Origin of the sequence: Methanothermobacter defluvii (assembly GCF_003385755.1) — an archaeon.
GTDB lineage: Archaea > Methanobacteriota > Methanobacteria > Methanobacteriales > Methanothermobacteraceae > Methanothermobacter > Methanothermobacter thermautotrophicus.
Genome location: NZ_QREL01000004.1, coordinates 56,656 through 112,145, shown reverse-complemented (window position 1 = coordinate 112,145; position 55,490 = coordinate 56,656). Strand labels below are relative to the sequence as shown.

General features: G+C 48.6%; 63 protein-coding genes, 1 tRNA gene and 1 other RNA gene (1 of these 65 running past the window's edge). 26 read left to right on the top strand and 39 right to left on the bottom strand.

Annotated features, from left to right (window positions below; genetic code table 11):
• Positions 1-345: 345 nt before the first annotated feature.
• A tRNA-Ser gene (locus tag C7452_RS09010) sits at positions 346-430 on the bottom strand.
• Positions 431-491: 61 nt separating this feature from the next.
• Positions 492-807: signal recognition particle sRNA (gene ffs, locus C7452_RS09005), an RNA gene on the bottom strand.
• A 119-nt stretch (positions 808-926) separates the two neighbouring features.
• Between ffs and C7452_RS09270 the strand changes: the two genes are divergently transcribed.
• Both C7452_RS09270 and C7452_RS09265 read left to right on the top strand, forming a co-directional pair.
• Complete coding sequence (locus C7452_RS09270) at positions 927-1,364, top strand: inorganic phosphate transporter (protein WP_333473075.1); 438 nt, start codon at positions 927-929, stop codon at positions 1,362-1,364.
• Positions 1,364-1,906, top strand: a complete 543-nt coding sequence (locus C7452_RS09265; RefSeq protein ID WP_333473074.1) for an inorganic phosphate transporter — start codon at positions 1,364-1,366, stop codon at positions 1,904-1,906. The genes C7452_RS09270 and C7452_RS09265 overlap by 1 nt, the downstream gene beginning before the upstream one ends.
• Here C7452_RS09265 and C7452_RS08995 read toward each other — a convergent pair.
• The 7 genes from C7452_RS08995 to hdrC form a co-directional block, all read right to left on the bottom strand.
• A complete protein-coding gene (locus tag C7452_RS08995) occupies positions 1,903-2,271 on the bottom strand; it encodes a CBS domain-containing protein (RefSeq protein WP_010877486.1) in 369 nt (122 codons plus the stop codon). The genes C7452_RS09265 and C7452_RS08995 overlap by 4 nt on opposite strands.
• 19 nt (positions 2,272-2,290) lie before the next feature.
• On the bottom strand, positions 2,291-3,211 hold the full coding sequence (locus C7452_RS08990) for a 2-phosphoglycerate kinase (RefSeq protein ID WP_010877485.1): 921 nt from the start codon (positions 3,209-3,211) through the stop codon (positions 2,291-2,293).
• Positions 3,212-3,264: 53 nt separating this feature from the next.
• Positions 3,265-3,936, bottom strand: a complete 672-nt coding sequence (locus tag C7452_RS08985; protein ID WP_010877484.1) for a metallophosphoesterase — start codon at positions 3,934-3,936, stop codon at positions 3,265-3,267.
• A gap of 14 nt (positions 3,937-3,950) precedes the next feature.
• Entirely contained in the window at positions 3,951-4,475 is a 525-nt protein-coding gene (locus C7452_RS08980; protein ID WP_115892903.1) for a DUF2096 domain-containing protein, read from the bottom strand.
• Entirely contained in the window at positions 4,472-4,738 is a 267-nt protein-coding gene (locus C7452_RS08975) for a DUF749 domain-containing protein (RefSeq protein WP_010877482.1), read from the bottom strand. Before C7452_RS08975 ends, C7452_RS08980 begins: the two co-directional genes overlap by 4 nt.
• 64 nt (positions 4,739-4,802) lie before the next feature.
• A complete protein-coding gene (gene hdrB / locus C7452_RS08970; protein WP_115892902.1) occupies positions 4,803-5,711 on the bottom strand; it encodes a CoB--CoM heterodisulfide reductase subunit B in 909 nt (302 codons plus the stop codon).
• A 12-nt stretch (positions 5,712-5,723) separates the two neighbouring features.
• A complete protein-coding gene (gene hdrC, locus C7452_RS09220; protein WP_048061164.1) occupies positions 5,724-6,692 on the bottom strand; it encodes a CoB--CoM heterodisulfide reductase subunit C in 969 nt (322 codons plus the stop codon).
• A 178-nt stretch (positions 6,693-6,870) separates the two neighbouring features.
• Between hdrC and C7452_RS08960 the strand changes: the two genes are divergently transcribed.
• A complete protein-coding gene (locus C7452_RS08960; RefSeq protein ID WP_245942918.1) occupies positions 6,871-7,602 on the top strand; it encodes an archaeosine tRNA-ribosyltransferase in 732 nt (243 codons plus the stop codon).
• Between the two features lie 48 nt (positions 7,603-7,650).
• On the opposite strand, the gene C7452_RS08955 is transcribed toward C7452_RS08960, so the two are convergent.
• The gene (locus C7452_RS08955) at positions 7,651-8,214 is read right to left on the bottom strand and encodes a class I SAM-dependent methyltransferase (RefSeq protein ID WP_010877478.1); all 564 of its coding nucleotides are present in this window, start codon (positions 8,212-8,214) and stop codon (positions 7,651-7,653) included.
• Positions 8,215-8,477: 263 nt separating this feature from the next.
• Between C7452_RS08955 and C7452_RS08950 the strand changes: the two genes are divergently transcribed.
• Positions 8,478-8,675, top strand: coding sequence for a hypothetical protein (locus C7452_RS08950; RefSeq protein WP_010877477.1), 198 nt, complete (start codon positions 8,478-8,480; stop codon positions 8,673-8,675).
• Between the two features lies 1 nt (position 8,676).
• Here C7452_RS08950 and dph5 read toward each other — a convergent pair whose 3' ends face one another.
• Positions 8,677-9,471: a diphthine synthase gene (gene dph5, locus C7452_RS08945; RefSeq protein ID WP_115892900.1), complete on the bottom strand. Its 795-nt coding sequence runs from the start codon at positions 9,469-9,471 to the stop codon at positions 8,677-8,679.
• Positions 9,472-9,567: 96 nt separating this feature from the next.
• Here dph5 and C7452_RS08940 point away from each other — a divergent pair, with 96 nt between their 5' ends.
• Complete coding sequence (locus tag C7452_RS08940; RefSeq protein ID WP_115892899.1) at positions 9,568-10,620, top strand: class I SAM-dependent methyltransferase; 1,053 nt, start codon at positions 9,568-9,570, stop codon at positions 10,618-10,620.
• Between the two features lie 41 nt (positions 10,621-10,661).
• Here the strand turns inward: C7452_RS08940 and mtnA are convergent, their stop codons facing one another.
• The 11 genes from mtnA to C7452_RS08885 all read right to left on the bottom strand — a co-directional run bounded on the left by mtnA (position 10,662) and on the right by C7452_RS08885 (position 19,770).
• Complete coding sequence (mtnA, locus tag C7452_RS08935; RefSeq protein WP_115892912.1) at positions 10,662-11,591, bottom strand: S-methyl-5-thioribose-1-phosphate isomerase; 930 nt, start codon at positions 11,589-11,591, stop codon at positions 10,662-10,664.
• A gap of 16 nt (positions 11,592-11,607) precedes the next feature.
• Positions 11,608-12,474 carry a FeMo cofactor biosynthesis protein NifB gene (gene nifB, locus C7452_RS08930; protein WP_115892898.1) on the bottom strand — a complete coding sequence of 289 codons (867 nt, stop codon included), beginning with the start codon at positions 12,472-12,474 and terminating at the stop codon, positions 11,608-11,610.
• A 4-nt stretch (positions 12,475-12,478) separates the two neighbouring features.
• Positions 12,479-13,036, bottom strand: a complete 558-nt coding sequence (locus C7452_RS08925; protein ID WP_115892897.1) for a methanogenesis marker 17 protein — start codon at positions 13,034-13,036, stop codon at positions 12,479-12,481.
• A gap of 1 nt (position 13,037) precedes the next feature.
• Positions 13,038-14,276, bottom strand: a complete 1,239-nt coding sequence (locus C7452_RS08920) for a methanogenesis marker 15 protein (protein ID WP_115892896.1) — start codon at positions 14,274-14,276, stop codon at positions 13,038-13,040.
• Positions 14,269-14,715, bottom strand: coding sequence for a methanogenesis marker 5 protein (locus C7452_RS08915; protein ID WP_115892895.1), 447 nt, complete (start codon positions 14,713-14,715; stop codon positions 14,269-14,271). The genes C7452_RS08920 and C7452_RS08915 overlap by 8 nt, the downstream gene beginning before the upstream one ends.
• Positions 14,712-15,083: a DUF2111 domain-containing protein gene (locus C7452_RS08910; protein ID WP_115892894.1), complete on the bottom strand. Its 372-nt coding sequence runs from the start codon at positions 15,081-15,083 to the stop codon at positions 14,712-14,714. Before C7452_RS08910 ends, C7452_RS08915 begins: the two co-directional genes overlap by 4 nt.
• 11 nt (positions 15,084-15,094) lie before the next feature.
• Complete coding sequence (locus C7452_RS08905; RefSeq protein ID WP_115892893.1) at positions 15,095-15,541, bottom strand: methanogenesis marker 6 protein; 447 nt, start codon at positions 15,539-15,541, stop codon at positions 15,095-15,097.
• Positions 15,516-17,057 carry a methyl-coenzyme M reductase-associated protein Mmp3 gene (gene mmp3, locus C7452_RS08900; protein ID WP_170130341.1) on the bottom strand — a complete coding sequence of 514 codons (1,542 nt, stop codon included), beginning with the start codon at positions 17,055-17,057 and terminating at the stop codon, positions 15,516-15,518. Before mmp3 ends, C7452_RS08905 begins: the two co-directional genes overlap by 26 nt.
• Positions 17,058-17,132: 75 nt before the next feature.
• Positions 17,133-18,119 carry a methanogenesis marker 2 protein gene (locus C7452_RS08895; protein WP_115892891.1) on the bottom strand — a complete coding sequence of 329 codons (987 nt, stop codon included), beginning with the start codon at positions 18,117-18,119 and terminating at the stop codon, positions 17,133-17,135.
• Between the two features lie 21 nt (positions 18,120-18,140).
• The gene (locus tag C7452_RS08890; protein WP_115892890.1) at positions 18,141-19,262 is read right to left on the bottom strand and encodes a DUF2117 family protein; all 1,122 of its coding nucleotides are present in this window, start codon (positions 19,260-19,262) and stop codon (positions 18,141-18,143) included.
• Positions 19,263-19,278: 16 nt separating this feature from the next.
• Positions 19,279-19,770 (bottom strand): type II toxin-antitoxin system VapC family toxin, encoded by a 492-nt coding sequence (locus C7452_RS08885; RefSeq protein ID WP_170130340.1) that lies wholly within the window; start codon positions 19,768-19,770, stop codon positions 19,279-19,281.
• Between the two features lie 595 nt (positions 19,771-20,365).
• Between C7452_RS08885 and C7452_RS08880 the strand changes: the two genes are divergently transcribed.
• Positions 20,366-20,896: a MogA/MoaB family molybdenum cofactor biosynthesis protein gene (locus tag C7452_RS08880; RefSeq protein ID WP_115892888.1), complete on the top strand. Its 531-nt coding sequence runs from the start codon at positions 20,366-20,368 to the stop codon at positions 20,894-20,896.
• Positions 20,897-20,917: 21 nt separating this feature from the next.
• Here the strand turns inward: C7452_RS08880 and pyrE are convergent, their stop codons facing one another.
• Both pyrE and C7452_RS08865 read right to left on the bottom strand, forming a co-directional pair.
• Positions 20,918-21,460 carry an orotate phosphoribosyltransferase gene (pyrE, locus tag C7452_RS08875; RefSeq protein WP_115892887.1) on the bottom strand — a complete coding sequence of 181 codons (543 nt, stop codon included), beginning with the start codon at positions 21,458-21,460 and terminating at the stop codon, positions 20,918-20,920.
• Between the two features lie 141 nt (positions 21,461-21,601).
• Positions 21,602-21,835 (bottom strand): PRC-barrel domain-containing protein, encoded by a 234-nt coding sequence (locus C7452_RS08865; protein WP_010877461.1) that lies wholly within the window; start codon positions 21,833-21,835, stop codon positions 21,602-21,604.
• A gap of 148 nt (positions 21,836-21,983) precedes the next feature.
• Between C7452_RS08865 and C7452_RS08860 the strand changes: the two genes are divergently transcribed.
• Positions 21,984-23,879, top strand: a complete 1,896-nt coding sequence (locus tag C7452_RS08860; protein WP_115892886.1) for a YhgE/Pip domain-containing protein — start codon at positions 21,984-21,986, stop codon at positions 23,877-23,879.
• A gap of 225 nt (positions 23,880-24,104) precedes the next feature.
• On the opposite strand, the gene C7452_RS08855 is transcribed toward C7452_RS08860, so the two are convergent.
• On the bottom strand, positions 24,105-24,296 hold the full coding sequence (locus C7452_RS08855) for a symporter small accessory protein (protein ID WP_010877459.1): 192 nt from the start codon (positions 24,294-24,296) through the stop codon (positions 24,105-24,107).
• Positions 24,297-24,308: 12 nt separating this feature from the next.
• Positions 24,309-25,889, bottom strand: a complete 1,581-nt coding sequence (locus C7452_RS08850) for a sodium:solute symporter family protein (protein ID WP_115892885.1) — start codon at positions 25,887-25,889, stop codon at positions 24,309-24,311.
• 107 nt (positions 25,890-25,996) lie between these two features.
• On the opposite strand from C7452_RS08850, the gene C7452_RS08845 reads away from it, so the two are divergent.
• Together C7452_RS08845 and C7452_RS08840 are read left to right on the top strand one after the other, a co-directional pair.
• Positions 25,997-27,298, top strand: a complete 1,302-nt coding sequence (locus C7452_RS08845; RefSeq protein ID WP_115892884.1) for a phenylacetate--CoA ligase — start codon at positions 25,997-25,999, stop codon at positions 27,296-27,298.
• A gap of 50 nt (positions 27,299-27,348) precedes the next feature.
• The gene (locus C7452_RS08840; protein ID WP_010877456.1) at positions 27,349-27,780 is read left to right on the top strand and encodes an ACT domain-containing protein; all 432 of its coding nucleotides are present in this window, start codon (positions 27,349-27,351) and stop codon (positions 27,778-27,780) included.
• 47 nt (positions 27,781-27,827) lie between these two features.
• On the opposite strand, the gene iorB is transcribed toward C7452_RS08840, so the two are convergent.
• On the bottom strand, positions 27,828-28,418 hold the full coding sequence (iorB, locus tag C7452_RS08835) for an indolepyruvate ferredoxin oxidoreductase subunit beta (RefSeq protein ID WP_115892883.1): 591 nt from the start codon (positions 28,416-28,418) through the stop codon (positions 27,828-27,830).
• Positions 28,415-30,271 (bottom strand): indolepyruvate ferredoxin oxidoreductase subunit alpha, encoded by a 1,857-nt coding sequence (iorA, locus tag C7452_RS08830; protein WP_115892882.1) that lies wholly within the window; start codon positions 30,269-30,271, stop codon positions 28,415-28,417. Before iorA ends, iorB begins: the two co-directional genes overlap by 4 nt.
• Before the next feature lie 523 nt (positions 30,272-30,794).
• On the opposite strand from iorA, the gene tfrB reads away from it, so the two are divergent.
• The 5 genes from tfrB (at position 30,795) to glyS (ending at position 36,479) form a co-directional block, all read left to right on the top strand.
• Positions 30,795-32,261, top strand: coding sequence for a fumarate reductase (CoM/CoB) subunit TfrB (gene tfrB / locus C7452_RS08825; protein ID WP_115892881.1), 1,467 nt, complete (start codon positions 30,795-30,797; stop codon positions 32,259-32,261).
• 13 nt (positions 32,262-32,274) lie between these two features.
• Positions 32,275-32,997, top strand: coding sequence for a TrmJ/YjtD family RNA methyltransferase (locus tag C7452_RS08820; protein WP_115892880.1), 723 nt, complete (start codon positions 32,275-32,277; stop codon positions 32,995-32,997).
• Positions 32,998-33,067: 70 nt separating this feature from the next.
• Positions 33,068-34,165: a DUF1512 domain-containing protein gene (locus C7452_RS08815; protein WP_115892879.1), complete on the top strand. Its 1,098-nt coding sequence runs from the start codon at positions 33,068-33,070 to the stop codon at positions 34,163-34,165.
• Between the two features lie 16 nt (positions 34,166-34,181).
• The gene (gene dcd / locus C7452_RS08810) at positions 34,182-34,775 is read left to right on the top strand and encodes a dCTP deaminase (protein WP_048061156.1); all 594 of its coding nucleotides are present in this window, start codon (positions 34,182-34,184) and stop codon (positions 34,773-34,775) included.
• Positions 34,776-34,790: 15 nt separating this feature from the next.
• On the top strand, positions 34,791-36,479 hold the full coding sequence (gene glyS, locus C7452_RS08805) for a glycine--tRNA ligase (RefSeq protein WP_115892878.1): 1,689 nt from the start codon (positions 34,791-34,793) through the stop codon (positions 36,477-36,479).
• Between the two features lies 1 nt (position 36,480).
• Here the strand turns inward: glyS and C7452_RS08800 are convergent, their stop codons facing one another.
• Positions 36,481-37,248, bottom strand: a complete 768-nt coding sequence (locus C7452_RS08800) for a helix-turn-helix transcriptional regulator (RefSeq protein ID WP_245942921.1) — start codon at positions 37,246-37,248, stop codon at positions 36,481-36,483.
• Between C7452_RS08800 and C7452_RS09255 the strand changes: the two genes are divergently transcribed.
• Complete coding sequence (locus tag C7452_RS09255) at positions 37,187-37,318, top strand: hypothetical protein (RefSeq protein ID WP_269899848.1); 132 nt, start codon at positions 37,187-37,189, stop codon at positions 37,316-37,318. The two genes, C7452_RS08800 and C7452_RS09255, sit on opposite strands and share 62 nt — an antisense overlap.
• Positions 37,319-37,379: 61 nt before the next feature.
• Here the strand turns inward: C7452_RS09255 and C7452_RS08795 are convergent, their stop codons facing one another.
• Entirely contained in the window at positions 37,380-38,234 is an 855-nt protein-coding gene (locus C7452_RS08795) for a helix-turn-helix transcriptional regulator (protein WP_115892876.1), read from the bottom strand.
• A gap of 77 nt (positions 38,235-38,311) precedes the next feature.
• Here C7452_RS08795 and C7452_RS08790 point away from each other — a divergent pair, with 77 nt between their 5' ends.
• Complete coding sequence (locus C7452_RS08790; protein ID WP_048061154.1) at positions 38,312-39,070, top strand: TatD family hydrolase; 759 nt, start codon at positions 38,312-38,314, stop codon at positions 39,068-39,070.
• A 21-nt stretch (positions 39,071-39,091) separates the two neighbouring features.
• Here the strand turns inward: C7452_RS08790 and C7452_RS08785 are convergent, their stop codons facing one another.
• The 5 genes from C7452_RS08785 to C7452_RS08765 all read right to left on the bottom strand — a co-directional run bounded on the left by C7452_RS08785 (position 39,092) and on the right by C7452_RS08765 (position 43,409).
• On the bottom strand, positions 39,092-39,925 hold the full coding sequence (locus C7452_RS08785; protein ID WP_245942920.1) for a carbohydrate kinase family protein: 834 nt from the start codon (positions 39,923-39,925) through the stop codon (positions 39,092-39,094).
• A gap of 23 nt (positions 39,926-39,948) precedes the next feature.
• On the bottom strand, positions 39,949-40,728 hold the full coding sequence (gene minD / locus C7452_RS08780; RefSeq protein ID WP_115892874.1) for a septum site-determining protein MinD: 780 nt from the start codon (positions 40,726-40,728) through the stop codon (positions 39,949-39,951).
• Positions 40,729-40,887: 159 nt separating this feature from the next.
• A complete protein-coding gene (locus tag C7452_RS08775; protein WP_170130339.1) occupies positions 40,888-41,988 on the bottom strand; it encodes a DUF2226 domain-containing protein in 1,101 nt (366 codons plus the stop codon).
• Positions 41,989-41,996: 8 nt separating this feature from the next.
• Positions 41,997-42,356 carry a cell division protein SepF gene (sepF, locus tag C7452_RS08770; protein WP_115892872.1) on the bottom strand — a complete coding sequence of 120 codons (360 nt, stop codon included), beginning with the start codon at positions 42,354-42,356 and terminating at the stop codon, positions 41,997-41,999.
• A complete protein-coding gene (locus C7452_RS08765) occupies positions 42,357-43,409 on the bottom strand; it encodes a DUF1611 domain-containing protein (RefSeq protein WP_115892871.1) in 1,053 nt (350 codons plus the stop codon).
• A 128-nt stretch (positions 43,410-43,537) separates the two neighbouring features.
• Here C7452_RS08765 and C7452_RS08760 point away from each other — a divergent pair, with 128 nt between their 5' ends.
• Genes C7452_RS08760 through C7452_RS08750 form a run of 3 tightly spaced genes read left to right on the top strand, consistent with a single transcriptional unit; the run spans position 43,538 to position 45,502 of the window.
• Complete coding sequence (locus C7452_RS08760; protein WP_010877438.1) at positions 43,538-43,885, top strand: roadblock/LC7 domain-containing protein; 348 nt, start codon at positions 43,538-43,540, stop codon at positions 43,883-43,885.
• Positions 43,886-43,913: 28 nt separating this feature from the next.
• Positions 43,914-44,879 (top strand): 3H domain-containing protein, encoded by a 966-nt coding sequence (locus C7452_RS08755; RefSeq protein WP_115892870.1) that lies wholly within the window; start codon positions 43,914-43,916, stop codon positions 44,877-44,879.
• Positions 44,880-44,911: 32 nt separating this feature from the next.
• Entirely contained in the window at positions 44,912-45,502 is a 591-nt protein-coding gene (locus C7452_RS08750; RefSeq protein WP_115892869.1) for a ZPR1 zinc finger domain-containing protein, read from the top strand.
• Here C7452_RS08750 and C7452_RS08745 read toward each other — a convergent pair.
• On the bottom strand, positions 45,499-45,891 hold the full coding sequence (locus tag C7452_RS08745; RefSeq protein WP_048061151.1) for a hypothetical protein: 393 nt from the start codon (positions 45,889-45,891) through the stop codon (positions 45,499-45,501). The genes C7452_RS08750 and C7452_RS08745 overlap by 4 nt on opposite strands.
• A gap of 139 nt (positions 45,892-46,030) precedes the next feature.
• On the bottom strand, positions 46,031-46,870 hold the full coding sequence (gene nadC, locus C7452_RS08740; RefSeq protein ID WP_115892868.1) for a carboxylating nicotinate-nucleotide diphosphorylase: 840 nt from the start codon (positions 46,868-46,870) through the stop codon (positions 46,031-46,033).
• Positions 46,871-46,965: 95 nt separating this feature from the next.
• Here nadC and rnz point away from each other — a divergent pair, with 95 nt between their 5' ends.
• From rnz to nadA, 5 genes are all read left to right on the top strand, one after another.
• On the top strand, positions 46,966-47,886 hold the full coding sequence (rnz, locus tag C7452_RS08735) for a ribonuclease Z (protein ID WP_115892910.1): 921 nt from the start codon (positions 46,966-46,968) through the stop codon (positions 47,884-47,886).
• 28 nt (positions 47,887-47,914) lie between these two features.
• Positions 47,915-48,661 (top strand): mechanosensitive ion channel family protein, encoded by a 747-nt coding sequence (locus C7452_RS08730; RefSeq protein ID WP_115892867.1) that lies wholly within the window; start codon positions 47,915-47,917, stop codon positions 48,659-48,661.
• Positions 48,662-49,261, top strand: coding sequence for a class E sortase (locus tag C7452_RS08725; protein ID WP_115892866.1), 600 nt, complete (start codon positions 48,662-48,664; stop codon positions 49,259-49,261).
• A gap of 30 nt (positions 49,262-49,291) precedes the next feature.
• Complete coding sequence (locus C7452_RS08720) at positions 49,292-50,371, top strand: roadblock/LC7 domain-containing protein (RefSeq protein ID WP_115892865.1); 1,080 nt, start codon at positions 49,292-49,294, stop codon at positions 50,369-50,371.
• Between the two features lie 161 nt (positions 50,372-50,532).
• A complete protein-coding gene (nadA, locus tag C7452_RS08715) occupies positions 50,533-51,447 on the top strand; it encodes a quinolinate synthase (RefSeq protein ID WP_115892864.1) in 915 nt (304 codons plus the stop codon).
• Positions 51,448-51,488: 41 nt separating this feature from the next.
• On the opposite strand, the gene C7452_RS08710 is transcribed toward nadA, so the two are convergent.
• Positions 51,489-52,592, bottom strand: a complete 1,104-nt coding sequence (locus C7452_RS08710) for a DUF362 domain-containing protein (RefSeq protein ID WP_115892863.1) — start codon at positions 52,590-52,592, stop codon at positions 51,489-51,491.
• Positions 52,593-52,856: 264 nt separating this feature from the next.
• Between C7452_RS08710 and C7452_RS08705 the strand changes: the two genes are divergently transcribed.
• On the top strand, positions 52,857-54,779 hold the full coding sequence (locus tag C7452_RS08705; protein ID WP_245942917.1) for a right-handed parallel beta-helix repeat-containing protein: 1,923 nt from the start codon (positions 52,857-52,859) through the stop codon (positions 54,777-54,779).
• A 187-nt stretch (positions 54,780-54,966) separates the two neighbouring features.
• A complete protein-coding gene (locus tag C7452_RS08700; protein ID WP_115892862.1) occupies positions 54,967-55,371 on the top strand; it encodes a ferritin-like domain-containing protein in 405 nt (134 codons plus the stop codon).
• Between the two features lie 91 nt (positions 55,372-55,462).
• On the opposite strand, the gene C7452_RS08695 is transcribed toward C7452_RS08700, so the two are convergent.
• A protein-coding gene (locus tag C7452_RS08695; protein ID WP_115892861.1) for an HIT family protein crosses the window boundary here: on the bottom strand, positions 55,463-55,490 show its 3' portion. The gene runs 413 nt beyond the window's last position; the window shows 28 of its 441 coding nt (coding positions 414-441); the start codon falls outside the window, past its right edge; its stop codon occupies positions 55,463-55,465.

Below are 55,490 nucleotides of genomic sequence, written 5' to 3'. Positions count from 1 at the left end.
GAGCAATTGCTCCATCCGTTCGTGATGGGAATTCACCACTGCTCTGGCACTCTGTATCCAGCATCAAACCGCAACCGTCTGATTGCGGCCCTCATCAATTAGTGATCATGAATTTACCATGGTCCTAGAATCGGGTCAATCACTGCTCACCAGTGATGGTTAAACTCATGAACCCGCGCCATTGGACAAACCATGGCACACCCAATACACAGCCACCCACCGAACACAAACAAAATCGAAAAAATTGCACAGCATTGGTAAGGTAAGATCATTCCAGCACTTCTATCAACTACAATGAATTAATACAAAAAACAGAATGAATAGCGCCAGTAAATCAGGAAAAGACGCCGGGGACGGGATTTGAACCCGCGAGATCCAAAGGATCATTGGCTTAGCAGGCCAACGCCGTACCAGACTGGGCCACCCCGGCCTTACCATAGACTATCTGCATCAAGCATTATAAGTTTTTCGTTCAGGGAATATTGATTGTAGGGTGGGCACGTTCAGGGGTTGACAGATCTTCCATCCACCGGTGATCCTGATGACCGGCTCCACCCCGTTAATCCGCAAGCATCAGCTGTCCATGGTAGGGCTGCTCCTTTCCAGGCCTGACCCGTTCCCATGACTAAGATGGTTTACCCTGACCCTCCAGTCAGGGCCCCATCACCACTGATCCTGCGGGACGAGGCTTCGACACCGACCATCAGGGCCGATGGACAGTCAATCAGCCGTCCCCCGAACTTCAACCGCGCCATATAGGGGATTTGCGCTTACAGAGGACCCCTAACCCTCCGGTCTAGCCCATTTTACTGATTATACTAAGTGGTATTTTAATGTTTCTATAAGCAAAAAGGCCGGTGATTCAGAGATTGAGCTGTCTGCGGGTACTAAAAAATTAATAGACGAAGGTCCAATAATTAATTTCCATGGACACACTGATAGCAATAAGTCTCATTCTGAGCCTCTACATGGCATTCAACATTGCTGCAAATGACATAGGCAATTCAGTCGGTACAGCCGTGGGCAGCGGTTCCCTCAAGATGAGGAGGGCTCTCATTCTAGGTGCCTTTTTTGTATCCCTAGGAGCAATATTACTTGGCGGAAACGTCATAAAAACAATAAGTGAGGGAATAATCCCTCAGGGATTTTTCAGTCCAAGAATGGCCCTTGTGATAACCGCTACAGCTTCAATCTGGATAACATTCACCATAATCAAAAAGATACCCATTTCAGGATCAGATGCAATTGTAAGCTCAGTTATTGGCGCCGGGGTTGCTGCAGTTGGGATCCAGAACATGCGGCTGGATGTCATCGGATTCATAGTCCTAAGCTGGATCATATCCCCCCCCTCGCAGGTCTTTTAATGGGATTCCTTATATACCATGCCATCAGGAATATGATAATAAAAGCACTTCAGGGTATGGGACTCAGGGATCGTGCTGAGAAGATTTTTTCCTATCTCCAGATAGCGAGCTCATCATTCTCAGCCCTTAACCTCGGGGCTATAGATATAGCTGTTGCCACAGGGGTTATATTCGCAGTGGGAAGTTTCGGAGGAAACTGGATCAGAATCCTGGGGGCCATCGGCCTTGTTGCGGGAATCCTCCTTGCAGGTAACAGGGTTACAGAAACAATTGGGAGAAGGATAACAGATCTAACACCAAGCAGGGGCTTTTCAGCCCAGCTGGCAGCTGCAATTATAGTTTACCTTTTCATGGGTTATGGTATGCCTGTATCACCAACACAGACACTCGTCGGATCAGTGATAGGTGTGGGAATTGCACATGGGACATCAACAGTAAAGTATGATGTTATAGGACACATAGCCTATACCTGGATAGTCACGATACCCACATGCATTATCCTATCATCTGCAATATACATTATTACTGGATTCTGGGGTTAAAGAGTTTTGAGGGCCCTTATGATATCCCCATCGGCAATTATGCCAACCATATCCCCATCATCCACCACAACAAGCTGGTTTATGATTCCCTCATCAGATGAGTAGTCATTCATCTTTTCAATGGCATCTGCCAGGGTCTCCCCCGGGGCCACGGTTGCAACATCCTTTACCATGACCTCACCGACTGTGGTTCCAAGCTCATAGTTGTCAAGTATGAGGTTGTGACCTAGGTCTGATGCGGTGACGATTCCAGCAAGCTTACCTTCCTCCAGTACGGGAAGTGCGCTTATCCTGTGCTTCATCAGTTTTTCAAATGCAAAAACGACATCCTCAGATGGCTCGACTGTTATAACATCACGTGTCATTACATCCTCAACCTTAACCTCATTCAGTCTTTTCAGCACCTTTTTCTCCTCCTTTAACAGTTGTCTTTGTTAATGATTTGATGATCGAGTCAATTGTTGTTACAACATCTATGTTCTCAATTACAGGCACACCGTGTTTTCGTGCCTGGTTTTCTATGTATCTGTGAATCCTTCTGATGGCCCAGAAGTAACTTATGTATCTTTTAAGGGGTCTTCTGGCCCACATCTGCCTGCAGCGTGAATAGAACCTCCCCTTATGAACGTTCTCATCAGAGACCGTCAGGACAAACATTGCAACGTTTTCCTTGTTAACAAGGTCCTCCCTTATGAAACCAGGGACTATGTGCACGCCCTCAATAACTATGCTTATCCCCTCTGTCAGCGCCCTCTCAATTACTGCCTCCACACCTATGCTCACACTTTCAACGTGGTCCCTGAATCCTATGAGGACCTCGTCTAGTTCCGGTGGTGGGGGTATCCTGAGGGACTGGTAGGCTGTGTAGCTGGATTCGTAGATGGATGGAAGAAGTTCCCTGGAGACTATCTTACGCATGACCTCTCTTATCATGTCGGTACTTATCATGTTCCTTATTCCAAGGCGGTTTGCAACTTCAAAGGCGATTGATGATGTTCCCACACCTGAAGCACCGCCTATGAGTATTATGAGGGGCTCCTTGCACTGTCTTATCTTTCGCCAGAGCATGTACTTCTCTGCAACCTCGGGGTCCTCCTTCCTGAGATGTTCAGAGACGATTTCAACCAGTTCCTCAATGGTTATCAGATCCACCTTATTCTTTTTAAGGTGAGCCTCAATCCTTGAAGCGAAGGTGTATGCCCTGTTTGGATCCATCTCTGCCCGGGTCAGTGAACGTGCCAGAACACCCTTGGAGAATGGCTCTGTGTATTTCTTTCCACTTACCTCTCCCTGAACCATTATCATGATCTCACCTCAAAAAGAATTCAGTGATAATCTGGAATCCAGTTTTTATATATTTAACTGGATTTGAGGTTTAAGATTTCGGCCCTTACGGAGCCATCATCGTCAATTTCAATGAGAGCTGCCCTGCCCTCGGAAAGCTGCCCCGGGTTTACTATGAGGGTTTCACCAAGACGTTCCACACCGGGGGACTCATGGATGTGGCCGCAGATGTTGATGCATGGCTGATGCTTCTCAATCACATCCCTCACACCGGTGCTTCCCACGTTATCCCCGGAGGGAATCCTGTCAACACCGGTTCCATGTGGTGGTGCATGGGTTACAAGAATCAGCCTATCATTCCCTTTGAGGTTCTCAAGGAGTTTATCCAGTTCGCTGCGTATCTCATCCTCTCCCAGTTCAAGGGGTGTGTTGAAGGGTGTTGGATTGGAACCGCCAAGTCCGCAGAAGGTAACATTCTTAACACTGAGGGTTCTCGCGTGGATATTGATGGCTCTGGAATTTTCGATTCTGGATGCGATCCCATGGGGGTCACAGTTTCCAGGTACAGCTACCACCGGTATCTTGTGTGATGCCAGGTCATTTAGCAGTTCCTCGGCAAGTTCAGGGGGACCGAAGTGGGTTATGTCCCCGGCTACAACAATAATGTCCACCCTGTTATTTTTCAGGTAACTGTGAAGTTCCGGGATGTTTGATCCATGGAGGTCACTAACTGCAAGGATTTTCACGAAAAATCACGCCCCTATTCCCTGAAAAATGAGCCTATTTCTCTAAGGCCTTTCTTTATGTCCTCTGAGTCACCGTAAATCGCTATAAGGTCATCCTCTTCGAATTCTATTATCAGACTGTGGGTTTCGGCGATGTCCTGGACCCTGTCCTCTGCAAGTGGTTCCCTGAGGTGAACCCTTGCAGCTGCAAATCCTGGCGGCGCCCCGACAATGAATTTTGATTTGGTCTGTGGGGGTCTGTGGACCTCCTCCCCCCTAGCCGCCCTTTTCAGTTTTTCAATCCACTGTGCAGGGTAATCTGAGGAGACTGTCTCTGCGAGTTCAAGGAGTTCCTCCTGGATGGAGTTTAGCATGTCATTTATTCTCTTGAGCTCCTTCATCATTTCAGGGTTTTCAGGGTCTGATTTGTAGAAGTTTATTGACGTCCTGACCAGCCTTACGTCCTCTGTGATTGATGTGGGTACATCCACATCCCTTTTTCTAAGGTCTGTTAGAAGTTCAACCAGGACAAACCATGTCTGTTCTACTGGTAGTGTCATAGGTGTCCTTCCAGAATTTTTAGGGTTGTATGATTTATCTTTGCACCTGCCTCCTCCAGCTCCTTTCGGATCTCATCAACGCTGTTGTAGGAGCTGAGGAAGAGCACATGGTTGCTCTGAGTGCCCTTAATGGATATTATGGCTATTTCATCATCATCTGAGAGCTTCTTTTTCTCAAGTCCCGCCTTGTAGTCCACGAAGGGTCTGAATTCTTCTGGAAGATCCTTAAGGGTGAATATTCCCTTTAAAGTGGCTATAAACAAAAAAACACCTCTGGTTTACTTTATGGGAGTTTAACTCCCCTGAAAAAATAAATAATTTAGGGGTTTATCCGCTTCCAGGTGCGAGGCGGTCGAGTTCCTCGAGTTTTTCAAGGCACTCGTCGACACATACCTGGTGAGCGTCAACCACAAGGTCCTCTTTTGGAAGACCCATTGCAAGTCCCAGCAGCTGTGCAAGGTGGAGTACTGGTATGTCGAATTCTTCACCGAACTTGTCCTTGATCTCCATCTGACCCACGTCAAACTGAAGGTGGCAGAATGGGCAGACGTTGACTATTGCATCCACACCTGCTTCCTTCATGTTTCTGAGTTTTTCCATTGTGAAGTCCAGGGCAACATCCAGGTCCCTGGATCTTACTCCACCACCGGCACCGCAGCACATCATCTTGTCCTTGTAGTCAACTGATTTTGCTCCGGTGACCTCAACAAGTTCGTCCAGTATTGTTGGCCTTTCAGGGTTGTCTATGTTTATCTCTTCGCTTGGTTTGAGGAAGTGGCATCCGTAGTGCACTGCCACGTTGAGGTTGAGGGGTTTTTCAACGACTTCTGAGAGTTTGTCAAGTCCCACATCATTGTAAAGAATTTCAGCCAGGTGCCTTACGTTTATTTCACCCTTGTATTCCCTTCCTGCTTCCTTGAGGATCTCATTGATTTTTGCCCTCATTTCCTCGTCTTCCTTGAGGAGGTGGTTTGCTTCAAACAGTGACCCGAAGCATCCGTTACATTCTGTCATGACGTCTGAACCCATCTCCTCAGCGATGGTGATGTTCCTTGCTGCTATTGCAGCCCATGTTGTCTTGTCGAATGAACCGAAGACCCCTGGTGCCGGGCAGCAGGATGCCCCTTCCATGTCCTTGAGTTCGATTCCGAGTTTATCGAAGAGGACTCTTGTTGCCTTTTCAATTCCAGGGTACCTGTTGTTCATGATACATCCTAAAAAGTATGCGATTTCCATTTACATGCCTCCCTATTCTAGTTCACCTGTTTCCCAGTTGTATCCTATTAACTGGTCGAAGCCTGTTGCCTTGATGATTTTCTGAACCTCTTCAAGGGCTTCTGGGAACTGGTGTGTTGTTGGTGGTAGTTCTCCGAGGCCAACTGCCTTTCGGAGTTCCATTGTTGCGTCGTTTATTGGCACGCCATGGCCTGTTTTTATAACGAATGATCCAACTGCCTTGTGGGCTGGTGCCATGAATCCTGCCTTGGCTGCCTCGTTCCTTGCAAGTTTCACAACATCCACGATTTTGACCTTACGTGGACACCTTTCCTGGCAGGAGTAGCAGGTGGTGCACATCCAGAGTGCTGGATCTGAGATTATTTCGTCCTTTAATCCCACGTTGGCCTTCCTTATTATCTGCCTTACCCTGTATGGGGTTCTTCTTCCTGATGGGCATGAACCTGTGCATGTACCGCACTGGAAACAGTATTCCAGACTGTCTCCGCCTGCTGCTTTTATTTTTTCAGAGAATTCCTTGTCAATATTACCCTTTCTGATTATGTTTTCCTCTCTCTGCAGTAGGGTCATTATATCACTCCTTTCGCTTTTTTCCTCCTCATCCTCTGATTCCTCATCGGAATCAGAATCCTCCGAAGAGGTTTCATCCTCAACAACCTCCTCATCTTCATCGGAGGTTTCAGCTGGTTCTTCAGTTTCAACTTCATCAGCATCTGCAGTTTCCTTCTCTGGGGCTTCAGGGACCTTAACAGTCTCCTCAGCCTCAGGGGCCTCAGAAACCTTCACAGGTTCCTCAGGGGCATCGGAGGTTTCAGATGCAGATGATGAAGGTTCAGCTGAAGGTTTTTCTTCAGGTTGAGGTTTCTCAGTTTCTTTAATGGGCTCGCTGGGAGTCTCTGTTTCCACTGGTTTCTCTGTTTTGCTGTCCTCTTCCTTCTTCTCACCCATCAACATTTCCTTTAGGCGTTTTAGAACTGACATTGTTTTCACACCCTGAAATATCCCTGGTTAGCAAACCTCAGATTTTTCTTATTAGACTGTGACTCTCATCTCTATATAAAGATTCCTAAAATTCGCGAGAGTGTAACCTTTAAGGTTACAGCATTCTGGAAATGGTTAAGTAGAAGGGTGCCTCAAGTAGGTATGACGGTGCATGATCATGAGCAGATACCAGATAAAGTTACATGACGGTCCTGCAAGGCTGGGCCTCCTGGATGATACTGAAACACCTCTACTCCTTGAACATGACGGGATGGAGATAGCACCCCATGAGACCATACCCTACAGTGTCCCCAGGGAAATTGCAGAGTGGGGTGTTGATGAAACCCTCAGGATGGCCTCAGGTTCCGCTGCAGATTATGCCTTCATACATGGATCCAGCTACCAGGACCTGCGGATAAGGTGTGCCCTTGAACTTGAGGAGATGGGGTTCAGGAGGCTCATAGTGGCAAATATGGATGAACTGCTTCAGAGGCCCGGTGACCTTGTGAGAATTCTAACTGCACTGAGGGAATCTTTGAAGCCTGAAACCCTGCTTTGCTCAACCTTCTCACACCCTGCATTCATTCCCATCCTCACCTACATGGGCATGGACCTCTTCTCAGATGCCACTGCAGAGCTATATGGGAGACTCAACATCCTCCTGACAGAGAGTCACACCTATCCACTGGACACCTACGGTATCTGTGATGCTGGAGCAGGGAATCTCATGGAGAGAAACAGGCACACCCTTGAGCTAATAATCAGCGAGGTCCGTGAGCATATCAGGAACGGAACACTCAGAAACCTTGTTGAGGAGCGTGCTGCCTCATCACCCCAGAACATGTCAGCACTGAGGATTCTGGACCGTGAGAAGCAGGAATTCCTCCAGAGATACACACCTCTATACTAATTTTGCAGCAGGTTCATTTTTAGACTCCAGCAGCTAATGAGAACCCGGTCACAAAGGAGACCCCACAACAAGATAATGAAAAGACCCTGCATCCACCACATCTTCGACCTCAAATCCCTTCTCCCTGAGTATCCCGATGACCTCATCCTCAGATAGCCTCAGGTCAAGGTGTGGACCCGGGGTTCCTGGAATTTTCTTAAAATCAACTATGGCGAGTTTACCATCATCCCTCAGGAGTCTCCTCACCTCGGCAAGGAGGAGGTCAACCTCCCCATTTGCAACTATCCCATGGAACACGTTTGCCATGAAATAAATGTCAACTGTCCCGTCGGGGACAGGAAGCCTCCCTGTTATATCATCAAGGAGTGTTACAATGTTTTTGATCCCTGAGGCGGCTGATCTGAGGGCTTCAACTGAAGGTGGATATATGTCAACTGCAATTACCATTCCCTCATCTCCCACAGCATTCACCGCCTCAAGTGAAATGAAGCCATCACCGCATCCAGCATCGAGGAACGTATCTCCTGGTTTGAGTGGAAGCAGCTCAATCAGTTTCCTGGCGTCTATGAGGTCACGTGTTGATTTACCCCCATCAACATGCACTCTGCCCACACTAACACCTCCTCGGTTATGAGAAAAATGTCATGCCCCTGTAACTACTCTGCTTCTAAAGATGAATAATCTTTCGGGATAGGACATTGTGAACATTCCATAATCACAAAATAACTTTCACAACCACACGAATGGCGTCTCTTCAGAAACCAGGAACATTCCATAATCACTGACGAAATAACCGCCACCAGACGACACTGAAAATCCATGATCGCTGCCAAGTTATAAATAAAAACCCTGACAGATAATTAAGTGGTGTTTAGATGATAGAAAAGATGGAGCTCACCATGATAAACGGGACCGTCCATCACTTCAAGAGGGGTGAATTTGGGGTTGAAATGATAAAGGTTGATAAGGAGAAATGCGTCATACTGGTGAGCTTCTCTGAGAGGGAATTCGGGAAAAGGGAGATAATCATCCCCCTCCAGAATGTTGAAAAATGTGAGTATCTCCTGAGATAGGCTATAGGATCATCCTCTCCACCACTGCCCGGGGTGCCCCTGCGATCTCAACAAGATAGTCCGCCTCAATGAAATGAAGGCCCGCCGGGACCACAAGACAGTGGAGTGGATCACCGAAGTCCTCGTCAACGAGTGCAGCTATTCTATCAGCCCTCACAAGGGGCTTCTCAGAGCCAGCCCTTGCTATGACAACTGCAAGGTTTTCGCCACTAATTGTATCATCATCAAGTTTCTCTGATGCCTTCAGGAGATACCTGAGCCCCTCACTGGCGGTCATGTATCTATTCCTGTGGGCCTCGATATCCAGGAGCACAAGGGAGTGGGAACCTGCCTTAAGGTTCTCCCCTATGTTGGTGTAGGGTGATGTGGGAAAGTAGTTATCAGAGGTGAATGGTATTGTGATTATCCTTCCAAACTTGTAGGCCTGGAGGCCTGCGAGACCCGGGGCGGCTGATATTATGGATGACGAATGGATAACCCTTGTCTCTATGCCCCTCCTGTGGGCGTCTATGAGAAGCTCCGTGTGTGTTGTTGCAACAAGGGGATCCCCCGCAACAAGGAGGGCCACATCAAGCTCCAGGGCCCTTTCAATGGGGATTCTTTCCTCCTCGATTTCTCCCCTCCCCAGGACCTTCACATTCCTACCTATTCTCCTCTCGATTGCCGATAAACTGGACCCCTGGAGCATTGCAGTGTAGAATTCAGCGTAAACCTCGTCACAGTCCTCTATGGCCCTCAGGCCCTTGATTGATATGTCATTCTCGTCATAGAGTCCCAGTCCAATTATGTATAGCATCTTAACCCTCCATAATCAGTATCAGAAACCATTAATAACGGTATATATGCACGTGACCAATATAATAAGTGACTCAAGATAGGGGAAGTTTCAATCATGAAGGGCTTGAAGGTTCCAAAGAAGATGGCGAATGATATCATAAAGATGCTTGTTGCTGGGTCACTGCTGAACAGGGACTACCGTATAAGCCGGGACCATGAGCACGTTTACATACCCCTCAGGGAGGACGCCAGGATCCCTGAGATCGATGGTGCTGAAATTGTTGATCGGGAATTTAAGGAGAGCAAACGCTCCCCTGCAAGGTTCACCGACATACTGAAATCAAAAATCCCTGAAGACGCCCTTGCATCAATCAGGAGGTCCTTTGACATAATAGGAGATACTGTGATACTTGAGATACCAGAGGAGCTTCATGATTACCGTTTCACCATTGGTGAAGCCGCCCTTGAATTCACAGGCAGAAAGGCTGTATACATGAAGAGGAGTGGTGTGAAGGGAGTTACCAGGACCAGGGAACTTGAACTGATTGCCGGATCAGCGCTGTCAGAGACCATACATCAGGAGTATGGAAGCCGGATAAAGGTGGATATAAAGGACGTGTACTTCAGCCCCAGACTTGCAAATGAGAGGGAAACTGTAGCGGCTCAGGTAAAGGATGGTGATGTTGTCCTTGACATGTTCGCAGGGGCTGGACCCTTCGCCATTGCAGTTGCAAGGCATGGCAGGGCTTCACGCATCTACGCCGTTGACATAAACCCTGTAGCTGTGAGGTACATAGAGGAGAATGCCAGATTGAACCATGCCGAGGATGTTATAGTTGCAGTTGAAGGTGATGTAAGGGAGTTTCTCAGGGACAGGGAGTGCTTCGCTGACCATATTATAATGAACCTCCCTGGAAGTGCCTGCGAATTTCTTGATGATGCCATCAGGGCCGTGCGGGACGGTGGAGTGATACACTACTATGAATTTGCAAGGGACTTCAAAACCCCTGTGAATCGTTTGAAGGATGCTGCGAGGCCCTTCCAGGTTGAGGTCCTTGATATGAGGAGGGTTAAATCAAGGAGCCCAGGGGTCTGGCATATGGGTATCGACGCCAGAATAAGAAAAACTGCCTCTTCAGATCCAGAAAAAAGTGAAAAGAGTATATAACTCCCTGATATAAAAAAGGGTTTATTCTATGATTTCAGGGTCTAGAGGGGGTCGAGGATGCCCTTCTCAGTTATAATCCCTGAGATGAGGTCCGATGGTACTATATCAAATGCAGGGTTAATCGCCTCTGTTCCCCGGGGTGCTATCCTGCAGCCACCATAATATAGAACCTCTGCAGGGTCCCGCTCCTCTATTTCGATGTCATAGATGGAGTTTTCCGTGTCAAATGTGCTCATGGGTGCTGCAACATAGAAGGGGACATTGAAACGTTTTGCTGCCAGGGCAACCATGAGGGAGCCTATCTTATTTGCCACACCACCCTCTGCGATACGGTCGGCGCCTATTATCACCTTATCGATCATGCCAGTCTGCATCAGGTAGCCTGCTGCAACATCCGCTATCAGCTTAACGGGGATGCCCTCCTGCTGCATCTCCCAGACACTGAGCCTTGCACCCTGGCCAACTGGCCTTGTTTCATCACATATAACTGTTAACCGTTTTCCCTCATCCCATGCGGCCCTTATAACCCCAAGGGCTGTCCCGTAGTCAACACAGGCAAGTGCCCCGGCATTGCAGTGGGTTAAAACCGTGTCACCATCCTCTATGAGCCCCGCGCCGTGTCTTCCTATTGCCCTGTTGGTCTCCATGTCCTCCCTGTACATTGTGATGGCTTCATCCAGGGGAGATTCTGATTTCATCACACGGTCAACGGCCCAGAACAGGTTCACTGCTGTTGGTCTCGATGCCTTTACCTCCTCTGCTGCTGCCTCAACATCCTCACCGGCGAGTTCCGCCATTGCAACACCAAAGGCTGCTGTAACCCCTATCGCCGGTGCACCCCTCACAACCATGTTCTTTATGGCATATATAACGTCCCTGTAGTTCCTGCAGCGGAAGTATTCGAGGGAGTCAGGTAGTTTGCGCTGGTCGATGAGGACCAGCTCTCCATCCTTCCATTCAAGGGTCTTCATGTTCATCTATCCCTGGTCAGTAGTGGCTTGCTGGTGTCATGTCAAGGTGTTTATCGGCTTCTTTCTTTCCAGGGATCCCGTAAGCGTCTGCCCTGCACTGTGTACATGCCCTGAACACGGGTATTATCTTCTCAACTTCGTTGCGGACCCTCTCGATCTGTTCACATGTTGGTCTCGGATAGTCCTTCATCTCGCCCATTGGTATGAGAGGTATTATGTTCATCAGGGACGCTCCCCTCTTTTTAACCTCCCTTGCAATGTCAACTATGTGTTCATCGTTGAGGCCGGGTATGAGGACGCTGTTGACCTTTACAATTATCCCCCTCTCAGCGAGCTTCTCAATACCCTCCAGCTGGTTCCTCGAGAGAACCTCAAAGGCCTCCCTTCCATGGTAGACCTTATCCTTGTAGACGACGAAGGAGTATATCTTCTCCCCTATCTCAGGGTCCACTGCGTTAACTGTGACGGTGACGGTGTTAACCCCAAGTTCTGCGAGTTCATCTGCCCTGTCCGGTAGGAGAAGTCCGTTGGTGCTCATACATTTAAGGAGGTCCGAAAATTTCTTGCTGGCCTTTTTGAAGAACTCGAATGTCTCCTCATTGGCCAGAGCGTCTCCTGGACCGGCCACACCAATTACACTTATTGGCATCTCCTCCTTAACCTTTTCCACGTGTTTTATGGCATCATCAGCTGTCATGAGCCTTCCTGTAACCCCTGGCCGTCTTTCACATTCGTTTATGTCCCTGGTGCAGAATTTACAGTGAATGTTGCAGCGGGGTGCTATTGGAACATGTATCCTTCCAACCCTGTCATGCAGTTTCTCGTTGAAGCATGGGTGGGCCTTTGTTATGTGTGCAAATCTTGTCTGTCTCTGATCTGGCATTTCTTCACCTCATCCCATCAATTATCTCCTTCGCCTTCAGGACCCATTCATCCCTGAGTACCTCATCGGTGCATACGAGGGCTATCAGGTTGTCCTCAGATAGATCCCTTATAACCCGGAATCCCTCGGGTATTATCCTGAAGATTGCATCGTATACCCTCTTCTTGAGGTTGAGTGAGGGGTCATGGACCGTCATTCCGGTGATATCCGAGACCGGGTCCTCAATTATCACCTCAAACCTGGAGGGCTGGCGGACCCTGCCCCTTCCCTGTGTTTCCCATAACCTTTCAAGTAGCTGTGGGAGGTAGGTCTCATCCTTTATCCTTAGATGAATGGAACCTGTGGCCTTATCAACCTCCATTTCAGCCATATCCTCAAGGTGAATGGGTTCGGATGTCTTCTGTGTCTTAACAGCTATTATGAAAACCGGTTCCCTTGGATCAACCCATATCCTCAGGTCATCTATGGCCCTTGAAAGCTGCAGGTCCTGGAGAACCTGCCTGGTGATTATCTCATAGACTGCGGCTCCGCGGGGGTCATAGCATTCGATCTGTATTCCCATATTAACCCTCACCGGCCTTCTTCATTCCTGAAACAAGGAGCGCCGCCCCCACTGCACCGATGTGCTGTGAGTATGGTGGCACTATGACATCTATACCCCCAAGGATGTCGCTGACTGCCTTTACAAGACCCTCTATAAGTGATGTTCCTCCGACCTGTATCAGGGGCTCCCTGACATCTATCTCCTGGAGCTGTTGCTCGTAGACCTGTTCAGCCACAGAGTGGCATGCTGCCGCGGCTGTGTCCTCCCTGGAGGTCCCTGCTGCCAGGGCTGTGACAAGGTCCTGTATACCGAAGACTATGCAGTAGCTGTTTAGAAGGGCCTTCCTGTAGTCGCCCTTGAGGGCGAGGCTTCCGAGCTCATCTATCTCCACACCGAGTCTCCTGGCGGTTATCTCAAGGAAACGACCTGAGGCACCGGCACAGATACCCCCCATGGTGAAGTTGTCTGGTATACCATCGTTGACCGTGATGACCTTGTTGTCCATACCACCTATGTCCAGCACCGTTGCCTCTCCCTTCTGGTGGTCTGCAAGGAACACTGCACCCTTGGAGTTGACGCTCAGCTCCTCCTGGATGAGGTCCGCCCCGTAGTGCTTCCCTATTGTGAGTCTACCGTATCCTGTGACACCCATCCCATCAATATCCTCAAGCTTGTAGCCGGTCCCTGAGAGTGCCTCCTCTATGCCCTTCTCTGCTGAACCTATGACATCGGTCGTTGGCAGCCACCCGGTACCTATGACCTCATTATCCTCCATGAGGACAACCTTGGTTGTTGTTGATCCCGAGTCGATACCCATGGTGAGGCCCTCCTGTTTCTCCCTTGCCAGTATGCTCTTCCTTGCGACTATGGTGGCTAGGGCCTCCATACGTATAAAGAGTTCATCCGCCTTGGTCCTTTCTGTGAATGAGTAGGTTACAACTGGGAGCCTGGTGTTCTGCTGGATGAACCTCCTGAGCTCATTCCTCACAAGGGCGCCCTCGGCACATCTGAAGCATGTTGCTATGAAGACTGCATCGGCATCTGTTTTACCCTCCACCAGGGACATTGCCCTGGCTATCATCAGCCTTATGCTTGAACTGGCACAGTTGAACCCGAACTTTTCATAGGCCTCATCTATGTAGTCGAGGTCAGCCTCGGGGATCACTATCTCCGCCCCGAAGGTTTCGGCGGCCTTCTCAATTTCCTTCTGAACACCACTGTAGTCGGTTCCGCATGAAATCTGGGCTATTTTAACCATTTTGAGCCTCCAGTTCGTCTAAGAAATTATTTATCTTGTTGACAACATCTATTGTCTCCTCACGTGTGCGGGGATATTTAAGTTCAAGGGTTGGTATGCCCCTCTTCCTGAGCTGAAAGACGCAGAGCTCGTTGGTCCTTGCGCAGCCTATGCAACCGAAGCCGAAGGGTGCCTCCTCCATTATTATGGCTGCATCTGCCTCCTCTATGAGCGGACCGAAGATTGACATCCTGCCCCTGACACCTGATGGAACCTCTATTGCGGCGTACTTCAGTCCCCTGATTGGGTCCTCTTCGGTTATGTTGAAGGGAGGTGAGTCTATTTCAGGGTCTGTGACCTTCTTTTTTAATTCCTTCTGGATTACCAGTGGCTCATGTCCCCGTCTCTCAACAAGATCAGCCAGTATCAGTGAGTTCGGTGGAAATATGGCTATCTTCAATAGAATTCCCCCTTATCTGTATCCTGGGGTCTTCTGGCTATCTCGACCATGTCTGTGAAGAGCCCCTTTGTCGCGTCAACGATGCCCACTGCACATATAACCTCACCCTCCTCCTTGAGGGGTACGACAACAACGGGAATCCCTCTGTATGGTCCCCTGTCAGGTGTTTCCCGGGCTATTTCCCCTGATTCCAGGACCTTCTCAAGTACGGGTCCTGTGTAGTTATCATCAATCACCTTTCCGTCCTCTATTCTGAGGCCCGGTAATTCCCTGCTCCTTATTGTTAGGGGCAGGCGACTTACAAGTTCATGTATGCAGATGCCAAGTTCCCTCAGTTCCTCTCCACTTGATGATGATGTTATTTTCATTTTAACCAGCCCTATGTTTTCTGTTTTGATTTTTGAGCTTTTTCAGCTATCCTGCGGAATTCATCCACAGAGATCTTCTCCTTTATTTCAGGTGCGACCTCCTGCGGGTTTTCAAGGGCCTCGCATACGTAGCCCAGGAGTTTGAATTCCTTCTCAAGCTGATGGTATCCCTCCCGGGCGGCCCCCCTGTGTCCCCTGCATCTCCTGGGGTCTCCAGGTGGAAAGCCCCTCTCCTTTGTGAATATGTTGGGGGGGTCAAGGCTCCTTATCCTTTTCACGGCCTCCATTACCACATCCTCATCTCCATGGATAAGTGCTCCGTAGCATGTTGACTTTATTGTGAGGGGAAGGCCAAGGAGGTGGAGTTTCTGGACAAGTTCCGATGAACTCAGCCTCGCCGATGGACCCAGTATTATCATCCTGGTTGCCTTTTCACCCTCTTTTTCTTTCCCGGACATATACGGTATCCCCCTCTTTCAGTTTTTCAATATTCTCAATTCCACCTGTGATTTTACCTATCATGTTGGTGCCGTTGAATGGTTCACCTGTGGGACCATACTCATCGTTGTCCTCGAGTCTGACACCCACCATACCTATGTGGCGCCTTGACATGTTGGTTATGCCGATGTTACCCTTCTTAACGCATCTCTCAGGTGTATTTTCCGGTATGAGTCCCTTTGCCAGTGATTTATCGCCCTCAAACATGACCACCTTCATTCCAGGGAAGGCGAAGTGTACCCTGAGGGATCCTATCGGTGTGTCGATGAGACCTGTGAGCCTGCGGAAGTACCAGGATGATCTGGGAGCAGCCGGGTCCAGTTCTATCTCAAGGATCTTATCCTGATCAACACCAACTGTCCTGACCTTCCCCTCCCTCAGGATGTCCATGGTGTAGGGTGGGTCCTGGACCACCACGATGGCATCATCATCCATTATACCCTCACGTATCTGTTCTATACCATATTCCCTGAGGTAATCCTCAGCCTCCTTCTGGGTCATGGCCACGGTCATTATCCTTCCGGGTTCGCATTCCACTGTTATCTGGTCGCCCTCGCCTGCTATGTCAACCAGTTCCATGCCCTCTGTGACATGGCCTATGATGTTATGGGATGGGGTTGAAACCCTATCCTCCCTGTAGATGTAGACCCTTCCAGAGCCCCTTCCTGTGTTTCTGAGTGTCACAGCCCCCCTGTTTCTCTTGTCGATTTTTTCGGGGTCTTTCTTTATTCCCTGGAGGGAGTAAAAGCCTATGAATGAATTTGCCTCATAGTCAACCCTGAGTTTTCCATCCTCCAGCATGGAGAAGAAATGTTCCACTGACTGTGGTGATTCAGGGGAGGGTTTAACCTTCACGTAGGTGAAGATCTGGTTGCCTTCCTCGAGTTCTGTGTTGAGTTCTGTTACAGCGGCGCTCTCAACTATGCTCTTCCTCTCAACCACGGGTTCAACTGATTTCACCATGTCATCCGGGGTTAACCTCTCAACTGTCCTTTTTCCGCCTGTTAACCTTGCAAATACTCCTCTGTTCTCCCTTGGGACACCGTATACTGCTGAATGGGGTTCCTTTGATATTATTATATGTGTTGAATCCGGGCTGAATCCTGAGAGGCTCATTATAACCTCATCTTCATCGTAGGTGAATTCATCCCTTGATGGTTCCAGTTCTGTCCTGAGGGGTCCCATTGCGATCTCAGATGGAGTGGTCCACCTGATGCGCATGTTTTCAAGTCCAGTGTAGATGCTCCTCCATTCCTCGACCAGGGCCGGTGCCTCTTCCGGCAGGAGTTCCAGGAGTATGCTGCCTGCTGTTGTCCTGATGCGGTAGGTGTCTATTGTCCTCTCAAGTTCCCTTGTACCGCTTATGAGGCACACCAGTGTCCCCTCCACGTAGGGGGCGCCGGTTGCCTCAAGGGCATCCCTCACCGTGGATCCATCCGGAAGTTCTACTCCCGCCCCGTTGACCTTAACAAACATGATTTCTCCCTCATAGAATTTCTTCACTCAATCCTGTTTCCCCAAACATCAAAATCTCCCCACTCACATGGTTCTTCACAATTTTTCCTCGGTCACTCCTGTTATTATCTCACTTTTAAGGTCAAAGAGGACCCCCTCATCATCATCAACCCTCAGATAAAGCCTCTGATCGGCTATTATTTCGCCAGCATCTGATGCTGTTATTCCGACTGACTCCAGCAGCTCCACACATTCATTTACATTTTCAGGTGCTGTTGTTAGAACGAAACCTGATCCTGGATACATCTTAAGCCAGCTGTCCCAATCAACGGATCTGTTCCTTGGAATGGATTCCATTTCAATTCTCGCCCCCACATTCGAAGCTTCAAGGAGCATTCCAAGTGTTCCGAGTGTGCCAGGGTTACTTATGTCCTTCCCTGCGGTGACAAGGTGCCTCTCAGCAAGTTCTGCCATGATATCTATCTGTGCCTGCACATCCTCGGGGCTCTTATGCGTGGTTGTATCCCAGTTCAGTGGAAATGAAGGGTGTGGCCTTCCATCGAGGTCTATCCCGACAATGACGCGGTCCCCTGGCCTGGCGTCACAGCTTGTTATGATGGCATCCTCGGATGCTATCCCTGCAATTGAAACATCAAGGGCATCGTAGGGGGTGTCGGGGTGAACGTGACCCCCCACCATTGGAACCCCGAATTTATCTGCACCATCCTTTATGCCCTCCATGACACTGTAACAGGTTTCACTGGAGTTTATTGACAGTACATTGACCATACCCACAGGTTTACCGCCCATGGCCGCTATGTCATTAACGTTAACAAGGACGGAACAGTAACCTGCCCAGTAGGGGTCGGCGTCCATCAGGCGGCCCCATATGCCATCTGCGGCCAGTAGAAGAAGTTTCCCGTCCCCGATCCTTATTGCAGATGCGTCGTCACCGTAGCCGAGGTAGGTGTTTCCTGAAACATTGTAGGCATCATTCAGAATAGAAACAATATTCTTTATCGGTCTTTTTCTTGTTACACCCTCAAAATTTTTAAGGGAATGGATGATATCATCTAAATCCAATTCCACACCTCTTTGTATCGTTTAGGTGTATCTCACAGTGTATTCTGCACCTATATTATCTATAATCTGTAGCAGATCCTTTTTAAAAGTTTCCAAGTCCTCCACTTCAATTGTGTCACTGCCCCTGAATAGCTCCCTGTGGATCCTCTCACCCACTATATCATCCCATCCTCCCTCAAATTCTATTATGATGGAACCTGAGCATTTGAAACCGTTCCTGACAACCCTGTCAATGTCTCCATCTGTGATGCCAATGATTGGAACGTCAAACCTGTAGAGTATGTCTGCTGCCACAAGGGTCGTGTCGTCTCCCACGGTGACAACCAGGTCAGCGTCATGAAGGCTGTAGATGTCCTCTGCTGCGTGGTTGAGGAATGAAACCCTGAAGCTCTCCTTATTATTTTCTCTTAGCTTCACCTTTCTTGGTTTTACATCGGATCGTCTTAGGAGTCCTGTCTTCACCACCGCGTCCCTTAGGTTGACCCTTCCAAGCTTCTCGACGCCGTGTTTCTTTATGCGGCCCCCGATTATATTTGTGATTATGCCGTTCTCTGCAACCAGTGTGACGTCATCTGAGGTTGATGTCCCCACCACTATACCGTTGACAAAGATGTTCTCGTTCTCTGAGACACCCACGAGTCTGCGGTATTCCCTGCTATCAGGTTCCTGTTCGTTGCAGGGCTCTCCATGGAATATTTCACGGCATATCTCCTCGGGGTCCACCAGTTCAAGTCCAAGTTCATCTGCAAGCTTTTCTGCGAATGGGAGTACCTCCCTCCTCCAGGGTACAACACTTCCATCGGGCTCTCCAGGTCTTTCTATCTGGACCATGGGCGGTTTCTTCTCCGACCTCTGGAATACCTTGTAGCCAAAGCCGTGGCCGGTTATGCGGGATTTTCCATAGTTCATGAGTACAACAAGGTCATGGCCCTCCTCTGCACAGAGGTCAACCGATTCACTGGGAAGTCTCTTCTCTGAGATGTCTATGATATCCTCAAGGTGGGCGTCGTAGACAGCTGTTCTTCCCATGGTGCCTCCCAGTCTTGCCTTCACATGACCGTATTTTCTAAGGAGTTCTATGAGCTGTGCTGCATAGCCAGAATCAACAATGTGTGGTCCGTGAACAACCACTCCTATCTTCATGAAATCACCTGAAGTTTCAGTTTCTGTGCCTCTTGCGGACTATTCTTGAACCGCATATCTCACATTCCTCAAATTCATAGTCCAGGGGGTACACCCTCCGGCACCCGGTGCATACCCGTCTCCAGCTGTAGGTGTCCCTTATACCTGATGTTAGAACACTCCTGAACCCTATACCCAGGATTTTCAGTGTGTTCTGTATTGTGTAGTCGTCTGTTATCACAGTGACGTCATCCTCCCCCCTCAGGGAAACTGCAAGGCCTATGACCTCCATGTCTGTGGGGGAAAGTCTCATTATGTCTCCTGATTCGCTGATGGCGTCCTCCACCACCTTCATGCTCTCAGGGTCGGGTTCGGTTATTTTGAGTCTACCTTCCCTCAGTGCATCCTCCAGTATCATCATTGACCTGAAATCCCTGATCTCCTCTGTGACCGACCTGACAGTGTAATTTTCCCTTCCCTCTGGCACGTATCCATTTATGAAGGCAGACGCGTCAAGAACCTTCTTCATAAAAACCACATTATCAATATGCATGGGGTCTCTGTCTTCAGCTTTGAGGGATCACCCTAATAAATGTACCTTGAGATGATGAAGAGGAAAAACGCAATCAGCTGCACTGCCCCAGGAAAGATCCCTGCAAAAATGTGGATGTATGTTTCCATCCTTAAAGGCTTCAGAGCTGCTGAATGGTAACCGGGCTGACATGAAAAAGTATTACCACAGAATCTAATAAAACTGTTAGAAACCTGTTTTTTTGGATTTAAATGGTTTTAAAACCTTTAAACGGGATTATGGCTCCCAGATGCTGATTTAAATAACCTAACGAAAACTTTATAAATAGTGCTGTTAATATATAGTAAACGGGTAGGGTCCAGGACTTTTAAAACTTATTCTGGTCTTTTAAATTGGAATTGAAACCGCCTCCAATCCAATATCAAACCCTACCCCGATCAAATCGTCATAAATTTTTATTACTTTTCTCTCCTTGTCAGAAAGGGGATTATAATCATTTTCGATAAGCTAAAAACCAGAAGACTTATAAATCACGCCCACATAAATAAATTGTTACATCCATAATTCAGTATTAAGTAGACGGTTGATGAATATGAAAAGTCAGAGTATGGAGGAGCACAGGGCCTCAGCTCCAGAGAATATCAGCTGCGGTGTCATCACCCTCAGTGATTCAAAGTACCGGGAGTTCCAGGAGACCGGTGAAATACCCGAAAGTGACACATCTGGCAGACTTCTGGTTGATGCACTCTCCCGTGATTACAGTGTTTCAGAATACACTGTGATACCCGACGATGGTGAGAAGCTCATCTCTGCAATTCATGACATGATCGATGAAGGGGTATCAGTCATATTCACCACAGGCGGCACCGGCATCGGAAGCCGTGATATAACCGTTGAGACACTCAGGGGGATCTTTGAAAAGGAACTTGATGGTTTCGGTGAGATATTCAGGTATCTCTCATTCAAGGAGCTTGGAGCCGGGGCAATACTCAGCAGGGCAACTGCAGGCGTTTACCGGGGGACCCTCATATTTGCACTGCCGGGATCACCCAACGCAGTTAAGCTTGGAATCGAAATTGTGGTCCCGGAGATAGGTCACCTTGTGAAGCACCTGCGGGAATAGTGAGAAATAATAATAGAATGTTCAGGAATGGTTGAAGTCAGATACCGAAAGTAGGGGTATGAGGGTTATGCCCTCCCTTTTAAATTCCTCGACAGCCCCTTCCTCACGGTCAACAATAACAAATGCCTTCTCAACGATCCCACCATTCTCCTGAATTGCCCTAACCGCCTTAAGAAGAGAACCGCCAGTCGTTGTAACGTCCTCAACCACGGCAACCCTGTCACCTTTCTGCAGATCCCCCTCAATGAGTTTTGATGTTCCGTATCCCTTTTTCTCCTTTCTTATCATCAGGAGCGGTTTTCTGGAGTAGAGTGACACCGCAGTGGCTATTGGGACCGCCCCGAGGGCTGGACCGGCTATCCTGTCCACTTCACCGGCCGCATCGGCTATTAGCCTCGCTATAACGTCAAGGACAGCCGGCTCCGTTACCGCCCTCTTTATATCAACATAGTAATCGCTTTCCCTGCCGGATGAGAGGATGAATTTACCCCTCTGAACGACATCCATTTCAGACAGAAGTTCTATAAGCTCCCTTCTGAGTTCCTCTGTATTTTTGACCTGCATATCTTACAGACTCCCAGCTCTGGAACGTAGCAATCTGAACATACCTGTGCCCCGCAAAGTCTACACGTGTGAAGAAAACCTGCACGCCCGCAGATGCTGCAGATTCCCCTGAGCTCCAATCTCTTCACCGGCCCATCGGGTCTATTCTTCAGGGCCTTTGAGGAGTATCTTGTCACCTATCTTCTTGACCATTTCATAGGGGACTATTGTTTCACCCTTTGATAGTCCAAGGCCCTCTGATATTCCGCCCTTCCCAAGAACAAGTGATTCTATTGCCTGGGATTCTATGTCGACTTCCACGTCCTTTACCTTCCCTATGACCTTTGCAGAGCTGTCAAGAACCTCTTTACCAACCATTTCCTCAACTATTCTCATAATACCACCATTTAATCACTGTATTTATTATTGGTCTTATTGGTATTTATAATTTTAAATGCCGTTCACCGAAAGACTTTTATATTATGATGTCCATTAAGTTGTTTTTCTTACAAAAATATATTTTATTTTTGGAGGCATAAAACCCATGAGAAAGGCCCTGGAAATATTCTGGAAGGATATGAAGACCGTTAAAAACAGTCCAGTTGTACTCTTCGTAATCGCAGTTATAATCTGCATCCCGGCGCTCTACGCCGTATTCAACATCCAGGCGACCCTTGATCCATACTCAAGGACCTCCAGTATAGAGGTTGCTGTTGTCAATGAGGACAGGGGAGCGGATTTCAATGGCACACACATGAACGTGGGTGCAGAATTTGTCAGTGAACTCAGGAAGAACAGAAACTTCGACTGGCAGTTCGTTGACCGATCCGATGCAATGGACGGCCTGAGGAAGGGAAGATACTACGCCGTTCTCATAATACCTGGAAACTTCAGCTCTGACCTCCTCTCAATAAAGAACGGGACCCCCAGACAGGCAAGTATAAAGTACATGGTGAATGACAAGTTAAACCCTGTTGCGCCAAGGATAACAAACGCTGGGGCAGATGCCCTCCAGGCAAAGATAAACAGTGAAGTCGTTAAAACCATTGATGGAATAGTATTCGGTAAGATAAGCGAAGCAGGTGAACTTGCAAGGGCAAACAGGGACGATATACTCAGGACAAAGAGATTCATCAATGAACTTAATGGGAACCTCGGTAAAATCGATGAAACACTCAGCACCGCCAACTCAGACCTGGAAAAGGGACAGAATCTGTGGTCCTCACTTAAAACAGATCTACCAGAAATCAGAGACAACGCCAACTTTGTGAAGGAGAAATACAGCCTCCTTGAAAGTTACATCGGGAAAGACCCTGCAAAGGCCCTTTCAACGGTCCAGAGCATGGAGTCACACCTATCAGAGGCAATAACCTCAATGAAATATCTCCGGGCGGTTCTTGCCAGCCTTTACTCGGCCACAGGAGACCCAAAACTGAAAACAGCCATTGACCAGATTGATACAAATGTAGAGAAGGCCAGTTCAGTTCTCGGGATATTGCAGGCAATTGAATCTGATCTCAAAACAAAGGGCACCACTGACCGGATTGTGAAGCTTAAGGCCTCCATCGACAGGATGGACAGCGCCCTCAACAAACTCATGGACAGCAGGGACGAGATAGACGCTGCAATGCAGGATGCTTCAGCGAAGCTGGGTATGGCAAACGCCAGATGGCCGGCCATGAGGTCAGCCATCCAGGATGCCAGCAGAAAGCTGAACATGATCAGCGATGATGACCTCAACAGCCTCGTTAAGCTGGCTGACATTGACCCCTCCGCTGTGAGGGAGTACTTCAGGAGCCCTGTGAGGATGGAGAAAGAGCACATCTATCCTGTGAAGAACTATGGATCTGCACTGGCACCATTTTACATACCCATATCCCTGTGGATAGGCGGTATAATCGCAGTTGCAATGATAAGCATGAGGGTGAAGTACGGTGACTACAGTAGCATCCAGGTCTACTTCGGTAGGATGGGCCTCTTCATAATAATAGCAGTATTCCAGGCCCTCGTTGTTGTTGCCGGTGCAATGTTTCTGAGGGTGCAGACCACGGGAAGCATGCTACTGCTGCTCACATCCATCTATGTGAGCATATGCTCCATGCTCATAATATATTCACTGACCTCTGCCCTGGGAAATGCCGGTAAGGCCCTATCAATAATAATTCTTGTACTCCAGATTACCGGTACCGGAGGTATATTCCCTGTGGAACTGCTACCCCCATTTTTCCAGGCGATACACCCCTACCTCCCCCTCACCTACGCTGTTGGCGCCCTGAGGGAGGTTGTTGGTGGTGTGATCTGGAGCATCTACTGGACGAACATTGCAGTTCTCAGCCTCTTCCCGGTGGCAACCTTCATTATCACGGTTCTCGTCAAGGAGAAGATGGATAAGAGGGCTCACTGGATGGAAAGCAAGCTGGAAGAAAGCGGTCTTTTCTGATAAACCCTGATTCTTTTATTTTTATTTTTTAGTCCCAAACATCAGCTGATTCTCTACCACTCTGAAGTCATGCAACAAAACAGACCCGGACACAGAACTAACAGGGCCCTTCACAGAGACCTGATTTTATTTGAACAAAAATTCAGGGCTGTGGATTCTCATGCTTTGTTGTTTAACCTGAGATCCGGGTAAAAAAATTAAAGGATTAGATGGAGAAGATCCCTCTTAAAGACCAAGTTCATCCTCTTCCATCCTTTTCTCCTCTTCCTCCCACCTGAGTTCTTCCATTATCTGTTCTTCCTCATCTTCACCGCCCCGGTTCCAGTTCACCAGGCCGTAGATAACGCAGAAGACTGTTATCAGGATGCAGAGGATATATGCGCCCCATACCCATGGGTCAGGTATTCCAAGTACCATGCTTGACCTCCACTAAACTCCGTTAAAACATTTCTGGATGTGCTCATCAGAGGGTGGTTCCGTAAGAAGGCTGACAGCCACCATGAAGATGGCTGAGACCGGCACACCCACCAGTATCGGGTCCACCACCGGCCATGGCATCGCTGCTATAACCGGGCCCCCGAAGAGTGCCTTGGCAATTCCAAGGGCCTCCGCAGTCTTCTTGTATTCGAAGAGTAACCAGAACAGACTTACAATGGCTCCTGAAACCATTCCGGCTATCGCACCCTGCCTTGTGGCCCTCTTCCAGAATATGGCTGCAACATAGACCGAAAGGAAGGATGCTGCACATATCCCGAAGAAAAGGGCTGTTCCCTGTGCAACTATGCTTCCTGGTAGCAGGTAGCCGAGGACCACCGCTATAAGTACCGCTATTATTATGCCTCCCCTTGTGATGAGGACGGATCTATCACCCTTCCTCCTTCTTACTGTCTCATAGACGTCCCTACCTATGGCAGTCCCCTGGACATGGAACTGGGCACTGAGTGTTGACATGGCTGCTGAGAGCAGCGTCAGCATGAAGATGTACGAGAACCACTCGGGCATGGCAGACTTTATGAAGAAAGGTATTATCTTATCTGCGTTTCCACCAGCAGCCTGCACCGCTATCATGCCCATCTTCCTGAAGAAGTAGACATTTGAAAGTGCCCCAACGACGTAGGCGCTCCAGGTCATCACGAATATGAAGAGTGCGCCTATTAGAACACCTCTGTTGAGCTCCCTGTTGGATTTCACGGTCATGAACCTCACTATGAGCTGGGGCTGTGCAAGGACACCCACACCAACACCAAGGATTATTGTTGAGAGGAGCGTCCACCAGTAGGGGCTGCCATATAAAGGCATGCTGGTCCAGCCAGTTGCCCCTATTGCCCGGGCCTTGGCGGGTATGAGGTGTGAAATGTTTGTGAGTGCCTGATGAGCGTCCACAACTCCGCCAAGAAGGTAGTAGGTCGATACAACAAGGAATATCATTCCAAGGAACATTATGGTGCCCTGAAGGGCGTCGGTGTACATAACACCCCTTATACCTCCAAGAACAACATAAACAGCCACTATGACAGCCATCAGTATCAGGGCGATGCTGAAGTCCAGGCCAAGGGTTGTTTCAATGAACCTTGCAGCACCTATCAGGACAACGGATGCATACAGGGGCATTCCAAGAAAGATTATGGCCCCACCAAAGTACTGAAGGAATCTGCTGTTAAATCTCCTCCCCAGGAATTCCGGGAATGTGAGGGCCGACATGTTGTGGCCCATCTTCCTTGTGCGCTTACCAAAAAACACGAATGCAATGAATACACCTACAAGTATGTTGAGAAACACGAGCCAGAGTATACCCATCCCAAAGACACCTGCCATTCCACCGAAGCCGACGATGGCCGCCGTGCTTATGAAGGTGGCTCCATAACTCATGGCCATGATGTAGGGGTGGGTCCTTCTACCGGCCACCATGTAGTCCTCTGAGGTCTCTGTCCTTCTCCATGCCACGTATCCAACGTAGCCCACAAGAAGGAAGTAGATGAGAACGACGATACCGAGTATTAAAAGATCCATTCAACATCCTCCTTTAAATCCATCAAATTATAATTAATGATAATGACAGTTAACATATAAGTCTTTAGAGACAGAAAAAACAAGAAAGCTCATCGAAGGAGATCGAAATGATATGGAACCCTGAAGCCGAATGTATGAGTCAGGAAGAAAAACAGGAATTACAGCTCAGGAGGCTCCAGAATACAGTCAAAAGAGCCTACGAAAACGTGCCCTACTACAATAAGCGTCTGAAAGATGCAGGAGTATTCCCCGAGGATATAGAAACCCTTGATGACATAGAGAAGCTACCATTCACCACAAAGAATGACCTCAGGGAGGCCTACCCCTTCGGCATGTTCGCGGTACCTGACGAGGAGATAGTGGAGGTGCATACATCATCAGGGACAACAGGTAAACCCGTTGTATCAGGTTACACCAGCAGGGACCTTGAAATATGGTCTGAGGTGATGGCAAGGGCCCTGACAATGGGCATGGCCACCAGGAAGGACCGCATACAGAACTGCTACGGCTACGGACTCTTCACAGGAGGTCTGGGTGTGCACTACGGGGGCCAGAAAATCGGGGCCACGGTGATCCCCATCTCAGCAGGTAACACAAAGCGCCAGATTGAGATAATGCAGGACTTTGGCACCACAGTGATAACATGCACACCATCCTATGCACTCTACCTTGCAGAGGTCCTTGAGAAGGAGGGTGTGGATATCGGTGAACTGAACCTGAAATCAGGGATATTCGGTGCAGAGATGTGGACCGAAGAGATGAGGGAAACCATAGAGGCCAGGCTGGGCCTCACAGCCCTTAACATCTACGGCCTCACAGAGATAATAGGTCCTGGAGTCGCGATGGAGTGCACAGAGAAGAAGGGACTCCACATTGCAGAGGACCACTTCTACCCCGAGATAATAGACCCCAAAACCGGGGAGAAACTCCCCAATGGAACAAAGGGGGAACTCGTCCTTACAACACTCACAAGGGAGGGCATGCCAGTCCTTAGGTTCAGGACCAAGGATATAACAGCCCTCAGAGATGGTGAATGTGGATGCGGCCGCACCCTTGTAAGGATGGACAGGATAACAGGTAGAAGCGACGATATGCTCAAGATCCGTGGCGTTATAGTGTTCCCGTCACAGATAGAGAGGGCCCTCCTCAAGATAAAGGGACTGGAACCCCACTACCAGATAGTTGTAACAAGGCCAGAGTTCCTTGATGAACTTGAGGTCCAGGTGGAGGCATCCCCCGAGCTCTTCTCAGATGAGGTTAAACACGTTGAAGAGGCCAAGAGGATGATAGAGAAGCATATACACAGTGAGATAGGCCTCAGGGTTAATGTGACACTCGTGGAGCCAGGAAGTCTTCCCAGGAGTGAGGGTAAGGCCATCAGGGTCATAGATAAGAGGAAATTTGACTGAAGACCTGAGAAAGGGTTAATGGATTGAATGAAGGCTAAGAGGTGTTTTGAATGAAACTGAAACAGATATCTGTATTCCTTGAGAACAGAAAGGGGAGATTGAAGAATGCCATCCACGCCCTCTCAGAGGCAGGCATCAACATCAGGGCACTTTCAATTGCAGACACATCCGAGTTCGGAATACTCAGGATGATAGTCTCCGACCCTGAACTGGCCAGGAGGGCCCTTGAGGAGAGAAACTTCGTTGTTAGGGTCAACGATGTGATAGCCGTGGAGGTCCCGGATGAACCAGGCGGCCTTGATGGAATACTTGGAGTCCTCACAGACCATGACATAAATGTTGAATACATCTATGCCTTCGTTGAGAAGAAGGGTGAGAAGGCCGTTGTGGTCATAAGGACAGAGGATGTGGATGAGGGCATAAGGGCCCTTGAGGATGCAGGTATACCCGTCCTGTCCTCGGATGACATCCTCATCCTCTAAAACCCCTCTCAGAAGCATCAGACACTGACACTCATTCTAACAGCATCTCAGGACTCAGCTGCAGCCTCGAATCCATTCCTGAATGCCTTCAGATTCACATCAATCAGTCTGGATGGCAGGTTATCCCTCATGGAACTGATCAGTGACTCCGATTCGAGAGGGAATCCCCGGGTGGCTGCTGCAGCTCCAAGCATCACCATGTTTAGGGAGAGTATGTGACCTGCCTTCAGGGCAATTTCCTCTGCATTGAATCCCCTGACACTCCCTGCCCTCTCCTCAAGGGTTGACATGATCTCATCAAGTGGCGGGTAGGGGTGCGGGCTCCTCATGAGGTTGAAGGGTGGTATCACTGACGTGTTCAGGATGACCTCTGATTCTTCAGACATCTTTGGAAGGGCCCTGATGGCCTCAAGTGGTTCGAAGGCCAGCACAAGATCGGCTTCTCCATCAGGGATGATGGATCCATGAACTTCACCAATCCTTATCTCAGTTGAGACTGACCCTCCCCTCTGGGCCATCCCGTGTATTTCACTCATAACGACGTTGATGTCCTTTTTCATTGCAGCCTCACCGATTATGACCGAGGTCTTTATTATGCCCTGGCCGCCCACGCCACAGACGTAAATATTGTAGTTCATCCTTTTCCCTCCGGTTTTATTGCTCCTGCGGGACATATCTGGAGGCATACACTGCATCCCCTGCACTTTAGAGGGTCTATGAACACCTCCCCCTCACGGGTCACCATCGCAGGGCAGGCAAGGTCCCTGATGCATTCCAGACAGAGATCACATTTCTCCCCATCAACAGCCATTGGCCTCCCGCGGACCGCTCCAGAGGAGAGCATGCAAGGATACTTTGAGATCACCACAGCCACGGATTCATGTTCCAGGGCCCGTTTAACTGTTTCTGATGTTCTTTTTATGTTCATGGGGTTCACCGTCTCCACAAATTCCACTCCAGAGGCCCTCACTATTTCCTCAATGGAGATCTCAGGGGCCTCATCACCCATCCCATCTACAGGCAGGCCCGGGTGTGGCTGACCACCCGTCATGGCCGTTGTCCTGTTATCGAGGACAACCAGCACAAATCTCTGCTTGTTGTGCACAGCATTTATGAGTGGGGGTATGCCTGCATGGAAGAATGTGGAGTCACCTATGAAGGAGACTATCCTCTGGGTGGTCGCGGCTGAGAATCCACAGGAGGTTCCTATGCTGGATCCCATGCTCAGGAGGTAATCTGCTGCAGAGTATGGAGGCTCTATTCCAAGGGTGTAACACCCTATATCTGTCGGGAATATGATCTCATCCCCTGAGAGTTCCAGTTCATCAGCAGCCCTCCTCACGGCGTAATAGAAAGCCCTGTGCGGACATCCCGGACAGAGTGAAGGAGGTCTTTCAGGTATATCCGGGACATCACATTCCCTTTCAACTGATGGTGCGCCTGTAAGCCCTGATATGGCTTTTCTGAGTATGTCCTCATTGTACTCGTATATCTCAGGGAGTGTGCCATCAAGTTTTCCATGGACATCAAGGTCCAGGCGGGCGGATCCCGCTACTGCAAGGACCTCCCTCTCCATTATGGGGTCAACCTCCTCAACAACCAGGACACGTTTAAGGCCTGAGAGGAACTCCTCCACAAGTCCTGCAGGGAATGGATACGTGAATCCAAGTTTGAGTACCGGTAATTCAAGACCAAGGGATTCAAGAGCATCGTATACATAGTTGAAGGCCCCGCCTGAGGCCACTACCCCAAGTTCTGAATCACTGCCCCCATTGAATACTCTGTTGAGTTCTGATTCATCTGCACGTATCCTCAGTTCCTTCATCTTATCAACAAGTTTCCTGTGCATCACCCTCGCGGTGGCAGGTACCGGTACAAATCGTTCCGGGTCCCTCCTGAAGAACCCCTCTGAAGGTTCACGCATCCTGCTGCCCACCTCAACCACTCCCCTCATGTGGGATACCCTGGTTGTTGTCCTCAGGAGGACCGGCAGGCCGTAATCCTCTGATAGTTCAAAGGCATGGTTCATGAATTCCAGTACCTCCTGGGGATCTGATGGTTCCAGGAGAGGGACGCATGCGAGGCGGGCGTAGTGTCTGTTGTCCTGCTCGTTCTGGGAAGAGAACATGGATGGGTCGTCGGCTGTGAGAACCACCATGCCAGCCCTCACACCGGTGTAGGCTGTGCTCATGAAGGAGTCAGAGGCCACGTTAAGGCCGACGTGTTTCATGAAGGTGAATGATCTGACACCTGAGGCAGCTGCAGCTGCAGCAACCTCCAGGGCCACCTTTTCATTCACAGAGAATTCAAAGTACATTCCTGCCCTCTTTGCGATCCCTGAGAGCACATTGCCTATCTCCGATGATGGTGTTCCAGGGTAGGTGCTTGCAACCCCCACCCCTGACTCTATCGCTGCCCTCACAGCAGCCTCGTTGCCAAGTAAGAACAGTTTATCGCCCTCTCTGGCGTTAAGTATATCCTCCAGTTCCATTAAATCACCTTGATGATGGTATATAAAGCTGATCCAGCCAAATCTGAGGAACCCATATGATATTCTTCACAATATCCTCAGCTGATCCAGCCAAATCTGAGGAACCCATATGATATTCTTCACAATATCCTCAGCTGATCCAGCCAAATCTGAGGAACCCATATGATATTCTTCACAATATCCTCAGCTGATCCAGCCAAATCTGAGGAACCCATATGATATTCTTCACAATATCCTCAGCTGATCCAGCCAAATCTGAGGAACCCATATGATATTCTTCACAATATCTCTTTAACTGTTGATGGACTCCGGTGTTTGATTTTATGTTGAGTGCTGAACTTCTGATAACACTATGAAGATACCACTCAGCAGGACGCGCCGGTCCCGGAGCACTTCCAGAATACATATGTCTGTATTGTTTAAAAGATTATCAGTTAAAATCACAAACCTTAATATGTGTTGATAAACAATTAAAATTCAGTTCATTCTGAAGTTTTTCATATGAGTCAGCATGGAGATGGAAATGATAAATATCAGGGTTTTAAGATTTGAGCCGGGTGTAGATGAGAAACCACACCTTGAAAGTTATGAAATACCCTCAAAGGAGAACATGAAGGTCCTTGACGCCCTTCAACTAATAAATAAAATTCACGGAGCCAATATTGCATTCAGAAGCTCCTGCAGGGCAGGGCAGTGCGGTTCATGTGCTGTTAAGATGAATGGAGAAGTTGTGCTGGCATGCCGCGCTGAGGTGGAGGATGGTGCCATCATAGAACCCATCGACCTCCCCGTTATAAAGGACCTCATGGTCGATCGTGGAGAAATAGAGGAGAAGGTAAAGTCAATGCAGTTATATCTCCAGGCATCCTCTGAGGGAATCCAGAGGATCAGACCAGAGGATTACCTGGACTCCAAGAAGCTCAGGGGATGTATTGAATGCTTCTCCTGTATAAGCTCCTGCCCCGTTATAAAGGAGAGTTCAGAGTACGCCGGGCCCTACTTCATGAGGTACCTGTCCAAATTCGCCTTCGACCCCCGTGACACTGGCGACAGGGCACAGGAGGGCGTGGATAAAGGACTGTACTGCTGTACAACCTGCGGTAAGTGTGCAGAGGTCTGCCCCAAGGAACTCAATGTGCCCGGTGATGCCATTGAAAAACTGAGGGCAATGGCGTGCAGGGAGGGTTCCGGGCCCCTCGATGCCCACAGGAGAATCAAAAAACTTATCTCAGAAACAGGAAGATCCGTTGACAGGATAAAGGATGGTTTCATTGAATCAGTCGGCAAAAACCCCGGGTCACGGATAGGTTTCTTCACCGGCTGCCTGGTGGATTACAGGATGCCAGAGGTTGGAATGGCACTCCTCAGGGTTCTCAGGGAGCACGGCTTTGATGTTGACGTCCCGGAGGGACAGGTTTGCTGCGGATCACCCATGATAAGAACCGGGCAGGTCGACATAGTTGAGGACCTTGTTGAGAAGAACAGGAGGGCCCTCAGGGACTATGATACCATAATAACCGTCTGTGCTGGCTGCGGCGCTACCCTGAAAAAGGACTATCCACGCTACGGTGTTAAGCTGAACGTCCTTGATATAAGTGAATTCCTTGCAGACAGAATCGACACCATCAAAATGAAGCCAGTGAATATGAGGGTGACCTACCATGACCCCTGCCACCTCAAACGGGGCCAGGGAGTTGAATTCGAACCTAGGAAGATCCTGAGGAAGATACCAGGCCTCGAATTCGTTGAAATGGAGAAACCTGATCAGTGCTGTGGATCCGGTGGTGGAGTGAAGTCAGGTAAGCCAGAGATAGCAGAGGCCCTCGGCAGGAAGAAGGCAGATATGATACGTGAACTCGATGTTGACGCTGTTGTAACAATATGCCCCTTCTGTCAGCTCCATATCAGGGACTCCCTTGACCTTGCGGGCCTGGAAAAAGTCAGGGTCATGAACATACTTGAACTCCTGGACCTTGCCTATTCCGATTAAAGGGTTGAGAGACATGGAAGCCCTGGAAATGCTGGCAGAAAATATCAGCGTTGTCTTCGTCGAACCTGAAACCCCTGGAAATATCGGGTTCCTGGCAAGGGCAATGAAGAATTTTGGTCTGAGGACCCTGATCCTCATAAACCCCTGTGAACTCGAGGATGAAGCCTACTATCAGGCAATGCATGCAAGGGACATCGTGGAGGGTGCCCTGATTTATCGGGACCTTCATGAGATGATAGATTCCCTGGAGCCTGACTTCCTTGTGGGGACCACCGGCGTTCCTGGTGGCAGTTACAACGTGGACAGGATCCCCCTCAGACCATCACAGCTTGCAGATGCTATCAGGCCCTCCTCAGGGACCTTCATACTATTCGGGCGCGAGGGTGACGGTCTTTCCAATGAGGAGATAGGTCTCTGCGACATGGTTGTGAGTGTACCGACCTCAGAGGAGTATCCGATAATGAATATAACACATGCTGCAGCCATAATATTCTATGAGCTGTTCAGAGATAGGGAATTCAGATGTGAGGGCCTTGAAGAGGCCTCTGCCATGGAAAAGAGTCTTCTCCTGGAGGAAATGGATGAGATACTCTCGCTGATTGACATCCCGGAACATAAGCAGAGGGTGGCCTCGAGGGTGTTCAGGAACATCACCGGAAGGGCCTTCATAACCGCAAGGGAGGCCCACACGCTCAAGGGAGTCCTCAGGAGAATAAAGAACCGGATGAAAGGTTGATGGTGATTCTCTGTGCCCTTCAGTATCCCTGAGAATAAAGAACCGGATGAAAGGTTGATGGTGGTTCTCTGTGCCCTTCAGTATCCTTGATATCCTTGGGATGGCTGCATTCATCCTCCTCATCATACTCCTACCTGCAATTGTCAGGATGAGGATCTTCTCAGCCATTGAGGGGGCCATAGCCGAGCTCGAGGATATGGAGGGTGATGCCATGAAAATCCTGGCAGAACTTGCAGAGCCTGAGGACCCCAGGACCCTTGAGGATTACCTTGAATTCTTCATAATCCCGCCATCAGATATTGATCCAGCAGGGCTGGCAGATAGGTACCGCCGGCTCCTTGAGATGGGTGATCTGAGGCTCCAGAAACTTGTTGAAAGGTTTCCACCCGCTGCTGATACCGAAAGGAGGGCCTCCATCATCATGTGCATCAGGGTTGCTGCAGGAATGAGGGGGATACTCAAATTCCTCAGGCACAACCTTGAACTTGCAAGGAAAACCGGGAACCTTCAGATCCTTGTGGCACTCCAGATGAATCTTGAGCTGATCATGCGAACCGCCAGGGCCTACATGGACGGCTGCAGGGCCATATCACGCTGCCTTCCCATAGGTGATGGTGCAGGTCCCCTCACTGCAGGGATGCTGATAGAGAACAGGGACCAGAGGGAGCACCTGCATGAAATGGTCTATGTTAAAAAGAGGTTTATGGGGAAGGAAGTTGGTATTCTGAGGCCCAGAGGTCCCGGTTCAAGGCTCGGGATGATGATAAAGGCCATGGAGGAAATCCTTACCCGCGATGAGTTTGATGAGATAATAATGGTTGATGCTGCTGCAAAGCTTGAGGGCGAGAAGACCGGGGCTGTGGCCTGCGGTATGGGTGTGGCCATCGGCGGGTCCGGTGTTGAGAAGTGGTTCATAGAGAACATGGTGCTGGAACATAGAACCCACTCCATCATAATAAAGATGTCCCCTGAGGAGGCAATGAGTCAGATGCCAGAGGATGTCCTGGAGGGCTGCAGGGTGGCCCTTGAACAGATAAAGGGGATCGTCTCTGAATCCGATGCAGACTCCATCCTCATAGTGGGTACCGGTAACAGCAGCGGCATCCCTGACTCCGTGGAAAACCCCGATGAAATCAAGGTTAAGAAGGAGGATAATGGCAGAGATTAGAGAGGAGATGTTTTTAATGGCGATACTCAGTGACCGTGACATAAAGAGGTACATCGAGGAGGGCCTCATCACCATAGACCCCCTTGATGACCCTGAAAGACAGATACAGCCATCATCGGTTGATCTCAGGATAGGTAATGAATTTAAGGGGTTCCGGGTTATAAGGAAACCCTGCATAGACCCCAAGGACCCCTCAGATATAGAGTCCTATATGGAGACATTCCATGTTGAGGACGGACCCTTCATAATACATCCCGGTGAATTCGCCCTTGCAACAACCCACGAATACATAGCCCTGCCTGAGGACCTTGTTGCCAGGGTTGAGGGTCGTTCATCCATCGGGAGGCTTGGTATAACCATGCATGTCACAGCAGGGTACATAGACCCCGGTTTCCATGGAAGGATAACCCTTGAAATATCCAATATAGGTAAGATGCCAGTTGCACTCTACCCCAGACAGAGGGTGTGCCAGATAGTATTCGAGACAATGACGTCTCCAGCAGAGCGACCCTACGGGCACCCCTCACGTGACAGCAAGTACATCGGCCAGACAAGGCCCCAGACAAGCAGAATAAAGGATGACTATGAGATAAGAAACTCCAGACTGTAGAAGGGAGTGATTAATGTGAACCATGAAAGAACCATGACAGTTGCAAGGAAAAGAGGTTTCCTCTGGTCTTCATTTGAAATTTACTCAGGTGTTGCAGGTTTTGTGGACTACGGTCCACTGGGGGCAACACTCAAGAACAAGATAATGAACCGCTGGCGTGAATTCTATGTTGTGAGGGAGGGTTTTTATGAGATAGAATCCCCCACAATAATGCCTGAGGAGGCCCTCAAGGCATCTGGACACGTTGACCACTTCAATGACCCCATGACCCAGTGCAAGGAGTGTATGGATGTCTACCGTGCCGATCACATCATTGAGGACGCCACCGGACGCGACGTTGAGGGTCTTGAGAACCAGGAACTCACAGAGATTATATCAGATGAGGGGATAAGGTGTCCCAGGTGTGGAGGCCACTTAACCCATGTATGGAGCTACAACCTCATGTTTCAGACCCTGATAGGGGCCAGGGGTAAGAAGACAGGTTATCTGAGGCCTGAAACAGCCCAGGGCATATTCATACCCTTCAAGAGGCTCCTGAGATTCTTCAGGAACCGCCTGCCCTTTGGCGTTGTCCAGCTTGGTAAATCCTACCGTAACGAGATATCCCCCAGACAGGGAGTTATAAGGCTCCGTGAATTCACACAGGCAGAGGCAGAGATATTCGTGGACCCTGAAGACAAGACACACCCCGACTTTGAGGAGGTTAAGGAGGACATCCTCAGACTGTACCCTGCCAGTAGACAGATGGAGGACTCCGGAACTGTGGATATGACAGCCTCTGAGGCCCTTGAAGCAGGTGTGATTTCAAGTGAAGTCCTTACATACCATCTATGCCTCGCAAAAAGGTTCCTGATGGATATAGGTATCCCCGAGGATGCCCTGAGGTTCAGGCAGCACCTTCCATCTGAAATGGCACACTATGCAATTGACTGCTGGGACGTCGAGGCATTTACAGATTCCTACGGCTGGATAGAGATCATAGGGATAGCTGACAGGACCGACTATGATCTCAGGTCCCATAGCCAGCACAGCGGGGAGGATCTCAGGGTTTTCATAGAATATGATGAGCCAAGGAGAATTAGGAAACGTGCCGTGAAGCCAGACATGGGCAAACTTGGCCCAAAATTCCGTAAGGATGCCGCCAGGATAGCCAGTGCCCTCAGTGAGGTTGATGTGGATGAAATAGAGAAGGCCCTCGATGAAGAGGGAAGGTTCATCCTTGAGGGTGAATTCGAGATACTCCCTGATGATGTAAGTTTTGAGGATGTTGAGGAGGTTGTGACTGGCAGGAAGGTGTATCCCCACGTCATAGAGCCCTCCTTTGGTATTGACCGTATAATCTACACGCTACTACTGCACTCCCTTGTGGATGATGGGGAGAGGACCTACTTCCGTCTCCCACCCCATGTTGCACCGGTTGAGGTGACTGTCCTTCCACTGGTGAATCGGGAGGAGATGGTGATGACCGCCCTTGAGATAGAGAGAAACCTCAGAAGGTCAGGTTTTATTGCAGAATTTGATTCATCAGGAACAATAGGAAGGAGATATGCCCGTGCAGATGAGATAGGTGTCCCATTTGCAGTTACGGTGGATCATGAGACCCTTGAGGATGGTACAGTGACCCTTCGAAACCGTGATGACTGCAGTCAGGTACGGGTTAAGATTGAGGAACTGGTCCCCACACTTGAAAAACTCAGAGGATAAATCATTCCTCTGCCGGGACCACCTCATCCACATTAACATCCAGCATTTCACTGTCCAGACCCGTGGAGAGGCTCCAGTGATAATCAAAGAGCTCGTTACCCCACCGCAGGAGTTCATCACCGTGACCCATTATGACCCTTGTACTTGATGGGTCAGATCCTCCCTCCCTCCTGAGGCTCATCGCAAAAAAGGTGTCAGAGACAATATATGATATTTCCTGTTTCTCCTCAAGGATTCCGATCCTGAGAAGACCAGAATCCATTGCTTCCTTCAGATTCATACCTGCCGATTCCCTTAGAAACACAGGACAGCTATCAGGTGTGAGTATGACTTCAGCTGCTCCCCCGATCTCAAGGAAACGGCCTATGGCATCTGTGTGTCGGGGCAGGCACACCGAGAGCATTGCCCTGAGGTGGGTGGAGTTATCCAGCATCTCCAGATAGGTTGCATACGGCTCCTCAAGTTTACCCGGGCTGGCTTCAAGGGTGTAGGCGTCCCTGAATACATTTATCTTCATCAGAAATTCCAGGGGTATGACCCCTATTGAGTGTTCATTCCAGAAGTCCCTGTGAAGTCTGACTGCATCCAGTGAAGCTATGAACCTCGAAAGGACCGCACCCATAAGTTTCCCCTTTGAAGTCAATCTGCAGGAATCCTGACTCCTCTCAACCAGCTTTTTTGATTCTAATTCCATTAAGGAATGGGTTATGGTTGAATCTGGAGCCATCATACTCCTCCTGATATCAGAAATGGACCTTTCACCGTCCATCAGTGCAAATATAATCTTTGACCTGACCCGTGAGCCGGCCAGAAATCTGATGTCAGCAAGGAGATTCTGAAAATCACCTTCATCACGTGGTGATAACAGTTTAAATTTCATTCCGGTTCCCTCCAGATCAGCTAGTTCCCTGTTGAAAGCATTATCTTCGTAAGGTTCCTGAGTCCAAGCTTTTCTGATCTTTCACGGTAGTGCTCATAAAGCCGGAGGCCCCACTCAATGGCCCTGGCATCGGTGCTCATGATATCCCTGTTCTGGTCATAAAACCCGTTCCTATCAAAGAGGCCCAGTGACAGGAACTTATCGGTTACTGTGAAGGCAATCCTCAGAGCACCTTCAAAACGTCTTACCCTCAGGTTTCTGTTTTTAATGGATGTCCTTAAAAGACTGAAGCTTGCATTTAAAACCATTTCCCTTATAACACCGTCACTCAGAACGAGTTCGATGGGTACACCCTCCTCAAGGAACCCCTCATATATATCGATGAGATCCCTGTGGGAGATGGGTGAAACACCGTATATCTCACTGGAGCCCCTTATGAGTTCCCTGTATGTGTTATGGGGCCTGTATATATCTGCAGGTGATGCCACTATGAGTTCTGAATTGATGAGCCAGTCAATATCCTCAAGGAGTTCCTGAGGGATCCCGCTTATATCATGGTCAAGCCATATATCCTCAAGGCCATTTATAACCCTCACAGAATCAAACAGCTTCAGTGCGGAGAGTCCCATGAGTTTCATCTCCGGGGTGAGGCTGTAACGGTCCCCCCTCAACCGGACTGAACCCTCATCCATAAGCAGCCTTAGGTTACTGTAGAGTGCTGGCAGGCTGACCCTAACATCCCCCCTTATCTCATCAAAGGTTTTCGGTGATTCCAGAAGAGAAGCTATTATCCTGAATCTTGCCGCTGATTTAAGGATGAACTGAAGGTCATCATAAAGATATTCATATACATCAGTGAGTATCTCGCCATGCATGCATACACCACTCCTCTCACTACACTTATATCCTTCAGGGTTAAATATTTTGATAGAATGAAAAGGGAGGAGTTGAACTGATAGACAGTCATATACATGCAGATACTAGACCCATCGAGGATTTTGAGTTGATGGCTGTGAGTGGTGTTGAAGAAGCCATCGCATGTGCCCATGACCCTCTTGAGGCCCTATCAGCAGATGTAATCCTTGCACACCTCAGGAGAGTTCTCATGGTTGAGCCGGGGAGGGCCTCCCGTAAAGGCCTCAGACTGCACCTGGCACTGGGGATGCACCCGAGGGCCATACCCCCTGATCATGGGAGGGTCCTTGAAGAACTTCCAGCTCTCCTTAAGGATTCATCTGTTGTTGCTGTGGGTGAAATAGGCCTTGACTCGGGGTCAGAAATTGAAAAAGAGGTCTTCATAGAGCAGATGCAGATGGCAGATGAGCTGGGATTCCCTGTAATTGTGCACACACCCCGCACCAGAAAGGCCGAGATAACCCCACTGATAGTGGATCTTGTTGGAGAGAACATTGATGAGAGGAGGGCCGTGATTGAGCATGTTAACATGGATGTGCTCCCTCATCTGATTGAAACTGAATGTATTCTTGGCCTCACCGTGCAGCCGGAGAAGCTCACTCCTGCTGAAGCAGTAGAAATTCTCAGGGAATACGGGACCGAAAGATTTGTCATAAACAGTGACATGAGCTCTGCACCATCAGATCCCCTTTCTGTTCCAAGGACAGTTCACCGGATGAGGATGGAGGGCTTCGGGAGAAGAGAGATAAGGAGGGTGTCCCGGGATAACATCAGAGACCTCATCAAAATTAACTAATCCGGAACTCAAAAAAACCCATTAAAAAGCTCCAAACCTTGAAATCACCTTAAGGGCTGCCCTGTGACCTCCCCTGAGACATTCTAATGGCTCATATTCCCTGAGCCATTCTGACATGAAACCTGCTGCAAAGGCATCGCCTGCACCGGTTGTGTCGATGGCTCCAGCATCCTCAACCTTCATCTCCAGGGAATGGTCAGCTGAGAAGAAGGACGCGCCCCCTGGTCCATGGGTTACAACAACATTATCAACACCGACACCCAGTAACCTGGAAATCCCTGATTTACGGGACCCCGTGAGAATCTCAAGTTCATCATCATTCAGAAACAGGACCTCCGTTTTCCTGAGTACCGGTTCAAGGACATCGAGGCCATAGCCTGCCAGAAGGCGGCCTGGACTGAAGTAAATCTTCCTGATTTCAGCAACCCTCTGTGCAACTTCAACGTAGCAGCCACTAAGATGGACAGCATCTGCAGCCCTGATACACCGCCCCTCAGGTGTTCCGATCTCAAGTTCTGCATTGGCCCCCATATATGAATATATTGACCTTCTGCCTGAGCCATCAACTGATATGAAGGCCATGCCTGTAGGTTTTTCAACCACGGAAAGACACCCTGTGGATACACCCTCTGATTCCAGTCTGGCTCTTATTATTTCTCCGTACATGTCTCCGCCGGTGGCAGCCACGATGCCTGAACTGAAACCAAGGGCTGAGATCCAGACAGCGAAGTTGAGGGCGGAACCCCCTGGAAGGATGTGGATATCATCTATGTACATCTCAGAGTCAGGTTCAACAAAATCCTGCACCCTGAAGATAAAGTCCATGTTACAGGTCCCGACACTGACAACACGCATCAAAATAAATCACCGGGGGGTGATCATCTCCGCCCCATTAAACCGCTTATGAGTTTCGCAATAACTCCCTGCTTGTCAGGCTCAATTGGCTGGTATTCCTCGCCAATGAGGTCTGCTGCAAGCTTCATGAGGGCGTTACTTGCCGGTGACTTTGGATTCTTAATGACTATCGGCTCGCCAAAGGCGGCTGCGCGGCTTACCTCGGGGTCGTCCGGTATAACTGCAATTACAGGGACCTCGAGTATTGTTTCAACCTCCTCAACACTCAGGAAGGTTTTATCGTACTGTTCACGGTTTATAACAACACCTATTATGTTTATATCCAGTTTACTTGCAACAATCTTTGTCTTGAGGGCATCGCTTATTGATGGCACCTCAGGTGTTGTGACAAGCAGAAGTTCATCTGCAGCTGCAAGGGCTGCTACAGCGTCCTTTTCAAGCCCTGCAGGGGCGTCTATGAGTAGTATATCAGTATCCTCTATAAGGTAGGCCAGGGCATCCTCCAGACGGTCCAGCTTGACATTCCTCAGACCCTCAAGGGATATACCTGCCGGGACGACCCTTACACCGTTTGGTCCCTCATAAACAGCGTCCTCGATTGAAGCATTACCTGCAAGGACATCATGCAGTGTAACGGATTTTCCCTCCATCCCAAGGATTAATTCAAGGTTTGCCATTGCTATATCAGCGTCAAGTACGACAACCCTTTCACCGTAGGTTGAGAGCGCAACACCCAGGTTTGCAGTGATGGTTGTCTTCCCCACACCTCCCTTACCGGATGCAACTGTAATCACTCTTGTCATTCCAATACCTCCAGATAATAATCAGTCATTCCGATATAAATATTGTTACACGCGTCGCCTTTTTCATTACCCTACTTTGAAGACATGCAAGTCCGGTATAAAAATGTTGTTAGTTCTGGACAGGATATCCCGATCCAGGCAACAGTTGACCTTATCTGATCAGCGTATCTCAATACTCACCTCAAAGTTATCCACAATCTCAGGGAAATCCCTGAAGGTCTTCCTGAGCTCCATCTCGACGATGTCCATTATGTGGAACTTGAGTTTGTCCTCCTCCTTGGAGTCCCCCATTATCCTTGAGAACAGTCCCTTACCCTCATGTTCAACCATTATCTTTATCTTCCCACTGAGGTCATAGGCGTTGTCAAGGAATACTATGACCTCAGCACCCTTTATTTTGGGTATTCCAAGTATTGACATCTTTATCTTATTCATCAGGGTGAGTTCAACCCTCTCAGGGTCTATATCTGTAATTGCACCTCCTTTGTATGTCTCAAGAACCCTTTCAACCTCTTCTTCACCGATATCCTTGAGACCATATTTTTTCATGAGTTCATCCCTGCTGAGGGGTTTCCGGGTCTCTTCAGACTCATCTTCAGATTCCTGGACGGTGCCCTCAGTGAAAGAAACTTCAGAAGCCTGTGGAACTTCAGTATATTCTGTTACCGTTGCTTCCTCCTGAGAGGTCTCCTCAGAACTATCATCTGTTAATTCAGATGTTCCTTCATCACCCTCAACCTCCACATCCATACCTGAAGTCACTCCCTGATCAGCCTCGCCAGAAACATCTCCTGTTGAATCAGGAGCCACTTCACTGACCTTAACATCTTCCTCATTTTCAGTTACAGGTTCCCGGGGGGTTACTGGCTGCCTGTAGCTTGCCTCCTTGGGGTTGAAGTAGGACTCCTCCTCAACCTCGGGCATTTCAGTTATCTCAGCCGCAGTCTCTTCGATTCTGTAGATCTTGTTTATATCCATGAGATAGTCCAGCTGTGACCTTTTAAGGTCAAACAGTTCTATCAGGGTGTCTGTTTTATCAGCCACCTCCATTATCCTATCAAGAGCTTCCCCCTTCATGAAACGTCCGTAGGATGCTGCGACATGTGATCCGTCCCTGAAAAGGATGTAACCCTCATCCGATGCATGCGTAACCCTTATGAAGCCGTTGTATTCATCCCTGGCGAGTCTTTCAAGAAGTTCCGTGAAGTCTATTTCATCACCGTAGGATATCTTTGATGGTTTGGTGATTGGAAGCTCCATTACGTTCACTACCCCTTCCTGATGAGTTTGATTTCCCTTGGAGTTATTATAACAACATTCTTCTCCTTATTGCAGATCAGTATAGCCTCAGCTCCGTGGTTCTCCCTCAGATCCTTTATGCGTTCACCGACGGCTGTGAAGTCTTCAGGATTATCCCTCTGAATTTCGGTTAAGTCAAGTATAACCGGATTTTTCTCCTCGATAACCTGGGAAAGTGCGTCCTCCACATCCCCCAAGGATCCTGCCTTGAGGAGGATTATCTCATAGAATGAATGTTCCGGCACTATTATCGTCTCTGTCTCCTCGGATTCCCTTACTTCCTCGTCCAGTCCGACACTTTTTTTCAGCATTTCCAGAATGTCCCTCAACTAAATCTCCCCTATGTATTCCGTGATGACGTCCATCAATCTTGATGCCCCCCCGTTTTTAACATCGACAACAGGAAGCCCGAAACGTTTTTCATATTCCTCCATTATTGATCTGTCATTAATGTTTCTTAAATTTAAGGAAATGCCTATAACCTTAGTTGGCTCGAGTGCCTCTATGGCCCTTATCTCCTCTTTTATTCCTCGAGGTTTTCTGTAGGGATGGTTTGGTCTGTGACAGAGCACTGTGGCATCTGGCATTGAACCTATGAGTATCGAAGCTGATAAGCCCCTGGGATGGGGGTTACCCCTTTCAGTCAGACTGGACTGCCCCTCTATGAATATGATGTCAGGGTTCTTTTCCTCCTCAAGGTACCTGACTGACCCCATGATGGCCGCTGCAACATCCATCACCGAAAGACTGCCTGCACGGAAGTTTATGTCCACTGGCTGTTCCAGACCCATTTCATCGGTTGATATCACGCCAACCTCGAGGCCCCTCTCAATGGCCTCCTTTCCCAGCAGCCTTGTGGTTGTACGCTTACCGCACTCCTGTGAGGTTCCACCAACAAATACAAGCGGTGCCTTATGCCTGTAATTTATCTTGGGGAGCACCTCTGTGCAGCGTGAAGGGGCTACTCCAAATATCCTCCGTATGTTATCGAGCCTGGGGCTTATCTCCTTTATGGTCACATTCATCCTTTCAGCGAATTTAATGAGTGAAGTGTTCTCTGATAGGGGGAGTGATCTGAAGGAGGTGACAACGTTTTTGCCCTCATTTATTGCCTGGACAGCATACTTGAGGGCTGTGCCCTCGGCACCTATGGGGAGCATGATGGCAACGCTACGGGCGTCTGTCTCCTTTATAAGGTCAAGAAGGCTTGATGATACCTTAAATCCGCAAAATTCAGTTCCATGTTTCCTGGGGTCGTCATCCACAAATCCTACCGCCTCAACACCCGCAAAGTTTGCGAATTTTTCTCCGCCACCACCACAGCCTATTACTATGAATGGATTCAGCTCCCTGAGTTCCTCCACAGAAGATAATGTGTGCAAATAATCACTCCTTTAATACTTGCTGGAATCAAATAGAAACTGTTAATTAGTTAGTCATACTCATTTAATTAATAAATGCTTAAAGCATATATATTTTAGGTGGAATACTCTGTTTATGGAGGCATAGTATGATAGCAAGAATACTTAAAGATTTAGGTAGGATCAATGGGGTAAACGGTTCCCTTGTTGTTGGTAAGGATGGTCTGGTAATTGAGAGTGAGGTGCCATCTGATATCGATGGGGAACTGGTTGCTGCAATGGCTTCAGCAGTGTTCGGTACCGCCGAGAGGTCAGCCGAGGAGATAAAACACGAGCCCCTTGAACAGGTCATGATTGAGGGTACCAGGGGTAAAACTCTCATGATAGATGCAGGGGAGGGAATACTTGTACTCATAACTGATGTTGATATAAATCTTGGACTTATACGTATAGAGATGAGGAGAAGCGCTGAACGCGTGAAGGACCTCCTGACATAATCTTTATTTTAGTTTTGGGGAGTATAAATTGAGAAAGCCCTACGTTATACTCATTGGAAGTGCCTCAGGTATAGGGAAGTCCACGGTGGCATCTGAACTTGCAAAGGAACTGAGCATAAAGCACCTCATAGAAACAGATTTTATAAGGGAGATAGTCAGGGGTATCATCGGGCCAGATTATGCGCCTACACTTCACAGATCATCCTTTGATGCCTACACAGCACTCAGGGACAAGGAGCGCTTTCAGGGAAATAGTATGGAGTCACTGATATGCGCTGGCTTTGAGGACCATGCCTCTTTCGTAATTCCCGCCATTGAGAAGGTCATAGAGAGGGCTGTTGCAGATTCTGATGACGTTGTTATAGAGGGCGTCCACCTCCTCCCCGGACTCATAAACACGGAAAAGTTCAGTGAAAATGCTTCAATTCATTTTTTTGTTCTGGCGGCCGAGGAGAATGTTCATAAGGAACGCTTCGTCAAGAGGGCCATGGAGATTAAGAGAGGTGGTAAACACCTTGAATACTTCCGGGAGAACCGCGTAATCCATGATTACCTTGTCAGGAATGCGAGGGAACATGGTGTCCCGGTTATCAACAATGATGATATAAACTGTACAATCAGGAGGATGCTCTCCTTCATAAGGGAGAACTGCACCGAGGTGACCCTCCAGCACCCAGTTGAAAGGCTGGGTGATGTGATTGACATAATAATAAAGAGACATGGTGGCAGGATTGTTGATGTCTCCTACCCGATACCTGGGTTCTCGCAGCCCCTCAAACGTGAAGTGAACGTATATGATCCGGCTGAAGCTGAAAGATTTGTTAAAAGATTAAATGAGAGTCCCAAGAGGAAAAGAGATCTTGAAAGGCTCTACACACTATCGAATAATGTTCACAGCCACAGAATATGTGCTCCAGATCCCGAAACTCTTCAGGAGATACTCAGGGAACTGGAAGAGAGTGGACTGGTCTACCATGATGAGGATGGGGACTGAAAGTAAATCCAGTAACATCAAGGGGTGACAGTGTGAATCAGCAGGATATGAAAATTGACTGTCCGGTCTGCGGTGGAGAACGGTGCATGACTGCAGTAACAAGGGTTGAAAAGATTCCCTACTTTGGAGAGATAATGGAGTCAGTACTAATCTGTGAAAGGTGCAACTACAGGAGCACCGACATCATATGCCTCGAACAGAAGGAACCCTCCAGGTACATCATCGAGGCAGGGGAGGATACCCTCAACGCAAGGGTCGTTAAGTCACAATCAGCAACCATCAGGATACCTGAACTTGGACTCAAGGTCGAGCCAGGTCCCAGGTCAGCGGGTTACATCTCCAACATAGAGGGCGTTGTTGAAAGATTTGAAACCGCGCTTAAAACCGCCCTGAACCTGTTTGAGGATGATGAATCAAAGGAAAAGGCCTCAAAGATTCTGGAAATGCTCCATGAAGTTCGTGAAGGTGTCAGAAAAGTTACAGTGATAATAGAGGACCCCTTCGGTCAGAGCTTTGTGGGTCACCCCCTGGCCCTGAAGGAAAAACTTTCAGAGGATGAAATAAGGTCTCTGAAAACGGGATTCCTTGTTTTTGAATCAGAAGGGAATGATGATGAGGATTAATCCTCATCCACGTCCCTGAGTTTAAGTGTGCGCTGGATATCCATGGCCATGGAATCACAGTCCGCCTTTATTGCCTCAAGGTGGGCCAGGAGGCGTTCCTTCTCCTGGTTGATCCTTTCAATGTTCTTGTAGGGATATATGCACTCCTTAAGCATTTCATATTCCACTGTTGCATAGGGGTACTGGTTCAGCTGGGTGCAGACCTTTTCAAGGATCTCACCGAGGAACTTGTTCATCTCAACCTTGACTCTCTCACGTATCATCTTATCGCTGTCAAGGTGCTGTTTCATCAGTCTGACAACCTCTGCCTTTGCAAAGGGTAATTCTTCAGTTTCCTCTTCAGTTTCAGTGACATCAGCATTATTATTCTGAAACTCTTCATTTTCCATAATTTCAACCTCCATGGGACTATATCTATGTCAAGGTATATAAATGTATTCCATATAATTGAAGAAACCATCAATTATAATGTTAAGTGGACGGTATCAAATTAAGTAGATTGATGGTTCCAATCACCAGAATTAAAACTCATTTTAGTCCCCTTAGTTCAAGGCTGAGGTCAACTGGATGAGCTGAAGCTGTTATGAAACCCATGGATATCACGTCAACGCCGGTAGAAGCATAAAGTTCAATATTATCCGGTTTGATGCCCCCTGATGCCTCCACTATGACATTATCCCGGAGCCCGCGCCTTTCAAGTTCCTCCAGTGTATTTCGGATTGTCTCAGGTGACATGTTATCAAGGAGTACTATATCAGCTCCGGCCTCAGCCGCCCGGACTGCATCATCAGGACTCTCAACCTCAACCTCAACCTTCTTTGTGAAACTCACATGATCCCTCACACGCCTCACCGCATCCTCAATGTTGCCCACAATGGCTATGTGATTGTCCTTGATCATTGCACAGTCATCAAGCCTGAAGCGGTGGGTGTCGCCACCACCAATCCTCACAGCCTGTTTCTCAAACCACTGAAGACCCGGCGTTGTTTTCCTTGTGGCTGCTATCCTTATACCATCATTTACCGCCCTCGCCCTCTGAAGCATGCTCCGCGTCAGGGTTGCTATACCGCTCATCTTCATCATGAGATTCAGCATGGTCCTCTCAACCATAAGGATATCTCTGGCATCCCCTTCAAGGGTTAGAACCCTCTCACCGCCACTTATGGGATCACCATCATCTTTCCACCTGATGAGGGATATGGAGAACTCCCGGGCCATCATCTCGGCAACGTCAACACCTGCAACAACTCCCTCTTCCCTGGAAACGATATCCGCCACAACCCTGGTTCCCCTGTCAATGAGTGCCTCGGTTGTTATATCCTCAAATCCCACATCGGCCCTGATCATCTCCCTGATAATATCAATCATAAAGATCCCCTAAATTAATATAAATGGAAGAATTATAAATCTTATGTCCAGCAGGGAGATATGCGAAAGAAGAACATTTATGAAAGAGTGATATGATGGAAGTTACATTCCTCGGCACATCATCAGCGGTCCCATCAAAAAACAGAAACCACAGCTCCATAGCCCTCCGCATACCCGGTGAGGTATTCCTCTTTGACTGCGGTGAGGGAACCCAGCGGCAGATGGCCCTTGCAGGAATCAGTCCCATGAAGGTTACAAGGATATTCATAACACACCTCCACGGGGACCACATACTCGGAATACCCGGGATGATACAGTCCATGGGTTTCAGGGGTCGTGAGGAACCACTGGAGATCTATGGTCCGCCAGGGATCCAGGGACTGCATGAATGCATAATGAAGATGGGCTACTTCACCCTTGACTTCGATATCAACGTCCAGGAGGTGAGGGGTGGTACTGTTGTTGAAGAGGATGACTACCGTGTCACCTCAGCCCCGGCCTCCCACTCAGTATTCAACCTCGCATACTGCTTCGAGGAAAAGAAAAGGCCCAGGTTCCTCAGAGAAAAGGCCATTGCACTGGGACTCAAACCGGGCCCGGCCTTTGGGAAACTACACAGAGGCATACCCGTGACGGTCGGTGACAGGGTAATAATGCCTGAGGAGGTTCTTGGAAGCCCCAGGAAGGGCCTGAAGATATGTTACTCTGGGGATACCCGCCCCTGTGAGTCTGTTATAAGACTTGCAGAGGGTGCGGATCTCCTTATACATGAATCAACTCTTGAGGCCGGTAGTGAGGACAAGGCCGCTGAAAGCGGACACTCCACCGCCAGGGAAGCTGCAGAAGTTGCAAGATCCGCAGGGGTGAAGAGACTGATCCTCACACACCTCAGCACACGGTACAAGCGCACCGAGGTTATTCTGGAAGCTGCCAGGGAGGTTTTCCCCAGGACTGAGGTTGCAGATGACTTGATGACACTGGAGGTAAAGGCTGATGACTCCAATCCTGACAATTGAAACAATCTCCAGAGGGAGGTAAAGGCTGATGATCCCACTCCCGACAATTGAAACCATTCTAATAATAACTGTAACCGTGATGGTGGCTGTCCTCCTTGTTAAGTGGACATCCTACTTCCTCAGGAAGTCAGCCAGAAAATGGGAACTTGACCTCACCCTCATACAGGTCATCAATGACATAATAAAGTACGGTGTTTATTTCATCGCAGCAAGCATAGTGCTGCGGGAACTCGGCATGGACATAACTGCGATAACCGTTAGCCTGGGAATAGCAGGTGTTTCAGTGGGTTTTGCATCAAGGGACATCATATCCAACTTCATATCCGGGATGTTCATCCTTGCAGATAAGAGCTTCCGGGTGGGTGACACCATCGAAGTTGCCGGCCAGCGGGGCAGGGTCAGGAGAGTTGGATTCAGGACAACGACGATAGAAACTCCAGAGGCCGGACTGGTGACGGTTCCAAACTCCACCTTCTCAAAAACAGCCTATGTAAATTACAGTGCTGAGGACCGGAGGAGGGTTGAACTGAGGGTCAACCTTGACTATGACATCGACCTGGAGAAATTTGAATCCGATGTGAAGGACATCCTCATGAGGGTTCCCGGGATACTGAAGGACCCTGAACCCGGACTGATCATACTGGAATTCACTGATACTGGCATCAGCGCCAAGGTAACTGCCTGGATCCCTGACCCTGACAGGGTGACAAAATACAGGTCCGTCATTGCAGGTCATGTGAAAAAAATCCTGAGGAAATACAGAGAAGGGTCATAAATGAAGAAAACAAGACTCTACGCACCCCTCATATGCTTTTTTTTCATCATGCTAAGTTCAGGTATCATAATAAAGGGATTCGAGGACTACAAGGCCCTTGAAAGATCAAGGGCCCACCTTGAGAATTACAAGAATGCTCCCAGGGAGCTATTTGACCCTGTCCCCAGCAGCAGCGCCGGCTCCGGTGACCCTGTCATTGGAAGGCTCATCATACCCAGTATAGGGGTGAAGTGCTGGATAAGGGAGGACACCGTAAATGCCTATGAATCAGTATACCACTATCCTGAAAGCGTTATGCCAGGATCTAGTGGGGAGTGTGGAGTCCTCGGACACAGGACAACCTACTCAGGACCCTTCAGAAAGATCGGAGCGCTGAGGAAGGGTGACCGGGTAATCATAGAGGATGCATCATCCTCCATCCGCTACATATACGCTGTGACATCCAATGGTGATGATATAAGGTGGGACTACAAAACAAACCCTGTGAGGTTTTCCCAGAGCGGGGATGCAAGGCTAATGCTCATAACATGTTATCCCCCCGGCCAGAAGAAGGCTGCGTGGATAACACACTGCAAACTTGTAAAGAAGGAGAACATCTAAAGCGGGGGTTTTAGAATAATTGAAGAGATAGTGGGCGAAATCCTGGAAATTGATGGTGTCGAGGGGGTTATCATAACCGACAGGTCAGGGGAGATCCTCTACGGTGCCGGATCATTCAGCAGGGACGTTGGATCAATGGCGCAGGTGATGGCCGATGCCTCAGGTAAACTCATAAACCGGGCAGGGCAGGGGGAATACAGGTCCGCCGTGATGGAGTTCCCTGGCGGGAAGATGGTGCTCCTGAACGACAGACACCAGTTACTCGTAATGGCTGACAGGAGATCCAATCTCGGGAGGATTATTCTTCTTGCAAGGAAGACCATGCGCAAACTCTCAGAACCTGATATGGCCAGTGAACTGGCTTCCCTGAAGACGGCCATGGCCCCTGATAGGGATGAAGCTACAGTTACAGAACCAGAATACACTGCTGTTAGAGGAAAGCCCGAAATCAGCGAGGTTAAGGACTCAGATGTATCTGATACGCCTTTGCTAGAATCTGAGGCTCCTGCAGATTCCGCTGGATCTGATGCCATGGATGATGAAGCTGGAATGGTCGTCAGACCCCCTGAGGGCGAATCAGTGGCTGATGAGGGTGACCGTGAACCCATGGAATCACCCGGAATACCAGAGGTCAAACCTCCACTCTCACTACCCGAACTGAGGCCCCTTGAGGTCCCTGGTGACCCTGAGGGGCAGATTGAAACCGCCCTCACAATCTACGAGAACGTACTCCTTGCAATGTCAATCGGGGCCAGCAAGATAATGGGGGTTGCCCCGGCAGGTGGGATGCTCAGAAAGTCCCTTCCCTACAGTGAATGCCCTGAAACACTCAGAGACGTGAAGGTACTGGGAAGCGCATCCCTCGACTTCAGAAGGCTAAGAGAGAACATAGAGGGCTCAGGTCACAGTCTCGAGAAGATTAAGAAAGACTTCGAGAGGATAATCACAGCCATAACAGAAAATTATGGTCGTGTTATGGGGTATGATGCGTTCAGGGGGATGATAAGGCCCGAGTTCACCAGGATCCACAGGACCTACAGTGATGTCATGGATGCACTTGGAATAACCAGGACCATTCACCCGGAGCTGAGGAAGATATGGGAGGAATGATCTCCTAAAAGAGGGACCACAGAAAACCTTCATAAAAGATAATACCGAAAACCCACTTCAGACAAAAAAGGTCTCATGGAAATCTTTATAAAACATAAGATTCTATTAATAACTGCATTAATTCTTAATTTTACTTATGATAACTCTCAGTAGGGACGCTTATGTTAAATCAACTACAAAGAGACATTCTAAGGTTAAAGAAGGAAAAAAATGCAATCATACTCGCCCACAATTATCAGAGTAGAGAGATACAGGAGATTGCAGATTTCAAAGGGGATTCTCTTGAGCTCTGCATCGAGGCATCAAGGATAGAGGGAAAGGATATTGTCGTCTTCTGTGGAGTGGACTTCATGGCCGAGACAGCCTACATACTGAATCCTGATAAGAAGATCCTGATACCTGACAGGGGTGCTGAGTGTCCCATGGCACACATGCTCAGTGCAGAGGATGTGAAAATGGCCAGGAAGAGGTATCCTGATGCCGCCGTTGTTCTCTACGTTAACACCCTCGCAGAGGCGAAGGCCGAGGCTGATATCCTGTGCACATCATCAAATGCCGTCAGGGTTGTTGAAAGCCTTGACGAAGACCTGATTCTCTTTGGACCCGACAGAAACCTTGCATGGTACGTCCAGCAGCATACAGACAAAACTATAATACCCATACCAGAGGAGGGGCACTGCTATGTCCACAAGATGTTCACAGCCGGCGATGTAATGGCCGCAAAGGAGAAATACCCCGAAGCCGAGCTCCTCATACACCCTGAATGTGACCCTGAGGTCCAGGAACTTGCTGATCACATTCTGAGCACAGGAGGAATGCTCCGAAGGGTCCTTGAATCGGACGCCAAGAGTTTCATAATCGGGACAGAGGTTGACATGACAACACGCATCAGCCTTGAATCAGACAAGAAGACCATACCACTCCTTGAAGAGGCCATATGCGAGAACATGAAACTTCACACCCTTGAGAAGGTCAAAAATTCCCTTATAAAAGAGGAATTTGTTGTTACGGTCCCTGATGAAATCGCCAGGAGAGCCCGTAGGGCTGTTGAGAGGATGATCGAAGTATCAACATAGAGATCATGCCCACACAGATCCCTGAAAACCCCTGAATGAGATCATACCCTCACAAGATGGTACCTTCGTGATCCAAGACCAATCTCTTCTGCATAAACCAGCTGGTACCCTGAATCAACCTCAGTCCAGACCCCCCTGAACTTATCAGCGCCCTCCTCAAAATTCTTCTCAAGCATGGACCCCCTGAGGCCCAGCTGCTGGTTCACAAGATCATAACTTGCAGCATCTATTGCAACGGGATCACTGGAGACCAGTATCCCTATATCGGGTACGATGGGATAATCACTCCAGGGCACACAGTCACAGTCAGGTGTTATGTTCGTAAGGAAATTGAAGTATGCAATCTTACCCTCCTTACCTTTAATAGCGCCAAGGGAATATTCCATCATCCTTTCAATGAATGCTGGCACATCATCTTCCCAGTTAAGATCATAGACCTCATTTGGGCAGCTGTCCATACAGTTCATACAGGCTATACACTCATCATATTCAATCTTAACACCATCTTCAGTGAGGGTGATGGCCTCCACAGGACACTCCTCAACACAAACACCGCAAAGGTCACAGTCACCCATTATTACAGGTTTTGCGCACTCATGCTGTTCCAGTTTCCCATGGAGTGTTGCACATCCCATTGCAAGGTTTTTAAGGGCCCCTCCAAAACCACTCATCCCGTGACCCTTAAAATGGGACACCACAACCATCCCTGAGGAGTCATGGATGTCACCGGCTATCTTCACAGTATCAAAATGCTTCTGATTCACCTCCACGAGCCTTTCATTCCCCCCATGGAGTCCGTCCGCAATTATAAGAGGAGCACCGACAACCGCATAGTCAAAACCGTTCAGTATTGCGGTAACAAGGTGATCAACTGAATCATGCCTGGAACCATAATACAGTGTATTTGTATCGGTCAGAAAAACCTTCGCGGCGCTATCCTTGACCTTATCGACAATATGCCTTAAAATCACTGGACTTACAAAGGAATCATTCCCCCTTTCCCCAAAGTGGACCTTCACAGCCACCACATCATCCTCTGAGAAAAGATTGCCGCATACCCTCTCAAAGAGTTTCCCTATCTTACTCCCCTTATTCTCATCAGCAGATCTCGCCCTGAGGTCTGCAAAGTAAACCTTAGATGCCACAGAACATCCCTCCTATAAGAGATATCATCAAACAGAATATATAACCACCGATCACCTGCTACCTCCTTGAAGACCCCTCAGAGCACTTCAAAGAAAAGAGACACCAGTAATACAGTGCAAAGCATTAAATGTAATCCATTGACATATTTATATACACAGAAGGTGGAGAATTTGAAGAAAACCTGTTCTAACTTTTATAGATGTCTTTTTCTGGTTGCTATTTGTTTTTTCTGTGGAGGTAATGCATCGGCAACCCAGTGGGATGTGGGGTCAGGTCAGATCTACACCTCGATCCAGGCAGCAATTGATAATTCCAGCACCCTGGACGGTGACATTATCAATGTATACTGTGGAACCTATCATGAGGATGTCACCGTCAACAAGAAACTCATAATACAGGCTAATAACGGCGATGATGTGGAAATAAATCCTGCTAACACAGCATTCACCCTGGTAAAGGATGGAACCGGTGATGGCAGCGGAAGCACGATAAGGGGCTTCATAATAAACAGCCCTCCCCATGGTGTCGGGATTAATATAAGTGCAGATAACTGTAAAATTGAAAATAACAGGATTAATGGTGGTAAAACAGGAATCGCTGTTTCAGGATGCAACACCACAATCTTAAATAACGTTATTTCTGGTCCTCATGAGAATGGTATATTTGCTAACATTTCCCAGGGTTTCTTCACGGTTTCCGGAAACCGCATATTAAACATGAATGGTGATGGAATCATCTGTGGGGTTACTGTTTCCACGAACGGGACTTTAGACAGTTTTAATCTAAGCGGGAACACTCTGTCAAATATAAGCACTTCTAATGGTGCCGTATTCGGATTTCAGCTTGGAAAAAGCAAGGGTGCCGGTGGAAACCCCGAGCTGGCCAGTGTGGCCAGTTTAGTGGTTGCAGGGAACATCATTGATGGTGTAACTGCCTTCAGTGCCATTATGGGAATGGAAATAGTCAGTGATAGCGTTAATGCCATCATATCAGGTAACAGAATCTTCAATTTACAGGGTTCTGCCAACAGTTCTGTCTATGCACTTGAAGCAGCCATAGTGGGAAATGGGACCGTTGAAATATCCAAAAATATAATATCCTCCATAGTGGCGGGGCAACAGGCAGTTGGAATGGTTATCGTTGCCATCGGGGACCTTAAAATGGAAGGTAACCTTGTATCAGGTATCAGCAAAGCCAGTGCATCCGTAGCCATGTTAGGCCTGGGCCTCCTAAACAATGCAACCCTGAAAAATAACATTGCTTCAGATATCACCTCCCCGGGTGTGGCTGCAGGGATTGTGGGTGTTGCCCTGGCACATCTTGAAATGATCCATAACATGGTAAATGGAGTAAATGGAACCCGTGACGTTTCCATGGTGGCTGCAGGCTTTAACACAACAAGGGTCACCGGTAACAACATAGAAGGGGATGGCGCAGGGATAGGTATAGTGATCTGCTCACCAGACGGGACAATAAACTACAACCGTATCGCCAGCTACGAATATTATATCCAGAACTTTTTATTTTCCAACTTCGGGCCCAGCATCGATGAAATGCTTAAACCCCTCGATGATGCCATTAAAGAGCATCCAGAATTGGAACCCATCCTGAAGCCCATACGGGACGACATGGACAGACTCTTCCATCAGCTGGAAAACAGTAACACAAACGCCTCCTACAACTGGTATGGCACCAACAATCCTGATACCGCTAAATTCTTCCCTGGCAATGGAACCCTGAATTATTATCCCTGGCTGGTTCTGAAGATCGATGCAAGTCCATCCACCATAAATCCCTCTGAAACCTCAACCATTACCGCCAGTGTCTACCATGATGTGGCTGGTGGTGATCACAGTGCAGATGCCGCCCTCTTCTTCAGCGGCCCACGGGTGACCTTCACAACCAGCCTGGGGAACCTGGGCAGTAAATCTATAACAGTCCCCTGGACCAATGGTATGGCCATTACGGTTTTAAGGGCTGATGAAGGCCCGGGTACTGCCACAGTAACCGCCAGAGACTACCAGCTCGTTCAAACCACTGTAAATATTCGGGGATCTCCAGGTCCTGGCAACAGGACAAACACCACAACCGTCGTGGGGATGGAGACAACCGGTTCACCGGTGGCAGGGATCATAGTCTCCATGCTCCTGGTTCTTGGAGGCCTAACATCCGCCAGAAGACTTTAATCCCCACCCACCTTTTTTTATAGATTACCCCTTAACAACAAACTTAATTCTAAAAATGAGGTCATAGAACTCCTGAAGCCCCTTAATGCTTTACCTGAGTCTTCATTAGACTTGAAGGTCTTTGATAGAGACTAAGATGATAACTGATAAATAAATGAAGAAAACATAAATTATATGGGTGATTCTTGTGGACAGAAAAGAAGTACTGGAGCTCCTCAACATTGATTTCAGGCATGAACTCGAGGCCACCATGATGTACACCTACAATTCCTTTGTCATCGAGGACTGCGATATAAGCCGCCTGACCGAGGCCATTGCAGTCGATGAAATGAGGCATATGTGGTGGCTGGCTGACCTCATAACAAAGAGGGGAGGTAGGCCATCCATGGAGCTTGGTGAAGTGGAGTATGTTGGTGAAGATATAAAGGAGGGCCTTGAGAGGCAGATCGAGAAGGAAACAGAGGGCATTGAAGAGTATGAGAGGCAGATCGAGATAATAGATGATGATGAGGTTGTCGGTGTTTTAAGACACATTGTTGATGAGGAGAAGAGGCACAGGAAGGAGTTCCGGGAGCGTATAGCTCGACTATAATCAGCCTGTAATTTCCTGAATCGGCCCCCTCAGAACTCAGCACTCATATCTTTATCCATCTAACTATCCTCTTACCCAGCTTCGGAGCCACTCATATCTTTATCCGTCTGCGTATTCTC

Bases quoted from the DNA above. Each gene is read 5' to 3' on its own strand.
- C7452_RS08865 (WP_010877461.1), bottom strand. From the start codon at position 21,835: ATGAGAATAGTTGAGGAAATGGTTGGTAAAGAGGTTCTTGACAGCTCT.
- C7452_RS08980 (WP_115892903.1), bottom strand. From the start codon at position 4,475: ATGACACTACCAGTAGAACAGACATGGTTTGTCCTGGTTGAACTTCTA.
- C7452_RS08745 (WP_048061151.1), bottom strand. From the start codon at position 45,891: ATGGAAAATGAAGAGTTTCAGAATAATAATGCTGATGTCACTGAAACT.
- nifB (WP_115892898.1), bottom strand. From the start codon at position 12,474: ATGCCAGATCAGAGACAGACAAGATTTGCACACATAACAAAGGCCCAC.
- rnz (WP_115892910.1), top strand. From the start codon at position 46,966: ATGGAAGTTACATTCCTCGGCACATCATCAGCGGTCCCATCAAAAAAC.
- mtnA (WP_115892912.1), bottom strand. From the start codon at position 11,591: ATGAAGACCCTTGAATGGAAGGATGGAGAGCTGGTCCTCATCGACCAG.
- C7452_RS08920 (WP_115892896.1), bottom strand. From the start codon at position 14,276: ATGGTTAAAATAGCCCAGATTTCATGCGGAACCGACTACAGTGGTGTT.
- C7452_RS08925 (WP_115892897.1), bottom strand. From the start codon at position 13,036: ATGGGAATACAGATCGAATGCTATGACCCCCGCGGAGCCGCAGTCTAT.
- dph5 (WP_115892900.1), bottom strand. From the start codon at position 9,471: ATGCTATACATAATTGGACTGGGACTCTATGACGAGAATGACATATCA.
- C7452_RS09265 (WP_333473074.1), top strand. From the start codon at position 1,364: ATGGGATTCCTTATATACCATGCCATCAGGAATATGATAATAAAAGCA.
- C7452_RS09255 (WP_269899848.1), top strand. From the start codon at position 37,187: ATGGTTGAATCTGGAGCCATCATACTCCTCCTGATATCAGAAATGGAC.
- C7452_RS08890 (WP_115892890.1), bottom strand. From the start codon at position 19,262: ATGAAGATAGGAGTGGTTGTTCACGGACCACACATTGTTGATTCTGGC.
- hdrC (WP_048061164.1), bottom strand. From the start codon at position 6,692: ATGTCAGTTCTAAAACGCCTAAAGGAAATGTTGATGGGTGAGAAGAAG.
- tfrB (WP_115892881.1), top strand. From the start codon at position 30,795: ATGATAAATATCAGGGTTTTAAGATTTGAGCCGGGTGTAGATGAGAAA.
- iorA (WP_115892882.1), bottom strand. From the start codon at position 30,271: ATGGAACTGGAGGATATACTTAACGCCAGAGAGGGCGATAAACTGTTC.
- C7452_RS08905 (WP_115892893.1), bottom strand. From the start codon at position 15,541: ATGTCCGGGAAAGAAAAAGAGGGTGAAAAGGCAACCAGGATGATAATA.
- C7452_RS08910 (WP_115892894.1), bottom strand. From the start codon at position 15,083: ATGAAAATAACATCATCATCAAGTGGAGAGGAACTGAGGGAACTTGGC.
- C7452_RS08730 (WP_115892867.1), top strand. From the start codon at position 47,915: ATGATCCCACTCCCGACAATTGAAACCATTCTAATAATAACTGTAACC.
- nadA (WP_115892864.1), top strand. From the start codon at position 50,533: ATGTTAAATCAACTACAAAGAGACATTCTAAGGTTAAAGAAGGAAAAA.
- C7452_RS08800 (WP_245942921.1), bottom strand. From the start codon at position 37,248: ATGGACGGTGAAAGGTCCATTTCTGATATCAGGAGGAGTATGATGGCT.
- C7452_RS08880 (WP_115892888.1), top strand. From the start codon at position 20,366: ATGAAAAGTCAGAGTATGGAGGAGCACAGGGCCTCAGCTCCAGAGAAT.
- pyrE (WP_115892887.1), bottom strand. From the start codon at position 21,460: ATGCAGGTCAAAAATACAGAGGAACTCAGAAGGGAGCTTATAGAACTT.
- C7452_RS08960 (WP_245942918.1), top strand. From the start codon at position 6,871: ATGAGCAGATACCAGATAAAGTTACATGACGGTCCTGCAAGGCTGGGC.
- C7452_RS08990 (WP_010877485.1), bottom strand. From the start codon at position 3,211: ATGATAATGGTTCAGGGAGAGGTAAGTGGAAAGAAATACACAGAGCCA.
- minD (WP_115892874.1), bottom strand. From the start codon at position 40,728: ATGACAAGAGTGATTACAGTTGCATCCGGTAAGGGAGGTGTGGGGAAG.
- C7452_RS09270 (WP_333473075.1), top strand. From the start codon at position 927: ATGGACACACTGATAGCAATAAGTCTCATTCTGAGCCTCTACATGGCA.
- mmp3 (WP_170130341.1), bottom strand. From the start codon at position 17,057: ATGTTTGTTAAGGTCAACGGGGCGGGAGTAGAACTTCCGGATGGATCC.
- C7452_RS08885 (WP_170130340.1), bottom strand. From the start codon at position 19,770: ATGAAGAAGGTTCTTGACGCGTCTGCCTTCATAAATGGATACGTGCCA.
- hdrB (WP_115892902.1), bottom strand. From the start codon at position 5,711: ATGGAAATCGCATACTTTTTAGGATGTATCATGAACAACAGGTACCCT.
- C7452_RS08940 (WP_115892899.1), top strand. From the start codon at position 9,568: ATGAAGGGCTTGAAGGTTCCAAAGAAGATGGCGAATGATATCATAAAG.
- dcd (WP_048061156.1), top strand. From the start codon at position 34,182: ATGGCGATACTCAGTGACCGTGACATAAAGAGGTACATCGAGGAGGGC.
- nadC (WP_115892868.1), bottom strand. From the start codon at position 46,870: ATGATTGATATTATCAGGGAGATGATCAGGGCCGATGTGGGATTTGAG.
- C7452_RS08820 (WP_115892880.1), top strand. From the start codon at position 32,275: ATGGAAGCCCTGGAAATGCTGGCAGAAAATATCAGCGTTGTCTTCGTC.
- C7452_RS08760 (WP_010877438.1), top strand. From the start codon at position 43,538: ATGATAGCAAGAATACTTAAAGATTTAGGTAGGATCAATGGGGTAAAC.
- iorB (WP_115892883.1), bottom strand. From the start codon at position 28,418: ATGAACTACAATATTTACGTCTGTGGCGTGGGCGGCCAGGGCATAATA.
- C7452_RS08850 (WP_115892885.1), bottom strand. From the start codon at position 25,889: ATGGATCTTTTAATACTCGGTATCGTCGTTCTCATCTACTTCCTTCTT.
- C7452_RS08855 (WP_010877459.1), bottom strand. From the start codon at position 24,296: ATGGTACTTGGAATACCTGACCCATGGGTATGGGGCGCATATATCCTC.
- C7452_RS08725 (WP_115892866.1), top strand. From the start codon at position 48,662: ATGAAGAAAACAAGACTCTACGCACCCCTCATATGCTTTTTTTTCATC.
- C7452_RS08845 (WP_115892884.1), top strand. From the start codon at position 25,997: ATGATATGGAACCCTGAAGCCGAATGTATGAGTCAGGAAGAAAAACAG.
- C7452_RS08785 (WP_245942920.1), bottom strand. From the start codon at position 39,925: ATGCGTGTTGTCAGTGTCGGGACCTGTAACATGGACTTTATCTTCAGG.
- C7452_RS08950 (WP_010877477.1), top strand. From the start codon at position 8,478: ATGATAGAAAAGATGGAGCTCACCATGATAAACGGGACCGTCCATCAC.
- C7452_RS08775 (WP_170130339.1), bottom strand. From the start codon at position 41,988: ATGGAGCTTCCAATCACCAAACCATCAAAGATATCCTACGGTGATGAA.
- C7452_RS08860 (WP_115892886.1), top strand. From the start codon at position 21,984: ATGAGAAAGGCCCTGGAAATATTCTGGAAGGATATGAAGACCGTTAAA.
- C7452_RS08995 (WP_010877486.1), bottom strand. From the start codon at position 2,271: ATGACACGTGATGTTATAACAGTCGAGCCATCTGAGGATGTCGTTTTT.
- C7452_RS08840 (WP_010877456.1), top strand. From the start codon at position 27,349: ATGAAACTGAAACAGATATCTGTATTCCTTGAGAACAGAAAGGGGAGA.
- C7452_RS08795 (WP_115892876.1), bottom strand. From the start codon at position 38,234: ATGCATGGCGAGATACTCACTGATGTATATGAATATCTTTATGATGAC.